The sequence below is a fragment of the Streptosporangium sp. G12 genome (genome assembly GCF_052983175.1).
Genome location: NZ_JBRIQO010000046.1, coordinates 1 through 54,489 on the forward strand (window position 1 = coordinate 1; position 54,489 = coordinate 54,489).

General features: G+C 70.9%; 50 protein-coding genes and 1 pseudogene. 25 read left to right on the forward strand and 26 right to left on the reverse strand.

Annotated elements, in window-relative coordinates:
- Positions 1 to 507: 507 nt before the first annotated feature.
- The gene (locus ACVCAG_RS42915; RefSeq protein ID WP_440089150.1) at positions 508 to 1,230 is read right to left on the reverse strand and encodes a hypothetical protein; all 723 of its coding nucleotides are present in this window, start codon (positions 1,228 to 1,230) and stop codon (positions 508 to 510) included.
- A gap of 17 nt (positions 1,231 to 1,247) precedes the next feature.
- Positions 1,248 to 1,487: a hypothetical protein gene (locus ACVCAG_RS42920; RefSeq protein ID WP_440089149.1), complete on the reverse strand. Its 240-nt coding sequence runs from the start codon at positions 1,485 to 1,487 to the stop codon at positions 1,248 to 1,250.
- A 112-nt stretch (positions 1,488 to 1,599) separates the two neighbouring features.
- Between ACVCAG_RS42920 and ACVCAG_RS42925 the strand changes: the two genes are divergently transcribed.
- The 3 genes from ACVCAG_RS42925 to ACVCAG_RS42935 all read left to right on the forward strand — a co-directional run bounded on the left by ACVCAG_RS42925 (position 1,600) and on the right by ACVCAG_RS42935 (position 5,577).
- Positions 1,600 to 3,519: an AarF/UbiB family protein gene (locus ACVCAG_RS42925; protein ID WP_440089148.1), complete on the forward strand. Its 1,920-nt coding sequence runs from the start codon at positions 1,600 to 1,602 to the stop codon at positions 3,517 to 3,519.
- 61 nt (positions 3,520 to 3,580) lie between these two features.
- Entirely contained in the window at positions 3,581 to 4,819 is a 1,239-nt protein-coding gene (locus ACVCAG_RS42930) for an FAD-dependent oxidoreductase (protein WP_440089147.1), read from the forward strand.
- Between the two features lie 179 nt (positions 4,820 to 4,998).
- Positions 4,999 to 5,577: a GNAT family N-acetyltransferase gene (locus ACVCAG_RS42935; protein ID WP_440089146.1), complete on the forward strand. Its 579-nt coding sequence runs from the start codon at positions 4,999 to 5,001 to the stop codon at positions 5,575 to 5,577.
- 25 nt (positions 5,578 to 5,602) lie between these two features.
- Here ACVCAG_RS42935 and ACVCAG_RS42940 read toward each other — a convergent pair whose 3' ends face one another.
- Positions 5,603 to 7,213: a hypothetical protein gene (locus ACVCAG_RS42940; protein ID WP_440089144.1), complete on the reverse strand. Its 1,611-nt coding sequence runs from the start codon at positions 7,211 to 7,213 to the stop codon at positions 5,603 to 5,605.
- Positions 7,214 to 7,539: 326 nt separating this feature from the next.
- On the opposite strand from ACVCAG_RS42940, the gene ACVCAG_RS42945 reads away from it, so the two are divergent.
- On the forward strand, positions 7,540 to 8,172 hold the full coding sequence (locus tag ACVCAG_RS42945) for an ATP-binding protein (RefSeq protein WP_440089143.1): 633 nt from the start codon (positions 7,540 to 7,542) through the stop codon (positions 8,170 to 8,172).
- A gap of 4 nt (positions 8,173 to 8,176) precedes the next feature.
- Here the strand turns inward: ACVCAG_RS42945 and ACVCAG_RS42950 are convergent, their stop codons facing one another.
- Together ACVCAG_RS42950 and ACVCAG_RS42955 are read right to left on the reverse strand one after the other, a co-directional pair.
- On the reverse strand, positions 8,177 to 9,421 hold the full coding sequence (locus tag ACVCAG_RS42950) for a hypothetical protein (RefSeq protein ID WP_440089141.1): 1,245 nt from the start codon (positions 9,419 to 9,421) through the stop codon (positions 8,177 to 8,179).
- A 123-nt stretch (positions 9,422 to 9,544) separates the two neighbouring features.
- Positions 9,545 to 9,973 carry a hypothetical protein gene (locus ACVCAG_RS42955; protein WP_440089139.1) on the reverse strand — a complete coding sequence of 143 codons (429 nt, stop codon included), beginning with the start codon at positions 9,971 to 9,973 and terminating at the stop codon, positions 9,545 to 9,547.
- Positions 9,974 to 10,035: 62 nt separating this feature from the next.
- Between ACVCAG_RS42955 and ACVCAG_RS42960 the strand changes: the two genes are divergently transcribed.
- From ACVCAG_RS42960 to ACVCAG_RS42975, 4 genes are all read left to right on the forward strand, one after another.
- Positions 10,036 to 10,434 carry a helix-turn-helix transcriptional regulator gene (locus tag ACVCAG_RS42960; RefSeq protein ID WP_362847128.1) on the forward strand — a complete coding sequence of 133 codons (399 nt, stop codon included), beginning with the start codon at positions 10,036 to 10,038 and terminating at the stop codon, positions 10,432 to 10,434.
- A 96-nt stretch (positions 10,435 to 10,530) separates the two neighbouring features.
- Positions 10,531 to 11,601, forward strand: coding sequence for a hypothetical protein (locus ACVCAG_RS42965; protein ID WP_440089138.1), 1,071 nt, complete (start codon positions 10,531 to 10,533; stop codon positions 11,599 to 11,601).
- Positions 11,602 to 11,798: 197 nt separating this feature from the next.
- Entirely contained in the window at positions 11,799 to 12,308 is a 510-nt protein-coding gene (locus ACVCAG_RS42970) for a GbsR/MarR family transcriptional regulator (protein WP_440089136.1), read from the forward strand.
- 293 nt (positions 12,309 to 12,601) lie between these two features.
- On the forward strand, positions 12,602 to 13,975 hold the full coding sequence (locus ACVCAG_RS42975; RefSeq protein ID WP_440089134.1) for a serine hydrolase: 1,374 nt from the start codon (positions 12,602 to 12,604) through the stop codon (positions 13,973 to 13,975).
- A 37-nt stretch (positions 13,976 to 14,012) separates the two neighbouring features.
- Here ACVCAG_RS42975 and ACVCAG_RS42980 read toward each other — a convergent pair whose 3' ends face one another.
- Together ACVCAG_RS42980 and ACVCAG_RS42985 are read right to left on the reverse strand one after the other, a co-directional pair.
- Positions 14,013 to 14,294, reverse strand: a complete 282-nt coding sequence (locus ACVCAG_RS42980) for a hypothetical protein (RefSeq protein ID WP_440089133.1) — start codon at positions 14,292 to 14,294, stop codon at positions 14,013 to 14,015.
- 495 nt (positions 14,295 to 14,789) lie between these two features.
- Positions 14,790 to 18,635, reverse strand: coding sequence for a S8 family peptidase (locus tag ACVCAG_RS42985; protein WP_447191528.1), 3,846 nt, complete (start codon positions 18,633 to 18,635; stop codon positions 14,790 to 14,792).
- Between the two features lie 295 nt (positions 18,636 to 18,930).
- Here ACVCAG_RS42985 and ACVCAG_RS42990 point away from each other — a divergent pair, with 295 nt between their 5' ends.
- Positions 18,931 to 20,265, forward strand: coding sequence for a hypothetical protein (locus tag ACVCAG_RS42990; protein ID WP_440089131.1), 1,335 nt, complete (start codon positions 18,931 to 18,933; stop codon positions 20,263 to 20,265).
- Positions 20,266 to 20,618: 353 nt separating this feature from the next.
- Positions 20,619 to 21,386 carry a group II truncated hemoglobin gene (locus tag ACVCAG_RS42995; RefSeq protein WP_440089130.1) on the forward strand — a complete coding sequence of 256 codons (768 nt, stop codon included), beginning with the start codon at positions 20,619 to 20,621 and terminating at the stop codon, positions 21,384 to 21,386.
- Between the two features lie 189 nt (positions 21,387 to 21,575).
- On the opposite strand, the gene ACVCAG_RS43000 is transcribed toward ACVCAG_RS42995, so the two are convergent.
- From ACVCAG_RS43000 to ACVCAG_RS43035, 8 genes are all read right to left on the reverse strand, one after another.
- Positions 21,576 to 22,526, reverse strand: coding sequence for an alpha/beta fold hydrolase (locus ACVCAG_RS43000; protein ID WP_440089129.1), 951 nt, complete (start codon positions 22,524 to 22,526; stop codon positions 21,576 to 21,578).
- A gap of 121 nt (positions 22,527 to 22,647) precedes the next feature.
- Positions 22,648 to 23,937, reverse strand: coding sequence for a serine hydrolase (locus tag ACVCAG_RS43005; RefSeq protein WP_440089127.1), 1,290 nt, complete (start codon positions 23,935 to 23,937; stop codon positions 22,648 to 22,650).
- 158 nt (positions 23,938 to 24,095) lie between these two features.
- Entirely contained in the window at positions 24,096 to 24,857 is a 762-nt protein-coding gene (locus tag ACVCAG_RS43010) for an ABC transporter permease (protein ID WP_440089125.1), read from the reverse strand.
- Entirely contained in the window at positions 24,854 to 25,681 is an 828-nt protein-coding gene (locus tag ACVCAG_RS43015) for an ATP-binding cassette domain-containing protein (RefSeq protein WP_440089124.1), read from the reverse strand. The genes ACVCAG_RS43010 and ACVCAG_RS43015 overlap by 4 nt, the downstream gene beginning before the upstream one ends.
- A 23-nt stretch (positions 25,682 to 25,704) precedes the next feature.
- Entirely contained in the window at positions 25,705 to 26,097 is a 393-nt protein-coding gene (locus tag ACVCAG_RS43020) for a DUF1048 domain-containing protein (protein WP_440089122.1), read from the reverse strand.
- Between the two features lie 2 nt (positions 26,098 to 26,099).
- Positions 26,100 to 26,429: a PadR family transcriptional regulator gene (locus tag ACVCAG_RS43025; RefSeq protein WP_362698131.1), complete on the reverse strand. Its 330-nt coding sequence runs from the start codon at positions 26,427 to 26,429 to the stop codon at positions 26,100 to 26,102.
- 920 nt (positions 26,430 to 27,349) lie between these two features.
- Positions 27,350 to 27,790, reverse strand: a complete 441-nt coding sequence (locus tag ACVCAG_RS43030) for a hypothetical protein (RefSeq protein WP_440089120.1) — start codon at positions 27,788 to 27,790, stop codon at positions 27,350 to 27,352.
- Positions 27,783 to 28,052 (reverse strand): hypothetical protein, encoded by a 270-nt coding sequence (locus ACVCAG_RS43035; RefSeq protein ID WP_362698125.1) that lies wholly within the window; start codon positions 28,050 to 28,052, stop codon positions 27,783 to 27,785. Before ACVCAG_RS43035 ends, ACVCAG_RS43030 begins: the two co-directional genes overlap by 8 nt.
- Before the next feature lie 90 nt (positions 28,053 to 28,142).
- On the opposite strand from ACVCAG_RS43035, the pseudogene ACVCAG_RS43040 reads away from it, so the two are divergent.
- The 4 genes and pseudogenes from ACVCAG_RS43040 to ACVCAG_RS43055 all read left to right on the forward strand — a co-directional run.
- Positions 28,143 to 28,726: pseudogene (locus ACVCAG_RS43040) on the forward strand (transposase family protein); the annotation flags it as partial.
- A gap of 2 nt (positions 28,727 to 28,728) precedes the next feature.
- The gene (locus tag ACVCAG_RS43045) at positions 28,729 to 28,923 is read left to right on the forward strand and encodes an HNH endonuclease (RefSeq protein ID WP_440089118.1); all 195 of its coding nucleotides are present in this window, start codon (positions 28,729 to 28,731) and stop codon (positions 28,921 to 28,923) included.
- 235 nt (positions 28,924 to 29,158) lie between these two features.
- Entirely contained in the window at positions 29,159 to 29,407 is a 249-nt protein-coding gene (locus tag ACVCAG_RS43050; protein WP_447191532.1) for a zinc ribbon domain-containing protein, read from the forward strand.
- A 105-nt stretch (positions 29,408 to 29,512) separates the two neighbouring features.
- The gene (locus ACVCAG_RS43055; protein WP_440089116.1) at positions 29,513 to 29,776 is read left to right on the forward strand and encodes a hypothetical protein; all 264 of its coding nucleotides are present in this window, start codon (positions 29,513 to 29,515) and stop codon (positions 29,774 to 29,776) included.
- Between the two features lie 20 nt (positions 29,777 to 29,796).
- Here ACVCAG_RS43055 and ACVCAG_RS43060 read toward each other — a convergent pair whose 3' ends face one another.
- Positions 29,797 to 31,074, reverse strand: a complete 1,278-nt coding sequence (locus ACVCAG_RS43060; protein WP_440089115.1) for a substrate-binding domain-containing protein — start codon at positions 31,072 to 31,074, stop codon at positions 29,797 to 29,799.
- 54 nt (positions 31,075 to 31,128) lie between these two features.
- On the opposite strand from ACVCAG_RS43060, the gene ACVCAG_RS43065 reads away from it, so the two are divergent.
- The 4 genes from ACVCAG_RS43065 to ACVCAG_RS43080 all read left to right on the forward strand — a co-directional run bounded on the left by ACVCAG_RS43065 (position 31,129) and on the right by ACVCAG_RS43080 (position 34,580).
- On the forward strand, positions 31,129 to 32,403 hold the full coding sequence (locus tag ACVCAG_RS43065) for an MFS transporter (protein ID WP_447191529.1): 1,275 nt from the start codon (positions 31,129 to 31,131) through the stop codon (positions 32,401 to 32,403).
- 142 nt (positions 32,404 to 32,545) lie between these two features.
- Entirely contained in the window at positions 32,546 to 33,766 is a 1,221-nt protein-coding gene (locus ACVCAG_RS43070) for an MFS transporter (RefSeq protein WP_440089112.1), read from the forward strand.
- A gap of 246 nt (positions 33,767 to 34,012) precedes the next feature.
- A complete protein-coding gene (locus tag ACVCAG_RS43075) occupies positions 34,013 to 34,243 on the forward strand; it encodes a hypothetical protein (protein ID WP_440089110.1) in 231 nt (76 codons plus the stop codon).
- Between the two features lie 40 nt (positions 34,244 to 34,283).
- A complete protein-coding gene (locus ACVCAG_RS43080; RefSeq protein ID WP_440089109.1) occupies positions 34,284 to 34,580 on the forward strand; it encodes a hypothetical protein in 297 nt (98 codons plus the stop codon).
- Positions 34,581 to 34,738: 158 nt separating this feature from the next.
- Here ACVCAG_RS43080 and ACVCAG_RS43085 read toward each other — a convergent pair whose 3' ends face one another.
- From ACVCAG_RS43085 to ACVCAG_RS43100, 4 genes are all read right to left on the reverse strand, one after another.
- Positions 34,739 to 35,671, reverse strand: a complete 933-nt coding sequence (locus ACVCAG_RS43085; protein ID WP_440089107.1) for an acyl-ACP desaturase — start codon at positions 35,669 to 35,671, stop codon at positions 34,739 to 34,741.
- Between the two features lie 122 nt (positions 35,672 to 35,793).
- Entirely contained in the window at positions 35,794 to 36,537 is a 744-nt protein-coding gene (locus ACVCAG_RS43090; RefSeq protein WP_440089106.1) for a DUF998 domain-containing protein, read from the reverse strand.
- 99 nt (positions 36,538 to 36,636) lie between these two features.
- On the reverse strand, positions 36,637 to 37,860 hold the full coding sequence (locus ACVCAG_RS43095) for a glycosyltransferase (protein ID WP_440089151.1): 1,224 nt from the start codon (positions 37,858 to 37,860) through the stop codon (positions 36,637 to 36,639).
- A gap of 11 nt (positions 37,861 to 37,871) precedes the next feature.
- Positions 37,872 to 38,702 (reverse strand): DMT family transporter, encoded by an 831-nt coding sequence (locus ACVCAG_RS43100; RefSeq protein ID WP_440089104.1) that lies wholly within the window; start codon positions 38,700 to 38,702, stop codon positions 37,872 to 37,874.
- 210 nt (positions 38,703 to 38,912) lie between these two features.
- Here ACVCAG_RS43100 and ACVCAG_RS43105 point away from each other — a divergent pair, with 210 nt between their 5' ends.
- Positions 38,913 to 39,314: a lipocalin-like domain-containing protein gene (locus ACVCAG_RS43105; RefSeq protein WP_440089103.1), complete on the forward strand. Its 402-nt coding sequence runs from the start codon at positions 38,913 to 38,915 to the stop codon at positions 39,312 to 39,314.
- A 51-nt stretch (positions 39,315 to 39,365) separates the two neighbouring features.
- On the opposite strand, the gene ACVCAG_RS43110 is transcribed toward ACVCAG_RS43105, so the two are convergent.
- The 3 genes from ACVCAG_RS43110 to ACVCAG_RS43120 form a co-directional block, all read right to left on the reverse strand.
- Positions 39,366 to 39,986, reverse strand: coding sequence for a VTT domain-containing protein (locus tag ACVCAG_RS43110; RefSeq protein WP_440089102.1), 621 nt, complete (start codon positions 39,984 to 39,986; stop codon positions 39,366 to 39,368).
- 208 nt (positions 39,987 to 40,194) lie between these two features.
- Complete coding sequence (locus ACVCAG_RS43115; RefSeq protein WP_440089101.1) at positions 40,195 to 40,668, reverse strand: tryptophan-rich sensory protein; 474 nt, start codon at positions 40,666 to 40,668, stop codon at positions 40,195 to 40,197.
- A 132-nt stretch (positions 40,669 to 40,800) separates the two neighbouring features.
- The gene (locus tag ACVCAG_RS43120) at positions 40,801 to 41,460 is read right to left on the reverse strand and encodes a VC0807 family protein (RefSeq protein ID WP_440089099.1); all 660 of its coding nucleotides are present in this window, start codon (positions 41,458 to 41,460) and stop codon (positions 40,801 to 40,803) included.
- A 293-nt stretch (positions 41,461 to 41,753) separates the two neighbouring features.
- Here ACVCAG_RS43120 and ACVCAG_RS43125 point away from each other — a divergent pair, with 293 nt between their 5' ends.
- On the forward strand, positions 41,754 to 42,101 hold the full coding sequence (locus ACVCAG_RS43125; RefSeq protein ID WP_440089097.1) for a luciferase domain-containing protein: 348 nt from the start codon (positions 41,754 to 41,756) through the stop codon (positions 42,099 to 42,101).
- Positions 42,102 to 42,203: 102 nt separating this feature from the next.
- On the opposite strand, the gene leuE is transcribed toward ACVCAG_RS43125, so the two are convergent.
- A complete protein-coding gene (gene leuE, locus ACVCAG_RS43130) occupies positions 42,204 to 42,866 on the reverse strand; it encodes a leucine efflux protein LeuE (RefSeq protein ID WP_440089096.1) in 663 nt (220 codons plus the stop codon).
- 942 nt (positions 42,867 to 43,808) lie between these two features.
- Between leuE and ACVCAG_RS43135 the strand changes: the two genes are divergently transcribed.
- From ACVCAG_RS43135 to ACVCAG_RS43155, 5 genes are all read left to right on the forward strand, one after another.
- Entirely contained in the window at positions 43,809 to 45,650 is a 1,842-nt protein-coding gene (locus ACVCAG_RS43135) for a cellulose binding domain-containing protein (protein ID WP_440089094.1), read from the forward strand.
- 186 nt (positions 45,651 to 45,836) lie between these two features.
- The gene (locus tag ACVCAG_RS43140) at positions 45,837 to 47,396 is read left to right on the forward strand and encodes a cellulose binding domain-containing protein (protein WP_447191530.1); all 1,560 of its coding nucleotides are present in this window, start codon (positions 45,837 to 45,839) and stop codon (positions 47,394 to 47,396) included.
- 116 nt (positions 47,397 to 47,512) lie between these two features.
- Positions 47,513 to 49,543: a carbohydrate binding domain-containing protein gene (locus ACVCAG_RS43145; RefSeq protein WP_440089091.1), complete on the forward strand. Its 2,031-nt coding sequence runs from the start codon at positions 47,513 to 47,515 to the stop codon at positions 49,541 to 49,543.
- A 206-nt stretch (positions 49,544 to 49,749) separates the two neighbouring features.
- Positions 49,750 to 51,138 carry a hypothetical protein gene (locus tag ACVCAG_RS43150; RefSeq protein WP_440089090.1) on the forward strand — a complete coding sequence of 463 codons (1,389 nt, stop codon included), beginning with the start codon at positions 49,750 to 49,752 and terminating at the stop codon, positions 51,136 to 51,138.
- 169 nt (positions 51,139 to 51,307) lie between these two features.
- Positions 51,308 to 52,159 carry a PhzF family phenazine biosynthesis isomerase gene (locus ACVCAG_RS43155; protein WP_440089089.1) on the forward strand — a complete coding sequence of 284 codons (852 nt, stop codon included), beginning with the start codon at positions 51,308 to 51,310 and terminating at the stop codon, positions 52,157 to 52,159.
- A gap of 15 nt (positions 52,160 to 52,174) precedes the next feature.
- Here the strand turns inward: ACVCAG_RS43155 and ACVCAG_RS43160 are convergent, their stop codons facing one another.
- Positions 52,175 to 52,933, reverse strand: a complete 759-nt coding sequence (locus ACVCAG_RS43160) for a DUF6597 domain-containing transcriptional factor (RefSeq protein ID WP_440089087.1) — start codon at positions 52,931 to 52,933, stop codon at positions 52,175 to 52,177.
- A gap of 4 nt (positions 52,934 to 52,937) precedes the next feature.
- On the reverse strand, positions 52,938 to 54,047 hold the full coding sequence (locus ACVCAG_RS43165) for an AI-2E family transporter (protein ID WP_447191531.1): 1,110 nt from the start codon (positions 54,045 to 54,047) through the stop codon (positions 52,938 to 52,940).
- Positions 54,048 to 54,489 lie beyond the last annotated feature (442 nt).

Here is a 54,489-nt window from a genome sequence, read left to right on the forward strand (position 1 = left end):
GCGACCGTGGCCGCGGCGGCGGTGCCGGTGGAGGTGTCGGCGGAGGCGGCGGGGGCCGCGGCGATGCCGGCCAGCAGGGAACCGGCCAGGGCCGCTCCGGCGAGAAGGGCGCGCGTGGTGCTCATCGTCATGCTCCTGTGCGGGTGGTGGAGGGGTTGTGCCGTTCGGACACCACGGACACTAGAAACAGTCGACGCTTCCTTCTGCGCAGGAATGCACACTCGCGGCCGAAGGTGCACTATTACGGATTTAAGACCTTCCGTAGTCGATGGTCCCGTGCAACCCCTCTGCGCGATGTGCCGGCAGGGCCCTGCGCCGCCCCCCGCCCTCGGAGGGGCCGCGACACCACCGGGTGCCGCATCACCCGGATCGAGGAACGGCGTGGGCCTGCCTTCCGCCTCGACAAGTCCCCGGAACCACCTGGCCGGGCCTAACCTGCGGGACGCCGTCCTGGGGATGGACCCGGAATTTCCGGCACACCCGAAGACCCGAACTCAGTACACCGTTTCAGTTTCCCCAGCCAAGGAGCCAGACCTGGCCGTCGGCGCCGTAGCGGTTCTTCTGCCACGGGTATATCCGGGCGGAGCACACGCCCGTGAAACGGTTGTAGGCCGCGCAGAAACGCCATCTGTCGGTGACGTCCCAGGCGCTCCAGCCGACCCCGTAGGCCTGGATGTTCTGGCAGCCCTCGTAGATGTAGGTGGGAAGGCTCGTGCTCCCGGTGCAGCCGGCCGAGGTGTACGTGACCTGGAAGCCGTCGCCGCACCAGGTGTGGTCGGCGCTTCCCTGGAGAGCGGGGTATCCGTATGTCGTCGTGAGATACCAGCAGCCCGTCGCGAGATCGGCGGAACCGGCGGTTCCCGTCCGCTTCGCGGGAGTAAGAAGATTGTTGGTGAATTTGTCCTGGGATGTGTCGATAATACGGGGAACCGTTTCCTTCTGGCGGGACATGTCGATGTATTCATCGAGCCCCTGTTCCCGGATCTCGGCTGCCGTCAGGGCGCGTACGGTGGGCCTGGGGGGCGGTGCCACCTCCCCGGGCTGAGGTGCGGGTTCCCACGACCGGGGGGTGACCTCCCAGGGCTGGGGCGCGGCTTCCGCGGGCTGGGGTGCGGGCGGGTTGTCCGGAATGCCCGGCGGCACGGGAGAGAAGGCCCCGAGGCTCAGGACGGCCGCCACCGCGAAGGCGCAGTTGACCGTGACTCGGGCGAATCGTCGCTTCAATGGCATACGGCATGCTCCTTTTATCAAAAAAGCGCGCCGTGGACGGAGTTCGTCGATATCTCCGTCGGCGGCGCGATCTTGATGGCGTGAAAAATATATACGCCCTCCTTTGAGAGGGGATCGAATTCCGTTTCCGGCAGGGTAAACGAAAATTTCCTCGCCCTGTCATCGGAAGGTGTTGAGCGTCTTCTCCGGTCCGCGAGGCCGGTCTGCGGGATGGTCTCCGGGACGGTTTCCAGGTGATCTAGTCTGTTCGCCGTCAACCGCACCTCCGTCCCGCGGCCCGCGCGCCACGGGCCGGAGAGCGTGCCGAGACCTCGCCCACACGACGGAGCGAACGGAACGAATGTGGACCTTCTAACGACTCTGACGCTCGTGATCGGTGTGCTGGTCCTGGTGACCGCGTTCACGGTGGCCGCGCGGCGCCTGCTCGACCTGCGGTTCGGGATCGTCCGCACGCTGCTGGCCGGAACGTTCGTGCTTCTGATCGCCGGGCCGCTCATGAAGGCGTTCGCGGGGACGGTGGCCCCGGACGATCCCGGTGTCACCCCGATCTGGTTCTTCATCCTCGCCGTGGTCAGCGCCCTGCTCGCCGGGATGGTACCCCTGGTGATCGCCGAGGCCCTGATACCGTCCGGATCGCTGCCGGGACCGCTGGAACTGGCGGGAAGGCTGCGCCGTCACCTGATCCGTTCGCGCCGCTACCTCCGGATCACGCGAATCCTCGTACGACACGGTCTCGGACCGTACCTGCGCGGCCGGGACCCCGACCTCGGCGCGCCCTCCAGCAGGGCCCGGCTGGCCAGGTCGCTGCGTGAGGCCCTCGACGACGGCGGGGTCACGTTCGTGAAACTGGGCCAGATCCTGTCCACCCGGAGCGACCTGCTGGCGGTGGAGTTCGTCGAGGAGCTGCGCCTGCTGCAGGACGGCGCGGCCTCGGCGCCGTGGACGGAGATCGAGCCGGTGCTCGTGGCCGAGCTGGGCGGGCCCGTGGAGGAGACGTTCGCCGATTTCGACCGCGAACCGCTCGCCGCCGCCTCGATCGCGCAGGTCTACCGCGCCAGGCTGCGGACGGGCGAGGAGGTGGTGGTCAAGGTCCAGCGCCCGGGAATCGCCACCGTGGTCGAGCAGGATCTCGACATCATCGACCGCCTCGCCCGCTCGCTCGAACGACGTACCCGCTGGGGGCGCGCGTTCGGCGTCGCCGCCCTGTCCAGAGGATTCGCCGACGCGCTGCGGGAGGAACTCGACTTCCGGATCGAGGCCGGGAACATGGCCGCCGTGGCGGCCGTCTCCGCGGGCGAGCCGGTGCACGTGCCGGTGCCGTACCCGAAGCAGTCCGGACGGCGGGTGCTCGTCATGGAATGGCTGGACGGCACCCCGCTGGGGTCCGCCGCGCCCGGCGGGCAGGCCGGGCAGGAACTCGCCAGGACCCTGCTCGACACGTTGCTGCGCCAGATCATGCTGCACGGGGTGTTCCACGCCGATCCGCACCCGGGCAACCTCATGCTCCTCGCCGACGGGCGCCTGGCGCTGCTCGACTTCGGCTCGGTGGGGCGGCTCGACGGCTCGCTGCGCGACTCGCTGGGGCGCCTGCTCGGCGCGATGGACCGGGGGGACCCGCTCGGGGTGAGCGACGCCCTGCTGGAGGTGGTGCCGCGGCCGGACGAGATCGACGAGCGCGAGCTGGAACGCGAGCTCGGCCGGTTCATGGCCCGGCACCTGCTCGCCGGTACCGCCCCGGACGCGCGGATGTTCGGCCGGCTCTTCCGGATCGTCTCCTCGCACGGCCTGTCCCTCCCGCCCGAGGTGGCCGCGGTGTTCCGGGCCCTGGCGACGATCGAGGGCACGCTCGCCCGGCTCGCCCCCGGGTTCGACATCGTCACCGAGGCACGCGCGTTCTCGCTCCGTCACCTCACCGAACGCCCCGACCACCGGCGGGTACGGGACGAGGTCACCCGGGAGGTGCTCGGCCTGCTTCCCATGGTGCGCCGCCTGCCCCGCCGGATCGAGCGGATCGCCGACGCGGCCGAGCACGGCCGCTTCAGCCTGAACGTGCGCCTCTTCTCCGACGAGCGCGACCGGCGGCACGTCACCGGGATGCTCCACCAGGTGCTGCTCACCGTGCTGGCGGCCACCACGGGTCTCATGGCCGCGCTGCTGCTCGGGGCCGACACCGGCCCGCGCGTCACCCCTGGGGTCGGGCTGCACCAGCTCGTCGGCTACAACCTCCTGCTCGTCAGCGCCATCCTGGGGTTGCGGGTACTGGTGGTCATCTTCCGAAGGAACGGGTGAACGACCTGCCGCTTCTCGCGATCGTTGGAACCGGTGGGGGAATCGGAGTAGGAAGGGACCTATGACCACCGAGCAGACGTTCGTCATCGTCGGAGCGGGCCTGGCGGGTGCCAAGGCGGCGGAGTCCCTGCGCGACGAGGGCTTCGAGGGCGGGATCACGCTGATCGGCGCCGAGACCGAGCCCCCCTACGAGAGACCTCCGCTCTCCAAGAGCTATCTGCTCGGCAAGGAGGAGAAGGCGAAGCTCTATGTCCACGACGAGGGCTGGTACGCCGGAAACTCCGTGGAGCGGCTGCTCGGGCGCCGCGCGACGGACCTCGACCGGGCCACGCGCCACGTGGAACTCGACGACGGGCGGCGCGTCCGGTACGACAAGCTGCTGCTCGTCCCCGGCTCCTCCCCGCGCCGCCTCGACGTACCCGGCGCCGACCTGGACGGCGTGCACTACCTGCGCAGCCTCGGCGACTCGGAGCGGCTGCGCGAGGCCGTCCGCGGCGGCGGCAGGAGGGTGGTCGTCGTCGGCGCGGGCTGGATCGGGCTGGAGACCGCCGCGGCCGCCAGGGAGTACGGCTGCGAGGTGACCGTCGTCGAGCCGAGGGCGGTGCCGCTGCACGCCGCGCTCGGCCCCGAGCTGGGTGCCTTCTTCGCCGACGTGCACCGGCGCCACGGCGTCGACGTACGGCTCGGCCGCGAGGTGACCGGGATCCTCGGCCCCGGGCACGTCCGCGCGGTCGCCACCCACGACGGCGAGGAGATCCCGGCCGACATCGTGATCGTCGGCGTCGGAGTGAGCCCCAACACCGAACTCGCCGAGCGGGCGGGCCTGGCCGTGGACAACGGGATCCTCGTCGACGAGTCCCTCCGCACCGCCGACCCCGACGTCTACGCCGCCGGTGACGTGGCCAACGCGTTCAACCCCCTGTACGGCACCCGCATCCGCGTCGAGCACTGGGCCAACGCCCTCAACGGGGGAGCGGCCGCGGCCAAGGCCATGCTCGGCCGGAAGGTGGTCTACGACAGGCCGCCGTACTTCTTCACCGACCAGTACGACGTCGGCATGGAGTTCTCCGGCTGGTTCGCGCCCGGGGGGTACGACTCCGTGGTCATCCGGGGAGACCTGGAGTCGGAGGCCTTCCACGCCTTCTGGCTCTCCGGCGGACGTGTCGTGGCGGGCATGCACGTCAACCAGTGGGACGAGGGCATCTCACCGGCGCAGGAGCTGATCCGCGGCGGCGCGACCGTCGCCCCGGACCGGCTCACCGACCTCTCCGTACCGCTGGCCGACCTCGCGAAGAGCTGACCCGCTCCCGCCGTCCCCTCGCTCTCGCCCCTCCGCGGGAAGCCGCTTCCTCCGCGGGAAGCCGGTCCCCTCCCGGCTTCCCGCTCTCACCCCTCCCATGAACCGGAGCGGCTACCACGCCCGTCCACGGGTAAAAAGCCCTTGGGGGAGGGTGGCGAGACGAAGGCGAGGAGACTGGCATGACCGACACGGCCCCCACCGGCAAGTTGACCATAGAGACACACGGCCGCCGGGAGGCGCTCGCGCTGGCCGGGACGATCTGCGATCTCTACGAGGCGGTGTTCTCGCTGCCCCCGTTCGACGGGAACGCCGCGGAGTTCGCCAACCAGCGCTCCTATTTCCCCCGGCTGGTCGACCGGCCGGGCTTCCGGCTGACCACCGCGCGGTCCGGGGCGGAGTTCGTCGGGTTCGGGTACGGACACCTGCTGCCGGCCGACACCCGCTGGTGGAGCTCGCTGGCCGACCCGGTCGGCGAGGAGTTCGCGGCCGAGACCGGGAGCAGGACGTTCGTCGTCGTCGACTACGGGGTGCTGCCCGACTGGCGAGGCGCCGGAATCGGGCACCGGATCCACGACGAGCTGCTGTCGGGATCCGGGGCCGAGCGGGCCACGCTCTCGGTGCAGCCCAAGGCCGCGCGGACCCGGGAGGTCTACCGGAGGTGGGGATGGCGGAAGGTGTCCGAAAAGCTGATGGACCCGCCGATCCCCGCCCCGGTCTTCGAGATCCTGGTGCTTGAGGAGATGCCCGGGGCGCGCTGATCGACCGCGGCGGGCCGCGAGGCCGTCAGGCGATGAGCTGGAAGGTGTGCAGCTTCTCGTCCAGGGCGGCGACCTGGCGGGTCCTCGCCCACGGATTCAGCGCCTCGCGGACCTCCACCACCGAGCGGGCCAGCCGCGGCGAGGTGTTCTTGCAGGTGAGGCGGGCGGCCTCGCCGATCTGCTCGCACGCCTCGTCGATGGCGCGCAGCCGCAGGTGCCCGCGCGCCAGATCCAGGCGGCTGAACGCCATGTTGCGGACGAACGCCGGATCGATCCGGGCCAGGGACCGCGCGGCCATCTCGACGGCGGTCTGGGCGTCGCCCATGTCCAGCAGGCACTTGGTCCTGGTCGACAGATACTGCCCGTCGCCGTAGAAGTAGAGAAGCTTGGCCCCCACGTCGCCCTCGCCCGCGTGGCCCAGCTCGCGGCGGGCCTGGTCGAGGCTGGTCATGCACCGGGCGTGGTCCTTGTGACGGTCGTTCTTGGCCGAGCGGCGCAACACCGCCGAGTAGGCGCGGGCCCCCACGTCGCACGCGTACGACACCAGCAGCTTGCTGTTGGCGCGATGCCCCCAGGCCAGCGCCCCCAGCGCGTGCTCGACGCCCTGGCGGGGGTCACCCCGCCAGGTCGCCAGCTGTGACCAGTTGGCCAGGACGAAGCTGTTCATCGCGTCGTCGTCGGCCTGGTGCGCGGCCACCTTGGCCTGCTCGTAGTAGTGGTTCGCCCCGTTGAAGTCGTTGAGGTTGAACAGCACCCAGGCGGTGAACCGGCAGATGTTGGCCAGCAGCGACAGCAACCGCTCGCGCACCTCGTCGTTCGACGCGGACGGGATGAGCGACCGCACCAGGTGGTGCTGGGCGAGCACGGTCCCCAGCACCGCCTGGGGGCCGAGGGTGTCCTCCTGCCGCATGCAGTGGTGCAGCACCGCGTCGATGTGGTCGACGGTGGCCTCGTCCACCCGGGACGGTTCTGCGGCGATCAGGGCGAGCCGGTCGAGCTCGTCGTCGTTGAGCCGGGCCAGCAGCGGAGAGGCCGCCGCCGCGGCGGCTGCGGCCCTGATCAGGGCCAGGACGTCGCGCCGTTTCATGGTCGCCGCCCACTGGGCGAGCGCCCGCACCAGGGCGTCGTACTCCTCGTCGCGCGAGGTTCCGAACGGCACGGGTCCCGTGGGCAGGGTGGGCAGGGCGGCCAGCACTCCCCGGATGTCCTCGGGGCCGAGACTGCCCGCCGCCCCGGCCGCCACCAGCGCACGCCCCCGGGACCGGACGGCCGGTGTGTTGTGCTCGTCGGCATCGCGGTGGTCTTCACCGTCGACCAGGTCGGCGGTGCGGCACTGGTAGATGCGGGCCAGCCGGTTGAGCCCGGCGATCGGCGGCTCGTTGCCGGTGGGGCCGGGCCACGCTTCCCACGACCCGAGTTTTCGGGTCGTCAGTGGCTCGTTCGGCCAGTACTCGTTCCATAGATGGCAGACCTTGGCTTGTGTCAGGCGATGCGCCTCACGGAAGCCCTGGCGGGAGTTCAGGCGCCAGCGTCGCTTGAACTCAGCGGCGACCTCGGCCCACGTGAAACCACGCTCGCGAAGCTCAGCGCTGAAGGCGTCCATCTGCTGCTTGACGCTGCGCGGTGCACGTGGCATCGGCTCGGCCCCTCCCGGCGGGTTCTCCGGCGGCGATTCTTCGGGCTGAACGTTACTGGCCGCTCACGTTCGGTGACGGTCGAGTGCAGAAACCGGCGATCAGATCACCGCTCTCTGCAATGCCGTCGCTCTGAGGCTCGATGTGACCTCTGAGAGTGACGAACAGACTCGGTGTCGTCGCCTGTTTCCAGCACGCTCCGTACAGCAGGGTTGAGACAACGCCGGAGCCGTCGGATTCGTGTGGTCTCAGCGCTCGGGCGGGGGCGTCCCCATTCTGCGCCGGGGACGCGCGACCGAACCTTCGTTGAACTTCCCTGGAGCCATCAATGACCGTGCTCCCCGTCGAACGGCCGGGACCGATGCACTCACCGTTTCACCCTGATCCGGACACCGCCGACCACCTGCCCCTGGACGCGAACGAGCTGTGGCTGGCGGCGCAGCCGGCCGCGGCCTCCCAGGCGCGCGACTTCACGCGCGCACGACTGCTGGCGTGGGGCCTGGAAGAACTGTCCGACCTCTGTGTCCTGGTCGTCTCCGAGATGACCACCAACGCCATCAAGGCCACCGCCACCCCGCCCGTCCCGTACGGCTACACCTGCCCGTCCGCCTCCGGCGGCCACCCGCACACCGTCGCCTGCCCGTCCGCCTGCGCTCGCGCGCGGACCGCCGACCCGGACCCGATCCTCCTGCGGCTCCGTCTCACCACCGCGGGCCTGTTCGCGGAGGTCTGGGACAGCTGCGACGGCTCGCCCGAGGTCACCGACGCCGGGGAGGACGACGAGAGCGGCCGGGGCCTGCGGCTCGTCGGCATGTGCACCGACGAGTGGGGCCACTACCGGTCACCGAACGGGGGAAAGGTCGTCTTCGGCCGCTGGGTCCTGCCGTCCGCCTGGCACATTCCGAACGTGCTGCCCCCGCGGCCGTACGCGTACTCCCGGGCTCACGCGACGCGAGGGTGATCCCTCACCCGCGCGGAGTGTACGCGGGGCACGCCGTCCGGTCCACGTCCGTGTCCGGCCACCGGCGGCGCAGCGCCTGTGCCGCCCTGCGGGCCCATCCGGCCAGGTGGGGCAGGGCGCGGTGGTTCTCGGCGGCCCACGCCGCGGCGTCCAGGGTGAAGACCAGCTGGAGCCGGCTGTTCTCGCCCGGCACCCGGGCGTCGAGCGTCGGGAACCGGGTGAGGCGGCGGGCGGCCCAGGTCAGGCACGCCGCGGCCAGGCCGAAGCCGAACAGGCGGTCGTCGTCCGCCTCCGGTACGCCCCGGGCCAGCGCGCGGCGGTAACCGGCCTCCAGGCCGGTCGCGACCGGGTCGGACACCGTCAGCCACGCCGGGCCCGGCACGTACAGGCACACGGCCGAGGTCAGGGTGTGCCGGTAGCCGGCGAACTCGAAGTCGATGAGCCGCCCGTCGCCGTCCGCCGTGAGGAAGTTGTTCGCCTCGGCGTCCCCGTTGGTCAACGCCAGGAAAGGGCCCGGATCGGCGAGTTCCGCCAGTACCCGCGCCAGTTCGGTCTCGGCCCGGCTCGGCAGCGCGACCCCGAACCCCGCGGCGTGCTCCACGGCCCGCCGCCACGCGTCGGTGTCCGAGCACGCGAGGTCGACAACCACGGCCGGTCGTCTCGCGAGGTAGAGCTCCGCGTGCCCGGCCGTGGCCGCGCCCAGCTCGCCCAGCGCCCGCGCGAAGGCCGCCAGTCCCGCCGGTGGGGGCACCGCGCCGTCGCGGCGCAGCACCCGGTCCAGCGGCGTGCGGGGAGCGAGGTCCTCCAGGACCAGGAGCGACGCCGCCATGTCGTCGGCCAGCACCCTGGGGGCGAGGTCGAGCCCGAGGTCCTCGGAGAGGAAGCGCAGCGCGGCCCGCTCGGTCACCACCTGTCTCGCGTCCGTGCGTGATCTGGACGGATGGACGCGCAGCCACTTCACGATCACCGACGCGGGCGGCCCCGGGTTCGGCCCGGCCGGGCGCGCGGATGGTTCGTGATCCGGCCCGGCCGGGTGCGTGGGCGGCCCGGCCTCCGGCCTGGCCGCGTACGCGGGCGTCTCGGCCTCCGGTCCGGCCAGGTGTGCGCGCAGGACCGCCCACGGGGCCAGGTGCTCCACGCGGTCCAGCACCACCGGCGCGCCGAACGCCTTCGTCAGCAGCGCCTCCAGGCCGGACCGATCGGGCAGCGGAAAGCTCGGCGCGGGAGGACCCGCGGGGGGCGTCGGCATCCTGGCAGGGTGCCAGCCGGGGGCGCGGCCTTCAACCGGTTTCCCGCCCCGGCCGGTTCGGGGTGCCGAGGCCGGCGTCGTGCCCTCGACGGGTTTCGTCTTTCACCGGCCGACGCCGACGTCTCAGGCTCCGAATTCGGCGGCCGGGATCGGGACGACCACGTGGATGGCCAGATTGTCGCCGGTGCCGGTGCCGGTGTCCGTCCCGATCCCCGTGTCGCCGTCATCACCGCGGAGGGTGTAGCGGTAGTACCCCTCCGCTCGCGTGACGCCCTCGGCATCGAGATACTCCCAGCGCACCTTGACGTCGACGAGCCGTTCGGTGATCCGGGTCGTCTCGCCGATCGTCGGGCGTATCTCGGTGAGCCCCTGGGCCCGGTAGCGTTCGGCGGCTCCGGCGAAGGCGTTCTTCACGTCGGACGCCTCTGCGACGGCCTGCGCGCTCTCGTCGCCGAGGATCAGGGAGGGATACCCGTAACAGGCGGCGATACCGTCGAGGTCTCCCGCGGTGAGAGCGTCGGCGTACCGGAAGAGGAAGGCTTTGATCTCCATGGCTCGACCCTAGGCTGGAGTGACCGACACGCCCGTGTCGGTCATGGCGAGAGGATTCCCCGATGCCGGCGGCGCGGAACCACTCCGCCGAGTCGATGGACCAGCATCTGGTCCTGCGCCGGGTGGAACGCCAGCACGCGCTCATCGAGGCACTACGGGCCCGTGCCCCGCGTGCCACCACGGGTCACCTGCTCGCCGAGCGGCTCGGCGTGGCCGTACGCACGATCGAACGTGACATCGCCCGGCTACGGGACGCCGGTGTGCCCATCACCGTGCGGTCCGGACCCGGCGGTGGCTACCGTCTTGACACGTCCTCCAGCCTCGCCCCGCTGTCCCTCACCCCCGGCGAGGCCGCCGCGCTGGTGGTCGCCCTGGCCGCCGTCGGCCCGTACGCCTCCGCCAGCGCCCGCTCCGCGATGGACAAACTCCTCGCGGCACTCCGCGCCGCCGAAACGCCCTAGGTGACGACGTGTTTTCCGAGCCGCCGACCCGTGGGTTTTCCCGGCCGGGCCGGACCAGGGTTTTCCCGTCCGGCGCACGATGGGCAGAATGCCGGGATGGATGCGATCCTGCGGGCCGCGAGCGAAGTGGTGGGCGTCGAGCTGTCCGATCCGGTGGACCTCGGAGGCAGTCCGCGTAGCGTCGTCCTGCGCTGCCGGACGGCTTCGGGCGGCAGTGTCGTCGTCAAGAAGTACGGCACCGACTCCGAGGGCCTGCGCGCCTTCACCGGGGAGGCGGCCGGGCTCTCGCTGGGGCTGGCCGGTCCCGGGCTGCTGGGTGTGGACGACTCGGTCCCGCTGCTGGTGATGGAGGACCTCGGGACGGCGCCGACCCTGGCGGACGTGCTGCTCGGCGACGATCCGCGGGCCGCCCTGGACGGCCTGTCGGCCTGGGCGCGCGGGCTCGGGCGGCTGTCCGCCGCGTCGGTGCACCGGCGCGCCGATCTGACCTCCCTGTCGGCCCGGTACGGCAGGGGCGTGCCGTCCTGGGACGAGGAGCCGTGGACCGTACGGTACGCGGCCGGGTTCCCCTCGGCGCTCGCCGGGATCGGGGTCGAGGCGCCGCCGGAGCTGGCGGGTGAGCTGGAGCGGATCGCGGCGACGGGAGCGGACGAGTATCTCGCCTTCACCCCCGGTGACACCTGCCCGGACAACAACCTGCTCACCCCGGGCGGCCTGCGGCTGCTCGACTTCGAGTCGGCCTGCTACCAGCCGGTCTTCATGACGGCCGCGTACTGCCGGATGCCCTTCGCCACCTGCTGGTGCGTCTTCACACTGCCCGCCGGCCTGGCGGAGAAGATCGAGGACACCTACCGCGCGGAGGTCGTCGAGGCGTACCCGGAGCTGGTCGAGGACGGGATCTGGCAGCCCGCGATCCGGCGGGCGGTCGCGCTCTGGACGGTGTATCTGACGACCGAGCTGATCCCGCGCATGGCGAAGGACGCGCCGACGCACAGGGTCCGGCGTCCGGTCCCGACGCTGTGGCAGTTGCTGAGACACCGCTGGGAGACGGCGAGCACCCTGGAGGAGTTCCCGGCCTTCGCGGAGACGATGCGGCTGCTGCTCCGGGACGTGGCCGGCGGCTGGGACGTTCCTCCGCTGCCGGGCTATCCCGCGTTCGGCGTTTGAGGACCCGGCGGGGACCGTTCGGCGTTTGAGGGCCTCGTGGGGACCGGAGCAGAGGGAACGGCAGGACACGGCAGGACACGGCCGGTCGCGGTCGTATCGGCTCGCCCCGGCCGTCCGCGGACCTGAGGCGCCAAACCAGTCGTATCGCAAATATCAGAGATTTGCGTTATCTCAGTTATATGGGTAATGTCGGCGATATGGACTATGAGGCCGAGCTTGCCTACGCCGACGAGGTCGGCCGCCATTTCGCGCGGCAGAACGGCCTGCCTCCGATGACCGGCCGGGTGGCCGGATGGCTTCTCATCTGCGACCCGCCGCAGCAGACCATCGCCGAGCTCGGCGAGGCGCTGCGGGCCAGCCGCACCGCCGTCAGCGGCGCGGTCTCCATGCTCGAGGAGTGGTCCTGGATCCAGCGCTCACGCGCCGCCGGTGAACGCGTGGACCGCGTCAGTATCCACCCCGCGATCTGGCTGAGGATGGTCGACAAACCCTCGGAGTACGTCTCGCTCGGCGCGCTCGCGCACCGGGGCCTCAAGGTGCTGGACGAGGCGCCCCCGGCCCGCCGGGCGCGTCTCCTCGAGGGGGCCGCCTTCGCCGAGTTCCTCGTCGAGCGGATGCCGGCGCTCGCGGCCGAGTGGCGCGAGCGCCGCGACGCCCTGCGCGCCTCCGGCGCACTGCCCGACGACGCCGGAACGAGCCGGCCCTAGCCCGACGTCACCGGACCGCCCACGAGGGCGGTCCCCCTCAGCCCGAAACGACCCGAAGCCACGAGGCCGTCCCGTGAGGACGTTCCTCCCCTTCGGCGAAGCCGCCAGGCCCGCTCCCGAGGGTGGGTCCTCCCTTCGTCGAGATCCGTCAAGCCGTCCCCGAGGGCGGCTCCCCCCTTCCGGCCGGTGCTTCGACGGCACCGGCGTTGTCCGCATGCCCCGGCTCGCGTTCCTGCCCGATCGGCGGACGCCTCGCCCGGCGTCCGGCGCCATCAGAACCGAGGAGATCTCCCATGACTTTCGACTCCGCCCGCTGGCAGGCCCGGCTCGACGAGCTTCGCGCCGCCCACCACGTGCCGGGGGCGTCGCTCGCCGTGCTGGTCGACGGGAACGTCCACGAACTGGCGAGTGGTGTGTTGCACCGGGCGACCGGGGTGGAGGTGACGACCGACTCGGTGTTCTTGTCCGGTTCGCTCGCCAAGGTCTACACCGCGACTCTGGTGATGCAGCTGGTCGACTCCGGTGAGCTGGAACTCGACACGCCCGTGGTGAGCGTGCTGCCGGAGTTCGCCACCCCGGATCCGGAGGCCACGAAGACGATCACGATCCGTCGGCTGCTCAGTCACACCGGCGGGCTGACCTGCGACTTCACCTACGACTCCGGCCGTGGCGACGACTGCCTGGCCAGGTACGTCGAGGCCGCCAGGGAAGTGGCGCCGGACTGCTCACCCGGGACGGCGCTGTCGTACAGCAGCGTCGGGTACGCCGTGCTGGGCCGTGTCGTCGAGGTGCTGACCGGCCTGACCTGGGACCGGGCGCTGAAGGAGCGGCTCCTCGCCCCGCTCGGGCTGGAGCACTCGATGACGCTGCCCGAGGAGGCGCTGCGGTTCCGCGTGGCCATGAGTCACCTGGGGGAGCCGGGCGCCGACCCCGACCCGGCCCCGGCCTGGGACCTGATGCCGCGCTCCGCCGGGCCGTACGGCAGGGTCATCGTCTCCGCGGGCGACGTCGCCCGGTTCGCGCGGGCACACCTGGACGGCGGCGTCGCCCCCGACGGCACCCGGGTCCTGTCCGCCGGCGCCGCCGCGGAGATGCGGCGGCGCGTGGTCGACAGCCCGGACAAGTGGACCGTCAGCGCCGACGGCTGGGGCCTGGGCTGGACCCTGTACGACTGGGACGGCGTCCCCGGCTTCGGTCACGACGGCGCCGCGATCGGCCAGTACTCCTACCTGCGCGTCGTCCCGCACGCGGGAGTGGCCGTCGTCCTGCTGGCCAACGGCGGCGGCACCGGCGGGCTGTACGCCGACCTGTTCCGGGAACTGCTGGGCGAGCTGGCCGGGGTGCGGATGCCGGACGCCTTCGGACCGGCGGCGAACCCGCCCGCGGTGGACATGACGCGGCTGGTGGGCACCTACCGGCGCGAGGGCGTCGTCACCACCGTCACCCAGGACGACGACGGCGCGCACATCCGGTACGAGTTCGTCGACGGCATGAAGGACTTCTCCCCGCCCCTGGAGATGGACCTGGTGCCGGTGTCGGAGACGGTGTTCGCCGCCTCCGGCGGTCCCTCCTTCGGAGGGGAGCACATTCCGGTGGTCTTCTCCACCCTGACCGACGGCACCGAATGCGTGTACATCGGCATGCGCGTAACCCCCAAGGTCGCCTGAACCCCGGCCCGGCGCCGTCGCCCGTGTGCTTCCCGGATCAGGTCGCGAATATCAGCCAGAGGTTCCAGCCGCCACCGGAGGCCAGGCATTCGTAGTCGTCGGCCCCGCCGGGATTGTGCGGCCACAGGTATTCCTCGCCCACGGCGACGCACTGGCCGTGGGTCTGGTAATGGTCGTGATACTGCCAGTAGTCCATCGCGCTGATGCTCGTGTAATCGGTGCCCTGACCAGCTGACGCGGCCGCCGCCACACCGCCGGTGAGCGCGAGGGCGGCTACCGCGAAAAGCCCCGCCGACAGCACGCGTGTACGAATTCCCATGGAAAGACCCCTCCGAAGTACGATCATCGCCGTCCCTCATTGAATGAAAGGTTCACGCCTCTCGCAAGAGGGCGGCGAAGGAGGCCCGAAAGGGGTAACGGGTTCTTTTGACAATTGAGCCGCAGCGTGCGACGGAATGGAACGATCCGTTTCCGGCTCGTCGAGAACGCCACGACGCGACCGGATTCCAGGAATGGCATGAAACTTTCCTCGCCGACCGCAAGACGCCCGAGCCGTGGAGGTCGCGGCGAGACCGGAACGAAGCACCTCCCGCGCGCGGGGGCGGTTCGCTCGCCCGGCGCTCACACGCGTACGCCCGGACCCACCCGGCACGCGGGTGGGTCCGGGCGCTTTCGCACCGGGCCCGGCGGGGAACCGGCCGGCTGATCCAGCCGGCCGGCCCGGCGGGCCCGTCCGTCTCCGGTGTCCGTCGCCGGTTCCTCCCCGGCGGCCGTCCCCGGCTACCTCAGGTCTCCGGTTGCTTCAGGTCTCCGGTTACCTCAGCCCGAAGGCCCGGACGATGGTCTGGGTGACGCTGTTGCCCGCGCTGTCGCGGGCGCCGGCGCGCAGGGTGACCGTGCGGGCGTCGCTCGGGGCGCGCAGTTTCGTCGTCCAGCCCTTCTTGTCGTGATCGAGGCTCGCCCTGCTCCAGGTGGCGCCGTCGTCGTAGGAGACGTCCAGGGTGGCGGTGCCGATCCGGCCCGAGTCCACCACCGACGGCAGGTGCAGCGGGGTGACGGTCAGCTCGGCCCGGCGGCCGGCCCGGCCCGCCCGGTCCACGTCGACGTCGTAGTCGAGCTGGATCAGCGGCAGGTCCCTGGTCGAGTTGCTCTCGACGTACCCCGAGGTGAAGTTCCACTCGGTCAGGGTGCGGGTCGAGTACGGGTACACCGAGGCGTCGCGGGACGCCTCGTTGACCAGGCGGTAGGGCAGCCGGTCGGGGCTGACGATCGGTGCCAGCATCAGCGTACGGTCGAGCCGTTCGGTCTTCGCCTGTTCCAGGAGGGTGTCGCCCTGGTAGAGCGAGAGGGTCTGCGTGGCGTTCGGGTTGAAGAGCGCCTCACCCGCGTGGCTGCCGCCCGAGGCTCCCCAGGAGGGCACGATGGCGACCAGCCCGTCGCCCGCGCGGGTCGGCAGCAGGGACGCCGTGTTCATCCGGGGGCGCTGGACCGGGCCGAGCCACCGTGCCTCGCTGGTCGTACCGCCCTGGTAGGTGAGGATGTCCGAGCTCTGCTGGGTCTCGTCGGGGATGACGTACAGCGACTCGTGCCAGCGGACGGAGTCGTCGGTGGAGACCCAGTCGGTACGCCTGCTCTGCGCGGGCAGCGCGCTGGTGTAACCGCTGAACCCGGAGCGCAGGCCGTCCTGGAGGTCGATGCGGGTCTCCACGGCCGCCTGCTGCCTGTGGTTGTCGAGCGAGACGTCGACGCGGGCCAGGTCGCTCTTGCGCGGACGGTAGGTCGGGTCGGCCGGGACGGCCCCCTCCCACTTGTGGACGAGGTCGTAGAGGTAGGCGACGGTCGGGTGGGAGACGACGCGCAGCGGCACCGAGCCGCGCTGGAGGCGGGTGACGAGCCGCTCGCCCTCGTCGCGGGTGATCGACGCCACGGCCAGCGGGGCGTCGGTCTGCACCGCGTCCCAGGCGTCGAGCCGGCCGCGGCCGGGGTTGACGATCAGCAGGAGCTTCGCCCCCGCCTTCGCCGCCGCGTCGGCCTGCGCCTCCGGGGTGACGGACTCGCTCCATCGCACCACGGCGACCTTGCCCGACGCCTTCACCCCGGCGAACTCCGCCGCGGATCCCGCGCCGGCGAAGACCGAGCCGTAGGTCCAGCGGCCCTCGGGCAGCGGCTTGGAACGGGTCTGGATCAGCAGGTCGTCGAAGTCCTCCGTCTCGGAGGAGACCGCCAGGCGGGGCTGCTCGTCGCGCCAGCGCGCGGCGAACGTCAGCTTCCCGTCGGTGACCTTCGCGCCGGTGGGCAGTACCCAGAGGCTGTCGTGCTGCACGCCGGGAAGGTAGGAATCGCTCACGGCGCCGTTGCCGAACCCCCGGTAGAAGTCCATCCTGGCCATCGTCGTGGTCCGCGCCTGGTCCCTGCCGGACGGCAGGACGGATGTGACCTGGCGCGCGGCGGAGGCGTCCAGGGTGATCCGCGTGTCACCGGTGAGGGAGATCTTCGGCTTGCCGAGCAGCACCCTGCCCAGGGAGTACGCGCCGTTGACGCCTTCCACGTCGCCCCACATCCACAGGGCGTAGTCGCCGGTCGGCAGCCGCAGCTCGGCGGTGCCGGACGGGTCGACCCCGTGGTACTCGAGCGTCTGGTGCCCGTCGGGCAGATCCCGGGAGATCATCAGGTCCCCGGCGAGGGGCTTGCCCGCGCGGTCCCTGGCGTGCACGGTGAGCTTCGCCCGCTCGCCCTCCTTGTAGAAGCCGATCGCGGTGTGGGCCAGCAGGGCGCCCTCGGCGTCCCTCGCGTCGAGCCGCGCGCTGAGGTGGCCGTCGAGCTCGGCCCGGTCGACGTTCAGGACCACGTTCACCGTGGCGGTGCCGCGCGCCGGTACCGTGACCTGGGCCGCGGACAGGTCGAACAGGCCCTCGGGTGCCCCGCCGGTGACCGCGAGGTCGAGGGTGACCGGGTTCTCCCCGATGTTGGTGTAGGTGACCGGCTGCTCGCCCTTCTGGCCGGGGGCGTAGGGCCACCGGACCTTGACCTGGGCGGTGGCGGTGGCGAAGACGGTGTTCCGCGTGGCCGCCGCGACGTCGAGCATGCCGCCGCCGACCTGGTAGGCGCTGAACTGCGGCAGGAGCCTGCTGCTGCTGACCAGGGCGTCCTTGAGCTGCTGCCCGGTCCAGCCGGGGTGGGCCTTCGACAGCAGGGCCGCCGCTCCCGCGACGTGCGGGGTGGCCATCGAGGTGCCGCTCATCGTCTGGTACGAGCCCTCGCCCTCGGTGGCGTACTGCGACCTGGCCGCCAGCACGTCCACGCCCGGTGCGGCGATCTCCGGCTTGAGGCCGAAGTCCTCCACGCGGGGGCCCCGGCTGGAGAACGGCGCCAGCGCCGTGCCCTTCGGGGCGACGCTCACCGCGGCGACCGACAGCGCGGCGTCCGCGGTGCTCGGCGCGCTCACCGTGCTCTCCTCGGGGCCTGAGTTGCCGGCCGCGATGGTGAACAGCGCGCCGGTCTCGGCGCTGAGCTCGTTGACGGCCCGGCTGAGCGGGTCGGTGCCGTCCGTGGGCCCGCCGCCGAGGCTCATGCTGACGATCTTGGCGCGCTGGTCGCGGGCGGCCCACTCCATGCCCGCGATGATCCAGGAGTCCTGGCCGCTTCCCTGGTTGTCCAGGACCTTGCCGACCAGCAGGTCCGCGCCGGGGGCGACGCCCTTCTCCAGGCCCGCGGAGGCGGCGCCGGTGCCGGCGATCGTCGAGGCCACGTGCGTGCCGTGGCCGTGGCGGTCCTTGACGTCCTCGCCGGGGACGAAGGTGGCGGTGTTCTTGACCCGGTCCCTGAGATCGGGATGGTCGGCGTCGACCCCGGTGTCGAGGACGGCGACCTTCACCCCCTCGCCGGTGTTCCCGGCCGCCCACACCTCGGGGGCGCCGGTCTGCGCGACGGTGTCGGCCAGGTTCGCCCTGGCCTTGCCGTCGAGCCAGACCTTGGCGATCCCCGAGGTGAGGGAGGGAGCGCCGGTCGCGGTACGCGACTCCGCCCGCGGGTCCGACCCGGTGAGCGAGGTCCAGAAGCCCGCCGCGCCGTCACGGCCCGCGGACAGCGCGGCGCCCTGGATGCTGCTGAGCGTACGGACCTTCTCCGCCCCGCCCGGCACCTTCTCCGCGCGCCTGCCCACCGCGTCGTCGGTGTAGGTGACGATCAGGGGGAGGTGGTCGCTGCGCGCGTCGTCGTAGCCGTACTCCACGAGCCGCGTGACGTCGAAGAGCCCCTCGTCGAGGAGCCCCGCGCCGACGTACCTCGCGGCCGAGTCGGGATACACGTAGAGGTGGTCGTCGACGGTGCTGACCCGGGCGCCGACGCGCCCGCCGTCCGGGCCCGTGACCGACACGACGGTCAGGGCGCCGGCCACCCGCGCGAGCGCGACCTTGTCCCCGGTGATCAGGGTGACGGTGAACCGGGTCCCGGCGGCCTTGGCGGCGGGCTTCGCCGGGGTGTCCCCGGAAGCGGTCGCGGACGTTCGCGCGAAGGCTTTCGCGGAGGTCACGGAGGTCGCGGGAGTCGTCGCGCCGGCGGATCCGGTGACGGCGGCCGAGACCGGCGAGGCCGTGAGGAGAACCGTGAGCGCGGAGGCGAGGGCGAGCAGCCCGTGCCTCCGGGGGGGAGTGCCGTGCAAGGAGTTTCTCCCGAAGTGGCGATGGTACAAAAGATCAAGGGCCATGATTCGGGATAAAACGGGCGTATATCAACAATTCCGTATGGCTAATTTAGGACATGTCGTAATCCCGACAGGGAGGCGCGACGCCCGGGGAAGCCACGGGCGGCGCGACCCGATGTCCTGGAACGACATCCCGGACGACGGCCCGGAACGTGGGCGGTCGCTCGGTGGAACGCCCACGTGGCCACGCGCCTGATTGCCCGTTTGCCCGCTTGGCCATGTACCTGACCGCGCGCCGAACTAAGATCGACAGATGCTCGAGCCGCCCTCCACGGCGCAGGTGACACCGCCCCCGAGAACGCGTCCGAGGGCAGGCCGGGTGCTGCGGCGGCTGGTCGCCGTCGCGGTCGCCGTCTGCGCGCTGCTGGGCACGGTACGGCTCGTAGCGCCCGCCACCGCGAGCACGACCGGCGAGCCGCCCGGAGTCCGGCGGCAGCTGACGTTCCTGCGGGCGGCGCTCGACGGCGGTGCCGGTGACCAGGCGCAGAGCCTGTTCCCCGAGGGGTACTTCTTCCTGCACGCGCTGTACGGCCTGAGCCGGGTCGAGCTCGGCATGCGCGAACCGCCCGGCGAGCGGTCGGCGGCGCTGCGGGAAGCGCGCTGGGCGCTGGCCCGGCTGGAATCACCGTCCGGCCGCGCCCCGTTCAGCCCGGACCTCACCCCGCCGCACGGCGTCTTCTACCGGGGCTGGACCAACTGGCTGCGCGGCGGGACGCTCGCCCTGCAACCGCCCGAGCGACGCGACCCGGCCGAGCTGCGCCGGTTCGCCGACGACTCCGTCGCGCTCGCCGAGGCGTTCGGCGCGTCGGAGTCGCCCTACCTGGAGGCCTACCCCGGGAAGGCGTGGCCGGTCGACTCGACCGTGGCCATGGCGTCGCTGCGGCTGCACGACACGCTGCTGCCGTCCCGGTATGCCGGTACCGCCGAGCGATGGCTCCAGGCGGTACGCCGGCGGCTCGATCCCCGCACCGGCCTGCTCCCGCACGAGGCCGACCCCGGCACCGGCGCCCCGGCCGAGGTGGCCAGGGGCAGCTCGCAGAGCCTCGGCCAGCGCTTCCTCGTCGAGATCGACCCGGCCTTCGCCGCCGACCAGTACCGGCGCTTCCGCGACCACTACGTCGTCTCCCCGCTCGGCCTCGGCCCGGCCGTACGCGAGTATCCCGTCGGCATGGACGGCCCTGGCGACGTCGACTCCGGCCCTCTCCCGCTCGGCGTGAGCCTGTCGGCGACCGCGGTCGCCCTCGGCGCGGCCCAGGTCCACGGCGACGCCCCCCTCGCCGGAGCCCTGGCGAACTACGGCGAACTGGCCGGCCTGCCGATCGACACCCCGTGGACCAAGAGGTACGCCTTCGGCCTCCTCCCGATCGGCGACGCGTTCCTGGCCTGGTCGAAGACCGCACGCCCATGGGTGGCCTCACCACCCTCCCCGCCACCGGCGAGCATCTCGCCCTGGTGGCGCACGCCACTGCTGGCCTTGCTGCTCGTCATCGGCGTCGCGCCTTGGCTGCCTTCCTTGGTACGGCACCGCCGAGACCGTCGCGCCCGTCCCGAACAGGCAGACGCAACGGGCGAGACGGCGACCGAATGAGACCAGCGCGAAGGCCGGAGTGAAACGCTCGCCGTCATTGCCACCGGAGAGCTTATCGAGGGGCCGTGATGAGACCGGTCCGGATATCGGAGCGAAACGGTTCGCGAGCCGGCCGTATAGCGGAAAGCGGCCAATTTCATGCTGGAAAAGTGTCCGGTTTGACCTCATGGCTATTTGTTTGAGGTTGGGAACCCCCAGGAGAAACGTGCGTGCTCGGGGTTCCCAACCGCTGTCAGAAGTTGATGGCGTGGGTTGAGGAACCATGGCCGCCCGGAGCCGGCTCCGGTGAGGTGGAGCGGGTATCGGCCCTTCCGGTGATGATCGTCGGCCGCATAGGATGATTACATGCTTACTTGATCACTCAGAAAGTGGAGACGATGATCGTTGAGTACATCCGTTACCGCGTCCCCCGGGCCGAGGAGTTCGAGGCCGCCTACCGCCGGGCGGCGGTGCCGTTGGGCAGAGCGCCCCAGTGCCTGGACTACGAGCTGTCGAGATGTGCCGACGAGCCGGGCGTCTACATCCTGCGCATCGTCTGGACCTCCGCCAAGGGTCACCTGGAGGGCTTCCGTAACAGCGAGCACTTCACGGAGTTCTTCGCCGAGATAAAGCCGTACGTCGCGGACATCGAGGAGATGCGGCACTACGAGCCGGTGCTCAACAAGACCGAGCCGACGCTGTTCGACTGGGCGGGCGGCGCGACGGCGTTCGAGCGGCTGACCGAGACGTTCTACGGCCACGTGCGCGAGGACGAGGTGATCGGCCCGCTGTTCGCGCACATGGATCCGGACCATCCGCACCATGTCGCGCTGTGGCTGGCGGAGGTCTTCGGCGGTCCCGACCGCTACACCCGCGAGCGCGGGGGCTATGCGCACATGCTCTCCCAGCATCTCGGCAAGCACCTCACCGAGCGGCAGCGCCGCAGGTGGGTGAGCCTGTTGATGGACGCGGCCGACGAGGTGGGACTCCCCGCCGACCCCGAGTTCCGGGCGGCGTTCGCCGGATACATCGAGTGGGGCACCCGCCTCGCGGTACAGAACTCCCAGCCGGGCGCCACCCCGCCCTCGCAGGCGCCGGTCCCGCGCTGGGGCTGGGGGGTCGCCCCGCCGTACCGGCCGTGACCCCGGATCCTGGTCGGGGTTGCGGACGACCGCCACGGGAGAGTCATCCCGCCGTACCGGCCGTGACCCCGGCTCCGCGCCGGACGGCGCGGAGCCGCAGGCGGTCTCCCCGCCGTTCCCGGCAACCGCGGGGCGTACTCCTACTTCGGTGTCGACCGGCGGAAAGGGCCGAGGAACTCGGGCTGGGCCTCAGGACCCAGGACTGTGTGAGCCGACCTCCCGCTCTCCGCGTCCGGCGAGAGAGATGTGGTCGCGGATGATCTCGCCGACCCGGCGGGGCAGCAGGGGGGAGAAGAAGCCGTGCCCCATGCCGGGCACGGCCACCAGGCGCGCGTGCGGGATCTGCGCGGCGACCGCCTCGCCGTGCGGCAGCGGGCGGAGGGGGTCCTCGGTACCGTGCACGACCAGTGTCGGCGCGGTGACGGCGGAAAGCGGCGCGAGCCTGTCCTCGGTCATCACCTTCCCGGCCAGGTCGTGGTTGGCCGCGGCGCGCGGGTCGCCCAGCTCGCTCGCGGCCTCGACGAGCCGTCGCGCGGCCCGCTCGTCGAAGGGCAGGACGTCGCCGTTCAGCACGCGCCAGGTCTCCATGCCGGCCGCGATGTGCTCCTCGCGGGTGGCCGGGGGTGAGGTCGCCAGCCGGACGAGGTGCTGGAGGAACCGAGGCGTGGGCGGCGGCAGGTCGTCGGGGTCGGGATCCTGCCCGGCGAAGGCCCGGGCGAAGGCGGGCCCCGCGCTGTGGCCCATCGGACCGGTCATGATCGCGGTGAGGGTGAGCACGCGCTCGGGGCGGTGCACCGCCAGCCACTGCCCGATCGCGCCGCCGAGCGAGGCTCCCACGACGTGCGCGGCGGCCACCCCGTGCCCGTCCAGCACGGCTGTCGCGTCACCGGCCATGTCCGCCAGCGTGTAGGGGTGCGTCGCGAAGTCCACGCGGTCGGACCGCCCGGTGTCGCGATGGTCGAAACGGATCACCTGCAGCCCGCCTTCGAGGAGGGCCTCCACCAGTTCGTCCGGCCAGCCCATTCCCATCGTGGAGGTGCCCATGACGAGCAGCACCGCGGGATCTCGCGGATCGCCGAACCGTTCCGTCCACAGCCGCACATCGCCGGACACGACAAACTTCTCTTCGTTCGCCTTCACGAGCGCGAATTTATCGATTTCTTTTATGTGGGGCAAATCGCAATTAATGTGCTATTTGCGGTAATTCATGGTATAATGATAATCGCGTTTTTGTTTCTGATGTCCGGCTGGCCCGGTCCCGTCAGCCTGCGGTCCGCCCGTCGCAGAACACCTCCTTGAGGAGCTTTTCCAGCGCCTTCGGGAACACCTGCGCCGGGTCGATCGCGGCGTCCCCGGCGGTGATCGAGGCGGTCAGGGTCCTGCTGCCGTCGGGCGTGCTGTACATCAGCGCCCCGTAGCCGTTGACGCCGCCGTTGTGGTTGAGGACGGTGCCGACGCAGCCCGGGCCCGTGTCCTGCACGTACAGCCCGAGGCCGTAGCGGCCGAAGAGGCCGTCGCTCCCGGGGTGCGGCTCGCGCATCTCGGCCAGCAGCGGCGCCGGCAGGAGCCTGCCGCTCTGCAGCGCGGAGAAGAACGTGTGGAGATCCCTGGTGGTCGAGATCATCTCACCGGCGCCGAAGCTCCAGGAGGGGTTCTGGCGGGTGACGTCGACCACCTTCCACTGGCCGGCGTCCTGGTAGCGGTGGTAGCCGTGGGCGTGCGGCCCGGGGATCCCCGGCCGGGCACCCGGCACCACGGTGCCCCGCAGGCCGAGCGGCCGCAGGATCCGCCGCTTCATCTCCTCGGCGTAGGAGCGGCCGGTGACCTTCTCGATCAGCAGTCCGGCCAGCACGTAGTTGGTGTTGGAGTAGCTCCAGTTCGTTCCCGGCGCGAACTTCGCCGGCTTGGACAACGCCAGCCGTACCAGCTCCTCGGGCCGGTAGGTGTGGAACCGCTCGTCCACCCACTCCTGGCCCTGCCAGGGGATCCCGGGCACGACCGTCCCGTCGTCGTAGTACTCGCCGGTGTAGTTGAACAACCCGCTGGTGTGCTGCAACAGCATCCGCACCGTGATCCGCCGGTCCAGCTTGAACCGGGGCAGGTAGTCGGCCACCGCGTCGTCCAGCCCGACCTTGCCCTCGGCCACCAGTTGCAGCACCAGGGTGGCGACGAAGGTCTTGGTGGCGCTGCCGATCCGGAAGTGGCCGTCTGTCGGCGGCTTGGCGCTCCGGCCCAGCTTGCGCACCCCGGCGCTGCCGGCCCACTCGCCCCGCTGATCGTGCACGCGCATCTGCATTCCGGCGTAACCGGCATCGACGAATTCCTGGACGGCCTTCCGCAGCTCCGGGCGATCCTGCCCGGCAGCGGCTTTCGGCGCCGGCCTGCCGTCCGCGGTGGCCACCCCGGGTGTGGCCGCCCCGGCCAGCAGCACGGCCGCCAGCGCCGTGACCGCCACTCGCCGGAGGACCTCGCCGCGGATGACCGGGCGCCGGTGCACGCCGGAGATGCGCGCCCTGGTCGTCGCAGTCGCTGTTGGGAATGGGGTTCTCATGGTTCCTCGTCTCTGGTGTCGCACTCGGGCGAAGAGCTCGCCGAGCGAATCGGGGGCGATGGGGATGGGGCGGGGCGACCTCTTCGGCCGGTACGGCCGGGCGCGGCGTGGGAGGCGCCACGTCGAGCCGGATCAGGACGGACTCGATCGGCACGGCCCTAGGAGATCTTGCGGCGGTAGGTGTTCATGGCGAAGACGTACGCGACGACGAGGATGCCGACGCACCAGCCGAGGGCGATCCAGATGTCGGTGCCGACCGGCTGCTGGGTGAACAGGTCGCGGATGGCGTTGACGATGGACGTCACCGGCTGGTGCTCGGCGAAGAAGCGCACCGGGCCGGGCATGGTGTCGGTGGGCACGAACGCCGAGCTGAGGAACGGCAGGAAGATGAGCGGGTAGGAGAACGCGCTCGCGCCCTCCATGGTCTTGGCGGACAGGCCGGGGATGACGGCGATCCACGTCAACGCCAGGGTGAACAGGATCAGGATGCCCGCGACCGCGAGCCACGCCGGCACTCCCGCCGCAGAGCGGAAGCCCATGAGCAGGGCGACGAGCACGACCACCACGAGCGAGATCACGTTGGCGACCAGCGAGGTCAGCACGTGTGCCCACAGCACCGACGAGCGTGCGATCGGCATGGACTGGAAGCGCTCGAAGATCCCGCCCTTCATGTCCATGAACAGCCGGAACGCGGTGTAGGCGATGCCCGAGGCGACCGTGATGAGCAGGATGCCGGGCAGCATGTAGTTCACGTACGAACCCGACCCCGTTCTGATCGCGCCGCCGAACACGTAGACGAACATCAGCATCATGGCGATCGGCATGATCGCGGTCGTGATGATGGTGTCCGGGCTGCGCGCGATGTGGCGCAGGGATCGTCCCAGCAGGACGGCGGTGTCGCCGAGGAAATGCCTGTTCATCGTTGTTCCTTACTCGTCTGTGCCGGCGTTGCGGTCGTCGCCGGCGTCGCGTCCTTGCCGTCGGCGCCGACGAGGGAGAGGAAGACGTCCTCCAGGGTCGGCTGCTTCTCGACGTACTCGACCTTGGCGGGTGGGAGCAGCTGCTTGAGCTCGGTGAGGGTGCCGTTCACGATGACCCGGCCCTCGTGGAGGATCGCGATCCGGTCGGCGAGTTGCTCGGCCTCGTCCAGATACTGCGTGGTGAGCAGCACCGTCGTACCCTGGGCGGCGAGCTCCCTGACGGCCTGCCACACCTCGATGCGCGCCTGGGGGTCGAGCCCGGTCGTCGGCTCGTCGAGGAAGATGACCGGCGGGTTCCCGATGAGGCTCATCGCGATGTCGAGGCGGCGGCGCATGCCACCCGAGTACGTCGACGCCTTCCGCGCGCCCGCGTCGGTCAGCGAGAAACGGGTGAGCAGGTCGTCGGCGATCCTGCCCGGATCCTTGAGGTGCCGTAACCGGGCGACCAGCACGAGGTTCTCCCGCCCGCTGAGGATCTCGTCCACGGCGGCGAACTGCCCGGTGAGGCTGATGGACTCCCGCACGTCCGCCGCCTGCGTGGCGACGTCGAAGCCGTTGACGCCGGCCGTGCCCGCGTCGGCCTTGAGCAGGGTGGACAGGATTCTCACGACCGTGGTCTTGCCCGCCCCGTTCGAGCCGAGCAGGGCGAAGATGCTGCCCCGCGCCACCTCGAAGTCCACGCCGCGCAGCACACGCAGCTCCTTGTACGACTTCTCCAGGCCCCGCACGTGGATCGCGGGCCCCTGGACCTGATCGGTTGTCATCCGTACATCCGTTCTCTGCCTGGTCACGGCTTGTCGCCCGTGACGCGATCGATGGCGTCGGTCAGCCGTTCCCGCTCCCGGTTGATCCACTGACCCCCCGGGTAGTTCTGGAGGAACGCCTCGACGAACTCCACGGGGTTCTCCCCGACGATTTCGCGGATCGGGGTTCCGCTCGCCACGCTCTGTTCGAACAGGTCGGCGAGGTCGTCGTACATCGAGGCCGCGTCGGAGCTGTCCCCCGGCCCGAAGTGCATCAGGTACCGCTCCAGCGCCTCGACCGCCGCGCGATAGTCCTCGGGAAGCTGTCTGACGCGCGCCTTGTACTGCCGGTAGCGCTTCTTGTCCTCGAGCGGCCCTGTGACCACCTCCAGGTACTGCCGGTAGCGGCTCTTCGGCTCGTTCGACCCTGTTTCCATGTCTAGTTGCCTCCTTCGTGGAGCTGTTCGAGCCGTTCTGCGAGGAAGCTCCAGTTCCTCCAGAACTCTTCGAGATATTCACGTCCCTGAGCGTTCAGGGAGTACACCTTGCGCGGCGGCCCCTTCTCGGACGGGACCTTCTCCACGTCGACGAGACCGCGCCGCTCGATCCTGACGAGCAGGGCGTAGACGGTGCCCTCGGCGATGTCGGAGAAGCCCTGGTCCCGCAACCACGCCGTGATCTCGTAGCCGTACGCGGGCCGACCGGACAAGATCGCGAGGACGATGCCCTCCAGCGTTCCCTTGAGCATCTCCGTCAGCTGCTTGCTCATGGGGCACCCCCTCCAGCTACTTAATGTCGCTGACTACTGGTACAAAGTAACACTGACTACCGGTACATAGCAACACTAAATAGCTGAGACGCGAGACCGGACCGTGAGCGTGTGGGTGCGTGTGACCTGATCGCCGCTCGCGAGCGGGCTCGCCGTTCCTCGGGAGAGAAGAGGTCGCGTCAGCGCGCCGGAGACCGCGATTCCCGGCCTCGCCGACGCGGACACGACGGGAGCACCGGCGACCACGAGCACGGCCGCGAATTCCGCGATCACTGAACCGTTCATGGCATTCACGATCGCCGACCGCCCTGATACCGGGCCGCCGCCGTGCTGACACGGCCGCTGACGCGACACCGCGTCAGGTCCGATCGTCGCCGGACCTCCGTCGGCCTGGCGCACCGCCCGGCGTGGCCTTCGTCACCGGCCCGTTCAGGGGCGCCGGGTGGATTCGCGGCCGACCAGGTGCCAGGCGACCTCGGTGTCCCGGTCGGCCGAGGTGAGGTGGCCGAGGGCAGTACGGGCGCAGCGGGCGCCCTGGTCGCGGAGGGACTGGGCGACGGTGGTGAAACCGGAGGTGTCGGAGTCGTCCTAATTGTTGAGTCTGCTGCAACGAGACCAGATTCGAAGACTGGAGTGAAACATTGACTACCTGATAGTGGGACGAGCTCCATCATTAGCCGCAATGAGACCGGTCCGGAGACCGGAGTGAAACGAGGTGACCATCACGGCGATCATCGCCGAAAGCTACGAGCCGCAATGAGACCGGAGTGAAACACCGCGCCGTCTGCTGATGCTCGGCCACGCTGATCGCGCCGCAATGAGACCGGTCCGGAGACCGGGGTGAAACATGCGGTCTGGAGCCCGTGCTTGCCGTTCGTGCTGGAAGGCGACGGAGTGCTCGATCGTGAGAGGTGTTCTCCTTACTGGTCTGGGTCAGCGATCTCGATGATGTGCAGCGGCGCGTCCAGGGTGCTCGACAGCCACGCCCACATAGAGGCTTTGAGCGTGAGGATCGGGCAGATCGCCACATCAGCGATCGCGGCCGCGTGGGCGTCGAACAAGTTGAGCTCGGTTGACGACATGAGATTTACCATGGCGGCAAGTTTCGCGGCCTGGGGGATGCCATCAAGCGGAGCAACGGTGGTGCGTTCGAACGCGGCCAGGCCGGTGAGGAGCGCCTGTGCGTCAGGAAGACCCTGGCTGTCAAGTAAGGCGCCGGCCGCCGTGAGGGACGGGATGACCAGGGAGTGACCTGCCCGGTCGAAATCCTGTAGGAAGCCGATCAGATCGGCGTCACCGCGGGCGACATCGACGAGGACGCTGGAGTCGAGGATGTAGGGGGTGGGGGTGAAGTCACTCACCGGGCGCCGCCGGGAACCCTTGCTCGGCGAGTTGGAGGTTCACGTGCCGCCGCATGCGCGCCACCCGGTCGGGGTCGGCGCTGCGGGCGCGTTCCCGCAGGAGGGCTAGGCCGTGCTGGTCGGCGATGCGTTTGGCGGCGACGGAGTCGTTGAAGACGGCGGCGACGCTGGTTGCTTTGCCGGTGGCAACCAGGTGTTCGGCGTATCTAGCGACGTCGGGGTCGACGGTGATCGTGATTCGTTCCTTCTTCTCTCCGCTCATACTCGTCATCATACTCAAATGGTGTTGGCTGGGCAGGAGAAACTCCGCCGGCCGCAATGAGGCCGGTCCGGAGACCGGGGTGAAATCGGGGTGTCGACGGCAACCGCGTGGCGATACGTGCAGGAGGCGGTGGCGTTGCTGTTCGGCGCGCTCGCCCAAGCTCGGCCAGGCGCTGCGCAAGGCCAGGCGGGACGGGTTGTGCTACCTGGTGCTGGACGGCACGCTGATCCACACCGGCCGGATCAAGGCCGACCGGCCGTGCTTCTCGGCAAGCACCGCGTGCACGGAATGAACGTCCAGGTCATCGCCTCGCCGGCCGGGCGATCCTGTGGACCTCCGGGGCCCTGCTGGGCAAGGCACATGATCTGAGCGCTGCCCGCATCTGGGGCATCCTGCGTGCGCTGGAGCGGGTGGGAATCATCACCCTGGCCGACAAGGCGTATCAGGGAGTCGGGGGCCCACTCGCCACCCCGTACAAGGGCAAGAACAAGCCCGCGTCACAGAAACAGGCCAACCGTTCCCATGCCAAGCTCCGCGGACCCGGCGAACGCGCCAATGCCCAGCTGAAGAGCTGGAAGATCCTCCGGAAGCTACGCTGTAGCCCCGGCAAGGCCGGCCACCTGTGCAAGGCCATCGCCGTCCTTCAAAACCACCGCGTCGCACAAACCGCCTGAGGATGAAAAAGGTTCAATGGTTCGAGGCGTCGAAGAAGGCGCTTAACAAGCACCACTTCGTATACCGGCGCGACGGCGGAACGGACGAGAGGAGCAATCTTCGCCTCGTATACGCCGATTGCCACCGTCAGCATCACGCAGGTGATGGCAACCGAACCCGGAAACAGGAACCCGCAACGCCCCTGGGGCTTGCTTGAGCCGTGGTGCGGGGAAAGCTCGCATGCCCGGTTCTGAGGGGGCCGGGGCGCAGCAATGCGCTCCGGCTACCCGACTGTACGTGGAGAACTTGGCGGTGTCGGGTCTGGCGCGCACGAAGCTGGCCAAGAGCGTGCACGACGCGGGCTGGTCACAGTTCGTGGCCATGCTGGAGTAAAAGGCGAGGCGGTACGGGCGGACCTTGCCAGGATCGACCGCTGGTTCCCCAGCTCGAAGCTGTGCTCGACGTGCGAAAGCCTCGCCACCTCGATGCCGCTGGATGTCCGGTCGTGGATCTGTGCCTGTGGCGCGGCCCACGACCGGGATGTGAACGCGGCGATCAATGTGCTGGCCGAAGGACGACGAATCGTCGCCGCTGGGACGCGGCGGGAGGCGGAGACGTCAAACGCCTGTGGAGACTTGGTAGGACCACCGCTCGCGGTGGCGTGGGTCGACGAAGCAGGAAGCCTCAGAGGTGCTGCGTGACGCGGCACGGACTGAATCCCCGGCCTTTCAGGCCGGGGAGCGCGTCAACACACCGATATCGACAGTGGTGTCGTCGTCGCCGTCATCGTCGCGATCTTCATCGTGATGTTCCTCGTCTCGCTCCGCGCCACCCGACGTCTCGGACGTCCCTGGTTCGCCGTCGCCGGAGCTCTGGCCTACCCGCTGTACCTGATCCACGCGCACATCGGTTTCATCGTCTTCGATCGGCTCGGCGACAGCGTGCCACGCTACGTCCTGCTGGCCGGCCTGCTGGTGCTGATGCGCCTGGGGGCCTACGCCATCCACGCCCTGGTCGAACATCCGCTGGCGCCCCTGCTGAAACGGCTCCTCACTCCGGCGGCTCGGTGACGCCGTGCCGCGTCCGTCTTTCAGGGGCGCCGGGTGGAGGCGCGGCTGACCAGGTGCCAGGAGACGTCGGTGCCCCGGTCGGTGGGGGCGGGGTGGCCGAGGGCGGTGCGGGCGCAGCGGGCGCCCTGGTCGCGCAGGGACTGGGCGATCGTGGTGAGTCCGGCGGAGGTGGCCGCGTCGGAGTCGTCCCAGCCGCTGAGGGCGAGGTCGCCGGGGACGTCCAAGCCCAGCCCGGTGGCGGTGCGCAGCGCGCCGAGGGCCAGCTCGTCGCTCATCGCGGCGATCGCGTCGCAGGCGTACGGACCGGTGAGCAGCTCTGCCGCGACGGCCTCGGCCTCGTGCGCGCTGTTGGTGGAGCAGACGGCGACCAGGACCTGTGACCAGTCGCCACCGGCCTCGGCCCAGGCGTCGCGGTAACCGCGCAGGCGCTGCCGGGTGACCCGGAAGGTCGAGGCGTCGGGGTCGACTCCCGCGGACGCGTTGTTCGGGTCGAGGGTCGCGGGGACGGGGGTGACGGGGGCGACGGGGGCACGGACGGGATCGGACGGCGCGGCAGCGGGAACTCGACCGCGATCCGCAGGAGGAGTACGCCCGGGATCGGGGAGGGCGGGGGAGGGGGTGACGCCCCCGGGATGGCCTCCCCCGGGATGGCCGGTTCCGGGGAGCGGGCGGGGAGCGGCCGTGCCGAAGGCGACCCGGGGGATTCGGTCGCGGTCGAGGGGGAAGCTCAGCACCCCGGGCCGCCGCGCCCCCGCGAAGACCTCGCGGCCGACGGCCGCCGCCGCGGCCCGGTCGTCGGCGGCGACGAAGGAGAGGCCGTCGCGGCGCGGGCCCCCGTGGACCACGGCGGGCAGGCCGGTGGCGGAGATGGCGTCGATGACGGGGTCGTCGTCGGCGGTCGTCCAGACCACGAAGGCGTCGACGGCCGCCTCGGTGACCCGGTCGACGTCGGAGGGGCTTCCGGTGACGGGGACGAGTGTGAGCGCCATGCCGTGGTCGGCGCAGACCTGCGCGACGCCGGACAGGAAGCGGGTCGCCTGCGGGTCGTCGAAGGCGTAGGTGAGGTGCTCGCCCAGGACGACGCCCAGGTTGCCGGTCCGGCCGCTGCGCAGCGAGCGCGCGCCGGGGTGCGGGCCCGGGTAGCCGAGACGCTCGGCGGCCTCGCGGACCTTGGCCCGCGCCTCGTCGGAGACCCGGCCCGGCCGGCCGTAGGCGTACGAGACGGTCATCACCGACACCCCTGCCGCGCGGGCGACCTCGGCCATGGTCACCCGGCGTCGCGCCGCCCGTTCGCTCATGGGTCGAGGATATCTGTGTATCGATACACAGCTGATTTGTGTATCGTTACACACATGTCAGGAGGAATGGGCGGAGTTCGGGCGCGTACCGCTTACATGGGGTTCGCCGCCTTCGGTGCTTTCTGGGGAGTGTGGGGTGCCTCGGTGCCCGCGATCCGTGCTCAGGCGCAGCTGAGCGACGGGCAGCTGGGCACGGCGCTGCTGTTCGTCGGGGCGGGGGCGCTGCCCGCGATGCTCGTCACCGGCAGGGCGGTCGACCGCTGGGGGCTCCGGGTGGCCGCGTTCCTGCTGGTGACGCTCGGCGCGGTGGGGACGCTGGTGGCCGTGGCGGGACGCGACTTCTGGAGCCTGTCGGCGGGGCTGGCGCTGCTCGGCGCCTCCTCGGGGGCGGCCGACGTCGCGATCAACTCGGCGGCGGCCTCGGCGGAGCGGACGTCCGGCCGGCCGGTCATCACCCGCGCGCACGGCACCTTCTCCGCCATGGTGGTGGCCGGCAGCCTCTCCACCGGGCTGTTGCTCGGCGGCCTGGGACTGCCGGTCGTCGTGCCGTTCCTGCTGGTCGCGGGGGCCGCGGCCGGCGCGGCCCTCGGCGTCCTGGCCGACCGGCGGGCCGCCTCGGCCGTCGGGAGGATCGTCCCGGACGCGGCGGGGGCCGCCCGGGACGGCGAGCGGCGGGGGCACCGAGGGCACAGGGGGCACGCTGTGCGCCTGTTCCCGCTGCTCGTGGTCGGCGGCCTCGGCGCGCTCGCCTTCGCGGTGGAGAACGCCCACCAGAGCTGGGGTGCGGTCTACCTGGCCGACGTGGCCGGCGCGGGTCCCGCGCTCGCGGCGGCAGGTCCGGCGGTCTTCGCCGCCGTCGTCGCCCTCACCCGCTTCGCGGCCGGCGCGGTCGGCTCCCGGCACGCCGCGACCGTGCTCGTCTGCGGCGCCGCGACGGCCGCCGCCGGGACCGCGCTGGTGTCCGTCGCGACGGCCGTCCCGGCGGTCCTGCTGGGACTGGCCCTGGCCGCCGCCGGCACGGCGGTGCTCTTCCCCATGCTGATGGGTGTCGTCGCGGCGCACGTGGGCGAGGCGGCGAGGGGGAGGGCGACGTCCGTGGTCACCACAGTGGCCTACCTGGGGTTCCTCGCCGGTCCGGTCTACGTCGGGCGCTGGGCCGAGGGGACCGGCCTGCCGGGGGCGATGGTGGCCGTCGCCGCGCTGGCCGTCGCCCTCGCGGTCCTCACCTGGCCGTCGCTGCGCTCGGCCGTCGGTGACGGTTCCCCGTGGGACTCGTCTCCGCACACCCCTCAGCCGTCGCATGTGAGGGAAGGGAGGTTCATGGCATAAGGTGGCTCGTCGGTGCGTTCAGGATGGACGCGCACGATGACCGCTCGGCGGCCGCGAAAGCGGTATCAACCCCGGTCGAAGCCCGCCACCCCGGTGGGCTCCCGAACCGGGCGGAGTCTCCGTCTGGATGATGGACGGAGAGATGTTGACCTCGTACGTCGCCGTGCTCGGCTCGCCCGGAGCCTGGCGCTTCCTGCTTCCCGCCTTCGTCGCGCGCCTTCCGAACGCGATGCTCCAGCTCGGCGTGCTGCTGCTCGTGCACTGGTCCACCGGCTCGTACGGCGCGGCCGGGGTCGCCGCCGCCGTGGCCGCGGTGGCGCCCGCGCTGGTCGGCCCGCGCACCGGGCGGCTCGCCGACCGGTACGGCCAGGCGAGGGTGCTGGTCCCGCAGGTCGTCGTGCACGCCGTCGCGCTGGGCGTCCTGCTCGTGCTCGCCTCGGTGCACGCCTCCGCGGTCTCGCTGGTGGTCGTCTCGGCGCTGGCCGGGGCGACGATGCCGCAGGTCGGCTCGATGGTCCGCGCCCGCTGGGCGCACGTGCTCGGCGGGTCGGGCAGGCTGGACACGGCCTTCGCCCTCGAGTCCATCACCGACGAGCTGACCTTCACCCTCGCTCCGGTGCTGCTCGTGGCCATCTCGACCGGGTTCTCACCGGTATGGGCACTGTCGGTGGCGCTGGTGATGGTCGTGGTGGGGACGCTCGCGTTCGCCGGGGTCCGCAGGGGTGCCCCCGAACCGATGCCGGTCCTGGTCCGTTCCCAGCGCGGCGTGCTGCGGCTGCGCGGGGTGGCCGTGCTCGCGCTGGCCTTCGTCGCCCTCGGCACCGTCTTCGGCAGCCTCCAGGTCGGCGTCACCTCCTACACCGCGGCCCTCGGCCAGGCCGGCGCCGCCGGACCGGTCTACGCGAGCTTCTCCGGCGCCAGTTTCGTCGGGGGCATCCTCTACGGCGTGGTCCGCTGGCGGGTCGGCGCCCCGGTCAGGCTGGTCGCCGCCTTCGGCCTGCTCTCCGCGGCCACCGTCGCCCTGACGCTCGCCGGATCCGTCGCGTTGCTGTACGCCGGAGCCGCCGTGGCCGGGTTCGTCATCGCCCCGGCCGTCATCACCGGCTACACCCTGGTCGAGGGCCTCATCCCGGCGGAGGTGAGGACCGAGGCCTTCACCTGGCTCAACGGCTCCGTCGGCGTGGGCATCGCCGCGGGCGCGGCCGTCGCGGGCCAGCTCGTGGACCGCTTCGGCGCGGCGTTCGCCTTCCTCGTCCCCCCGGTCACCACCGGCCTGGCCGCCCTGCTCGTGCTGGTCTTCCTGCGCCGCCTGCGGCCGGGGGCCGACCGCGCCCCGGCGCGCGACCTGGTCTCCGCGGCCTGAGAGGCACCGCGCTGGGAGGTCAACCACCCGTCAGCCGTGTCACCGACCCGCCGGGACGGTACAGCCAGGTCATGTCCGATGAATCCGGCGTTGTCGGAACGGCCGAACACGCCCGGTATGGGGATCTTCTATGATCCATACTCCGCGGGGCAACGGGCACGACGACGAACGGACACCGGTGACACACACACTCCAGGAAGTCGGGACGAACGGGCTGCGGGCGCTGCCCGGAGAGCTGGTGGCGGCATGAGCGGCCTTGGGAGGTGGAGCCTCGGTATCGGCGTCGGGCTCCTGGTCGTGGCTGTGCTGTGCAGGGCGCTGAACCTGATCCCGGTCACGGTGATCACCGGCCTCCTGGGCCTGATCGCGCTCGGCATGGCGGGGTACGACGCGATCTACGAATGGCTGGGCCGGGTCAACCTACGCCGTCGGGAAGCCAGGGCCCACCGGGAACGTGAAGGCCGCCAGGGCCGCTGAACCGCGGTGCGGGACCCACGCGGGCTGGTACAAATGCGGCATGAGCGAATCCGTCGGGTTTCCCCCGCAGCCGAACGTGCCGTCGGCCCGGCGTGTCTACAGTCGGAGGTACCGTGTGTGGGCCCGCGTGCTCCTGTGGACGCCGATCGCGCTCACGGTGGCCGGTGTCGTCCTCGGACTGGGGCTGTTCGCGGCCGCCGATGCCGACCCGGCGTACGGTTCGTCCGCGCTCGGCTATCTCGGCCTCTTCGTGTGGGGCGGCCTCGCGATCCTGTCGCCGGCCCTGCTCGGGTCGTTCGTCGCCGGGCTGGTCATGCTGATCCGCGCGCGCGGCTGAGGTCGCGGCAGGACACGGCTCCGCCTCGACACGATCCGTGGAGCGTGCCCGGCAACCGGGCGCCGGCGGTCGACGCCGGGCCACCGCGAAGCGGATGCCGCGGTGGCCCGGACGGGGACGAGGTGCCGCGGGGAGGGACGCGGTGGCCGGAGGATGGATCAGGCGCCGGCGGCCTGGCGGGCGCGGCGGGCCTCGCGGCGCTCGACGAAGCGGGAGGCGGTGACCTCCAGCTTGCCGAGGAAGTCGGAGAGCTCCTCGCGGGCCTTCTCGCCCTCGGCGCCGAGGTTCTTCATGTTGAACACGTCCCACTGGCGCAGGACCGGCTGCAGGACGTCGTCGATGTGCAGGCGCAGGTCGTAGATGCCCGCGTTGGCGATGGTCATGGCCTTGCGGGTGAAGCCCTCGATGCCGGTTCCCGGCATCTGGAAGGTGGTGACGACGTCGGTCACGGCACGCATCGTCTGGTCGGGGGCGAGCTGGAAGGCCGCGTTGAGCAGGTTGCGGTAGAAGAGCATGTGCAGGTTCTCGTCGGCGGCGATCCTGGCGAGCAGCCGCTCGCAGTTCGGGTCCTCGGAGGCCCTGCCGGTGTTGCGGTGCGAGATGCGGGTGGCGAGCTCCTGGAAGGAGACGTACGCCACCGAGGCGAGCACGCCCTCGTAGGAGTTGGTGAAGCCCTCGCTCATGTGCACCATCCGGGCCCGCTCCAGCGCGACCGGGTCGACCGCGCGGGTGACCGTCAGGTAGTCGCGGATGGCGGTGCCGTGGCGGCCCTCCTCGGCGGTCCAGCGGTGCACCCAGGTGCCCCACGCCGCGTCGCGACCCAGGGTCGTGGCGATCTCGTGGTGGTAGCTGGGGAGGTTGTCCTCGGTCAGCAGGTTGACGATGAGGGAGATGCGGGCTTCCTCGGGAATCTTGGTGTCGGTCTCGACCCAGGCGTCCCCGCCGTAGAGGCCGTCGTAGTTCCGTCCCTCCGACCAGGGGACGTACTCGTGCGGGAACCACTCCTTGGCCACCTTGTGGTGCCGGTCCAGTTCCCCCGCGACGACAGGCTCAAGCTCGAGCAGCAGCTCGGTCTCACTGAACTCTCGCATCAGGTTTTCTCCCTCGAAGACTACGCAACCGTAACCTACGTTAGCGTAGGTAAGACGTGATGGGTACGTGCCGCATGTCTCATTTACTCGCTCGTGGGCGATTCAAGGGAGCACCTTCGCCGTCAGCCGAGACCGATCGGCTGGCGAGGATGCCGGGTGCCGTCCGGACCCGGCCGGTGAGGACGGCGGGTGCCGTCCGGGCCCGGCTGGGCGGGGACCGTCATGCCCTGTTCCCGCACCGCGGACCGGTGACCGGCCACGCCGTCGCGGTGCCCCGGCCAGAGGGCGGCCAGGAGGATCAGCGCCATCTCGGAGAGCACCAGCAGCCGTTCCACCAGGCCGTAGTGGTCGGCGCCGTCGATCAGGTCCGAGACGAGCGAGCCCGGGTGGGCGGCCAGGAACCAGGCGAGGAACACCACCGACAGGACGGAGACCGTCGCCAGCGGCCCGTTTCCCGACCGGCGGCCGAGCATCCACCCCGCGCAGGGCAGCGCGGTGAAGACCACGGCCGCCGACCAGCGGTGGATCTCCCCGGCGATCGAGACGACGCCGGGCGCCGCGTCGGTGGGGAACGCGGCGGTGAGAAGGAGTCCCAGCGCCGCGGCCACGAACAGCGCGCGCGAGGCGGCACCGCGCACCGGCGCCACCCGGGCCAGCAGGTACGCGACCCAGAGACAGCCCATCGCCAGGGCGATCGTGCCGCCCACCATCGCCCAGGCGCTGTCGTCGCGCAGCGCGTAGTCGCTGATCAGGCCGTTCAACGGGTCCACCGTGTCGGCCGCGACCAGGTGCGCGTAGCCCATCGCGGCCAGGGCGAACAGCGGCCCGGCCACGCCGGGCCAGCGGGACGGCGGGCCCTCGTTCACCGCGCCACCCCCCGGTGTGCCGCTTCGGAGTTCATCGCGCCACCTCCCGGCGGACCGTCTCGAAGTCCGGTCCCATCTCCCGGCGGATCGTCTCGAACCTCATCGCGCGACCTCCTGGTAGATCCGCTCGAACCTGGCCAGGGAGGCCTGGTGGTCGTGGGTCAGCGCGATGGCGCGGCTCGCGGCGCCCATCGCGGCACGCGTCCCGGGGGAGGCGAGCAGGGCGCCCAGGTGCCGGGCCAGTTCCCGGACGTCGCCGGGCCGGAACAGGTGGCCGTTCTCGCCGGGCCGTACCAGGTGCGGCAGGGCCATCGCGTCCGCGGCGACGACCGGCAGGCCGCTGGCCATGGCCTCCAGCGTGGCGATGCTCTGCAGCTCCGCGACGCCCGGCATGGCGAAGACGTCACCGGCGGCGTACACCTGGGGCAGCGTCTCGTCGGGGACGAACCCGAGGAAGGACACCCGGTCCCCGACCCCGATCCGGTCGGCCAGCCTGGCGAGCGCGGCCCGCTGCCCGCCGGTTCCGGCCAGCGCGATCTGCGCGTCGGTGTGGACGAGCACGTGCGGCAGGGCCCGGACGAGCTCGTCCAGCCGCTTCTCCTCGTCCAGTCGGCCGACGAACACGATCGTGTCCCGGTCGGGCAGGCCGAAGGCCCTGCGGGCCCACGCCTTCGGCTCGGCGCGCGGCTGGAACCTCGCCAGGTCGATGCCGCAGGAGATGGGCTCCACCGGCGGGCCGAAACCCTTGCCCGTGAGCAGACCGGCGGCGATCTCGGTGGGCGTGGTGACGCGGTCGGCCTTGGAGAAGACGCGGTTGAAGTCCTTCCAGGCCAGCGCGCCCGCCCTCTCGCGGAGCCGGCCGGGGATGTGCGCGAACTGGAAGAGGTTGTCGGGCATGAAGTGGTTGGTTGCCACGACGGGAATGCCGGCGCGCCGGGAGGCGGAGATCGCCGCGCGGCCGACGACGAAGTGCGCCTGCACGTGGACCACGTCGGGGGCGATCCTGTCGATCAGCCGGTCCAGCCGGGTCGGCACCGTTACCCGCATGGTCGGGTGGACCAGCACCGGCGCCGAGCGCAGCCTGTGCACGGTCACCCCGTCCACGTGCTCGGTCCTGGACGGTCCCTCGTCCGAGGCGCACACCACGTGGACCTCGTTCCCCCGCTCGGCCAGGCCCTGGGCCAGCCGGTGGGCGAAGTAGGCGGCGCCGTTCACGTCCGGCGGGTAGGTGTCCGCCCCGATCAGCACCCGGCGGGCCCGGGTGGCGAGGAGGGCGGGGGCCCGCACGGGGGCGTACAGGGGGGCGGTGGCCGGCATGACCATCGGTGCTCCGTTCATCGTGCTGTCACATCAGGTGAGGGGGACATCGGGGTGGTACGGGCCAGCGCGACGGTTCCGGCGGCGGTGAGCGCGGCCGCCGCCAGCGCGGTGAGCGTGCTCGCCGCGCCGGTCGGCAGGGGCTCGCCGAGCAGGAGGGCACCGAAGGCGACGGCGGTGAGAGGGTCGGCCACCTGCAGGGCGGCGAACGCCACGCCGAAGTGGCCGACGGCGTAGGCGCGCTGGAGCAGCGCCAGCGCGATCACGGCGGGCATCGGGACGGCGAACAGGAACCACGGCTCCCAGTCGCCGTCGACCAGGACGCGGGTGAGCGTGGCGGTCGCGCCGTACAGCACGCCCGCGCCCGTGGCGAGCAGGCAGGCCCGTGCGGCGGGGGAGACCCGCCTGGCGAGGGTCCACAGCACCAGGGCGGCGGTGGCCGCCCCCGCGAGCAGGACCACCGCCTCCCCGGTGCTGAGGTGGGGGTTCCCGCCGTGCTCGGGCACGACCAGCACCAGGCCGATCAGCCCGATGGCGATCACCGCCGCCGAGGCCAGCTCACCGGGCCGCGGCCTGCGGCGTTGCAGGGCCGCGGCACACGGCAGGGCGAACAGGAGGCTGGCCACGCCCATCGGCTGCACCAGGGTGAGCGGGCCGTATTTCAGGGCGACGACGTGCAGGGCCGTGCCGCCCGCGATGGCCAGGCCGCCGAGCAGCCACCGGGGGCGCCTGGCCAGGTACCCGAGACCGGCGCGGGACGTGCTCGCCGCCTCGAACTGCTGCAGAGCGGCACCGAGTGCGAAGAACAGGGATCCCAGCAACGCCAGGCCGGCCGCCAGCACGGTCATGCACACTCCTTCCAAGCAGATGAAGACATGGCGAGATGACCGGATCGCCTCGGGGAGGCGTCCGTTGAGGGGTTCGGGGTGAACAGTCGAAGCGTCCCGTGCGGGAAGGTGCCGGAGCCATAGGGGTTCACCCTGACTTCGCAGGGAATTCCCCGAGATTCGCGTCGGGGCTGTTGACCTGCTGGCTTCTCTTATCGTAGTTTCTCGGGCATGGATCTCGTGGGCGCCTGGCGCCTGGTCGAGTGGCGGATCGCCGGTGCCGACGGGCGGGTCTCGCACCCCTTCGGCACGGACGCGGTGGGCCTGCTCTGCTACACCCCCGACGGCCACATGAGCGCGACGATCGCGCGGGCCGGGCGCGCCCCGCTGCCCGGCGTCGGCCCGCGGCAGGCGCCCCCGGAGGCGCTGGCCGAGGCGTTCACGTCGTTCTTCGCCTACGCGGGCCGCTACGAGGTCCGCGACGGCCACGTCGCCCATGACGTCGAGGTGGCGCTCAACCCGGCCTTCGCGGGCACCGTCCAGATCCGCGAGCTGAACGCCGACGGTGACCGGCTGGTCCTGGCGGCCGGTGAGGGCGGCCGGTGGCACACCCTGATCTGGAGGCGGTCGTGAACGTCGTGCCCCGTGCCGGGGTGCGGACCTCCTCGGGAACGGTCTCCTTCATCAGTCGCCGGAGGTGACCAGTTCCGCCTCCGGCGCGGAACGGCGGCGGAGGTGGCGGACGACCTCGACCACGACGGTGACCGCCAGGGCGATGCCGAGACCGAGCAGCAGGCCCTTGATCGGGTCGTGCTCGAAGGCCGCGCCGCCCACGTAGCCGATCATTCCCGAGTAGACCGCCCAGGTCACCGCGGCGAGGGCGTCGAAGAGGGCGAACGAGCGCCGGGGATAGGCGACCGCGCCCATGGTCAGGGTGCAGGCGGTCCGGCCGCCGGGAATGTAGCGGGCCACCACGAGGACCAGCCCGCCCCGCTCGGCCAGCGCCCGCTCCGCCCAGGCGAACGCCTTGCGGCTGCGCCTGCCGTTGCGCAGCCGGTCGTTGGTGGTACGCCCGATGGCGTACGAGATGTGGTCGCCCGCGAACGCGCCCAGCGCGGCCACCACGATCACCAGGAGCAGGTCGGGCGCGCCGGTGGCCGCGGCGAACACCCCGGCCGTGATGACGGACGTCTCCGCCGGGACCACGGGGAAGAAACCGTCGAGCATCGCCAGCGCGAACAGCGCCAGGTAGATCCATGGAGATGTCATCACATCGTGCAGGACGTCGAGGATGGCCTGTGTCACGTCGGGCTCCAGCCGGGGGGTTGCGAATGTCTCACGCAGCACGCTGACGGCCCGGTGATCCTCAGGGCATCCGGGAGGAACCCCGGTGTTCTCGGATCACATCCCTGAGATCACCGGGGGTCCGTCCCGCCGACTCCGGAAACCGGGGGGAGCCGGTCACATCGCTCGAACGGCCTGAGCCACCCCCTCCTGGAGGGGGAGACACGGCTCAGTTGAGCTGCCAGATGGCGAGATTCAGCGAGGCCGCGTACGTCACCCAGAGCAGGTAGGGCACCAGCAGCCAGGCGGCCGGGCGGCTGATCCGCCGGAACATGACGATGTTGAGCACGATCGCGAGCCAGAGGACGACGATCTCCGCGAACGCCAGGCCGTACTGGCCGGCGCCGAAGAACAGCGGTGTCCAGGCGGCGTTGAGGACCAGCTGGACCGCGTAGACGCCGAGCGCCGGTGTCAGGCCGCGCGCCGACCAGGCGAGCCAGCCGGACAGGGTGATCATGACGTACAGGACCGTCCAGGCCGGGCCGAACAGCCACTGCGGCGGTGCCCAGGGCGGCCGCTCCAGCGACAGGTACTCGCCGCCGGCGTCGACGGCCGACAGCGATCCCACCACCGCGACCAGCACGAGCGCGACGGCGAAGACAGGCAGCCCGGCCCAGCGTTTCGGTTGTTGCGCGATGACCATGGAAACCTCCCTGCCCCCCTCTTCGCGGATCTACCGCGCCGCGGTTTCCCTCGTACGGGGGCGCCGTATCCTCGCCGGGCCCGGTACGGGAGCTCCGGGGTTTCCCGGCGTAGGGTTCAGGGCGCGGGGGGCTCAGGCGGGCGGGGCGGCGATGGCCCGGGTGGCGACGGGGTCGTAGTGCAGGCGGCGCAGCATCCGGCGGAAGGCGTACAGGGAGAAGGCCACCGCCAGGCCGCTGATCGCGGCCACGGCCGTGGTGCGGACCAGCAGGTAGGTGCCGATCGACTCGTGCAGCAGGAGCCAGATGCTCACCGCGGAGTTGGCCAGCAGCACGAAGGCCCACAGCAGGGTGATACGCGCGAAGAACCGGCGGACCCGCTCGTGTTTCAGCACCGCCGAGGGCAGGTGGATGTAGTCGAGGGTCAGCTTCTGCACCAGCGGGCGGTTGAACCGCACCGAGGCGAGGAAGACCATGCTGATGCAGATCGTCCCGAGCTCCGGCTGGAGGAAGTAGATCACCGCGCTCCCGGTCCAGAACCCCAGCAGCGCCCGTACGGTGATCGCGATGACGGCGAGGATCATCGTGCCCGGCACGGGAATCCGTCGGATCAGCCGCCACCCCACCCCCGCGTACACCCAGGTGACCGCCGCGATCAGCGCGCCCTTCAGGCCGAGGAGGGCGAGCGCGGCGTAGAAGACGGCGAGGGGGGCGACGACGCCCTCCAGCAGCTTCGGTGCCGCCTGCCTGGCGAGGGCGGTGAGGCGGGGGAGGACGATGGGCTGGTGGCTCATGACGCTCCACGGGCTGGTGCGGTGGCAGGCGATGGGCGTTCACGCCTACCCCGGCATGACACGAGCATGTCAGGCCGTCGCGAGGGGTTGCGGAGAGGGTTGCTTCCGGCTGTTCACCGGCCACTCACCGTACCTGACGCCGTGCAGTGCTCTCGTGAAAACAACTCAATAACACTGCAATAACGGATGAGACAGGTGCGGATCATTACGATTCACAAAAAGGATCACTATGCCGGTAACGGTTGAGAAACGGGAGCTTTCCTGATCGGGTCCGGTCCGCGACCATGAGAGACATGGCAGTGCTGCGCACGCACGCGTCCCGCCGTTCCACCGAGGGTGTCGAGAATGTGGCCGCCCAGCTCGTCCGCTGGCCGGACCTGGCGCTGAAACGCACCCGGAAAGGGCTGGGATTCCGGGCCGGCGGCAGGGAGATCGTCAGGATGTCCGGCGATCACACCGCGGAGCTGCTCCTCACCAAACCCATGATCGACAAGTGGGCGCGGGTGCTCACCGACTGCCATCGGATCACCCCGGGCGCCGACGCCGGATGGGTGGCCATGTCCATCGAGGGCCGGGCCGACGCCGAGCTGTTCCTCTCGCTCGTCAGCGTCGCGATCAAGGTCAACCAGGGCCCGCGGTAACGGCGTCGGCCGAGGGCGGCGGCAGGCGTGTCATCCGGGGTTCGCGGTGGCCGGCGCCGGTCCGAAGTTGCGGTGAACGGGCGGCGGCGGTGGTGGGCGGCGTCAGCCGAGGGTCGCGGTGGCCAGCCTCGCCCCGAAGCCGATGAACAGCGCGCCCACGCCCGTCCGCAGCCCGGCCGACAGCCCGCGGCGGGCCCGGAACCGTCCGGCCAGGAACGTCCCGCCGAAGATCAGCGCCGACAGGTAGAGCACGCTGAACAGCTGGCAGATCGCGCCCAGGATCAGGAAGGACACCGCGGGGGTGCCGTAGGCGGGGTCCACGAACTGGATGAAGAACAAGACGAAGAACAGGATCGCCTTCGGGTTCATCAGGCTGACGATCAGGGCCTTGCGGAAGGGGTTCTCCGTGACCCGCTCCCGGCCGGGGGCCGCCTCCGCGGTCGCGCTCCCGGCGTCGGGCGAACGCCACGAGCGCCAGGCCGACCGGAGCATCTGGAACCCGATCCACGCGAGGTAGGCCGCACCGGCGTACTTGACGACGTTGAACAGGAGCGGCGTCGACTTCAGCAGGGAGGCGGCCCCCGCCGCCGCCAGCACCATCAGGACGGTGTCGCCGACGAAGACCCCCATCGCCCCCCGGTACCCCTGCCGCACCCCACGCTGGGCGGCGGTGCTGAGCACGTACAGCGAGTTCGGGCCGGGCAACAGGATGATGAAGAAGGCGCCGACCACGTAGGTCCAGATGTCGGTGATGCCGAAGAACACGTCGATACTCCAGGGGGCGTTACGGATGCGTCATTACCGTATCGCCTAAAGGTGCTTATCTCCCTTTCCGGGTTTTCCGGACGCCATGCGCCGTGTACCTCAGACGCCGCGCACCATGTCGCCCGGACGCCGCGGATCGCGTAGCCCGGATGTGGCGGATCATGCCATTCGGGCGCGACGAATCGTGCCTTTGGGGGGCACTCCCGGTCCGGACGGGAGTGGCGGGCGGGAGTGACGGACGGGAATGGAGAGCGGGGGAGGGCGGCGGGTGAGGGGTCGCCGTACCGTTCCTCCGCGCGCCCGGGGCGGGCGCCGGAACGCACCTGGGCGCGGCATCGGAGACTGACTTTTTTGGGCCTTGTGGCAAGGGTCTGTCAAGGCTACGATCGCGACAACTCTTAGGAAACTTTCCTAAAAGAAATGCCGACCGGGGGTGCCCGTGGCCCGTGCCTCCCCTCTGACCGATGTCCAGCTGCGAGAACTCGACGACGGCAGCCGTCACTGCTGAAGGTCCGACCGTCCGGACGCCTCACCCCCAGGTTCCACGTCCATGGGAGCGATCATGCGGCGCACCTTTTCCTTACTTGTCCTGACTGCGGCTGCAAGCCCTCACCGCGGCCTGCCCAGCCCCGCCACCCCCGTCTCCGGCGACACGTCCTTCCCCGCCATCGCGGCCCGTCCTCGAAGCGCCGGCACCGGATCCCATCGGCACCGCACGCCGGTCGGCGGTGTCCGGAGCGTGTGACGGCGGCCCAGGCGCCGGCGACCCGGTGACGACTCGCCGAACCCGGCGGTCTTCGGCGTCCCGCGCCGATCAACGGAACGCCCCCCCGGTCGGAGCCGTGCCCACCCCGCCGTACGGCCCGCGTCCACGTTCGCGCCCGCGCACCCCCCGCGTGGCGCGGGTCGTACGGTCACCCCCACGGAATGCATGAGGTCAACGTGAAATTACGTGCCATCGCTCGTTCTCTCGTCGCCCTGGCGGCCCTCGTCCTGGCGATGACGGTCGCGCTCCCGGCCCAGGCCGCCTCGGCGACCGCCGTCTTCACCAAGACCTCGGACTGGGGTACCGGTTTCGAGGGCAAGTACACGATCACCAATGGTGGTACGACGACCGTCAACGGCTGGTCGGTCGCCTTCGATCTGCCCTCGGGGGCGAACATCGGGTCCTTCTGGGACGCGTCGTTGAGTCGTAGCGGGCAGCGTTTCACCTTCACCAACGTCGGCTGGAACGGCACTTTGGCGCCCGGTGCGACCGCGAGTTTCGGTTTCAACGGCAGTCCGGGCGGCGTGACCCCGTCCAACTGCACCCTCAACGGCGCGGCGTGCGGCGGCGGTGGCGTCCCCGGCACCCCGGGCGCGCCCGGTACGCCGTCGGTCACCGGGACGACCAACTCCTCGATCTCGCTGTCGTGGGGTGCCTCCAGCGGCACCGTCACCGGCTACCGCGTCTACGAAGGCAGCACGCAGCGGGCCCAGGTCACCGGCACCAGCGCCACGATCGGCTCGCTGGGCACGTGTACCTCGCACACCTACACGGTCAAGGCCTACAACGCCCAGGGCGAGTCGGCGGCCGGCGGCGCGGTGAGCGCCACCACCACCGGCTGCAACAGCAGCGCCCCCGGCAAGCCGGGCGCGCTGTCGGCGACCGGCGGTGCGAACAGCGTCGCGTTGTCGTGGGGCGCGTCCTCGGGGACGGTGACGGGTTACCGGGTGTACGAGGGGTCCACGGTGAGGGCGACCGTGACCGGCACGAGCGCGACGGTGTCGGGGCTGGGCGTGTGCGAGGCGCACACCTACACGGTGGCGGCGTACAACTCGGCGGGCGAGGGCCAGAGGAGCGACCCGGCGAGCGCGACCACGAACGGCTGCACCGGCGGCGGCCCGCTGCCCAAGCACTTCCTCACCGGCTACTGGCACAACTTCGACAACCCGGCCGTCGAGCTGCGGCTGTCGGCGGTGCCCAACGAGTACGACCTGGTCGCGGTCTCCTTCGGCGAGGCCACCGCCACCCCCGGTGAGGTCGTCTTCGGCGTCGACCCGGGCCTGTCCGCCTCCCTCGGCGGCTACACCGACGCCCAGTTCAGGGCCGACGTGCAGACCCTCCACTCCCGCGGCAAGAAGGTCATCCTCTCGGTCGGCGGCGAGGCGGGCCGCGTGCAGGTGGCCAGCGCCGCCGCCGCGACCAAGTTCGCCGACACCGTCTACGCCCTGATGCAGAGCTACGGCTTCGACGGCGTCGACATCGACCTGGAGAACGGGCTCAACTCCACCTACATGGGCCAGGCGCTCCGATCGCTGCGGGCCAAGGCGGGCGCGAACCTGATCATCACGATGGCGCCGCAGACCATCGACATGCAGTCCACCGGCGGCGAGTACTTCAAGCTGGCGCTGGCCATCAAGGACATCCTCACCGTCGTCCACACCCAGTTCTACAACTCCGGCTCCATGCTCGGCTGCGACCAGATGGCCGCCTACTCGCAGGGCTCGGTCAACTTCATGACCGCGCTGGCCTGCATCCAGCTGGAGAACGGCCTCCGCCCCGACCAGGTGGCGCTCGGCCTGCCCGCCGGACCCGGCGCGGCGGGCGGCGGGATCGTCGCCCCCGCCCTGGTGAACCAGGCCCTGACCTGCCTGGCCACCAGGACCGGCTGCGGAAGCTTCGTGCCGCCGCGCACCTACCCCGGCATCCGTGGCGCGATGACCTGGTCCATCAACTGGGACGCCAGCAACAACTGGAACTTCTCCAGGACCGTCAAGCCGCACCTGGCGACCCTGCCCTAGCACCCGGAACCTCCTCACCTTCCGCCCCCGGACCCCCGACCTCCCGATCTCCGGACCTGCCCGGCACCGCGCGACCCACGACCGGGCCGGGCGGGCCCCGGATCCCGTACCTCGAACACCTCGCCTCTTTCGACCCCCGGCACCTCGCACCCCCAACACCTCGCACCCCCCAACCGAGGAAGAGCCATGAGATTTCGACGAACGCTGACCGCGGTCCTGGCCGCGCTCGGCATGTCAATCGGCCTGTCACTGGTCGCGACCCCCGCGTTCGCGGCGCCCCCCACCGCCGTCTTCACCAAGGTCTCCGACTGGGGTACCGGTTTCGAGGGCAAGTACACGATCACCAATGGTGGTACGACGACCGTCAACGGCTGGTCGGTCGCCTTCGATCTGCCCTCGGGGGCGAACATCGGGTCCTTCTGGGACGCGTCGTTGAGTCGTAGCGGGCAGCGTTTCACCTTCACCAACGTCGGCTGGAACGGCACTTTGGCGCCCGGTGCGACCGCGAGTTTCGGTTTCAACGGCAGTCCGGGCGGCGTGACCCCGTCCAACTGCACCCTCAACGGCGCGGCGTGCGGCGGCGGTGGCGTCCCCGGCACCCCGGGCGCGCCCGGTACGCCGTCGGTCACCGGGACGACCAACTCCTCGATCTCGCTGTCGTGGGGTGCCTCCAGCGGCACCGTCACCGGCTACCGCGTCTACGAAGGCAGCACGCAGCGGGCCCAGGTCACCGGCACCAGCGCCACGATCGGCTCGCTGGGCACGTGTACCTCGCACACCTACACGGTCAAGGCCTACAACGCCCAGGGCGAGTCGGCGGCCGGCGGCGCGGTGAGCGCCACCACCACCGGCTGCACCGACCCGCAGCCGCCCGGCAAGATGCCCGGAGCCCCGTATCTCTACATGGGCTGGGGCAGCCCGCCCAACCCCGCCACCGTGATGAGCGCCACCGGCGTGAAGTCCTTCACCATGGCGTTCATCCTGTCCAGCGGCGGCTGCAACCCCGCCTGGGACGGCAACCGGCCACTGACCGGCGGCACCGACCAGGCCGCGATCAACCAGATCAAGGCCGCGGGCGGCAGCGTGCAGATCTCCTTCGGCGGCTGGTCGGGCAACAAGCTCGGCCCGAACTGCTCCACCCCGGCCGCCTTCGCCGGAGCCGTGCAGCAGGTCATCAACGCCGTCGGCCCCGCGGTCGTCGACTTCGACATCGAGAACACCGACGAGTTCGAGAACTACACCGTCCAGGACCGCATCCTCAACGGCCTGAAGATCGTCAAGCAGAACAACCCGAACGTCAAGATCGCCGTCACCTTCGGCACCTCCACCACCGGCCCGACCTCCCACGGCATCCGCCTGATCAACCAGGCCAAGGCGCTGGCCGTGCCGATCGACAACTACACGATCATGCCGTTCGACTTCGGCGCCTCCAACATCTACACCGACACCGTCAACGCCTCCGAGGGCCTGAAGAACGCGCTCAAGGCCGCCAACGGCTGGACCGACGCGCAGGCGTACGCCCGGATGGGCATCTCCGGCATGAACGGCCTGTCCGACCAGCAGGAGCTGACCACCGTGGCGGCCTGGACCCAGATCCGCGACTGGGCCAGGTCCAAGGGCCTGACCCGCTTCGCCTACTGGGCGGTCAACCGCGACCGTCCCTGCCCGGGCGGCGGCGTGACCTCCACCTGCAGCGGGATCGCCCAGAACGACTGGGACTTCACCCGCGTCACCGCCGGCTTCTGAACCGGCACGACCCGCACGACCCGTACGGCCGGCACGACCCGTACGGCCCGCACCCCGCCCGGGGTGCGGGCCGTATCCCACGACACCCTCCTAAAGATCTTTGCGGGGTAAATCGGATGTACCTCAGGAAACTCGCCGTGGCCGCCGTACTGGCGCTCAGCGGGACGATGCTGGCCGCGACACCGGCCCACGCGGCCAACATCGCGACGAACCCGGGCTTCGAGAACGGGCTGAGCGGGTGGACCTGCTCCGCCTCCTCGGGCGCCACGACCGTCTCCTCACCCGTACACGGCGGGACCGGGGCCCTGCAGGCGACACCGGCGGGGAACGACACCGCCCGCTGTCAGCAGACGGTCAGTGTCAGGCCGTCCTCGGCCTACACCCTGTCTGCCTGGGTCAGGGGCGGCTACGTCTTCCTCGGCGCGACCGGAACCGGCGGGACCGACCCCAGCACGTGGACGTCCTCGCCGTCGTCCTACGCCCAGCTGTCGACCTCGTTCACCACCGGCGCCTCGACCACCTCGGTGACGATCCACGTCAACGGCTGGTACGGCCAGGGCGTCTACCAGGCCGACGACGTCGTCCTCGACGGAGCGCCGGGGCAGGGGCAGCCCCCCGCGGCGCCCACCGGGCTCACCGGCACCGGCAACGCCACCACCGCCTCGCTGAGCTGGACCGCCTCCTCGGGCGCGACCGGCTACAACGTCTACCGCGACGGCACCAGGGTCGGCACCGCCACCGGGACCACCTTCTCCGAGACCCCCGGTACCGGCACCCACTCGTACCAGGTGAGCGCGACGAACGCCTCGGGCGAGTCGGCGAGGTCCGGCGCGGTCTCCGTGACGGTCGGCAACGATCAGCCACCGCCCCCGTCCGTACCGTCGGGGCTGGCCGCCACCGTCAGCGGCACGAGCGTCTCGCTGAGGTGGAACGCCTCCTCGGGCGCGACCTCCTACAACGTCTACCGCAACGGGACGAGGGTCGGCACCCCCACCGCGACCTCCTACACCGACACCCCGGGCGCGGGGACGCACGGCTACCAGGTGAGCGCCTCCAACTCCGCCGGTGAGTCGGCGAGGTCCGGCGCGGTCTCCGCGACCGTCACCGGCACGCCCCCCGGCAACCTGCCCAAGCGGGTGCTGGTCGGCTACCTGCACGCCTCCTTCGCCAACGGCTCCGGCTACATCCGGATGGCGGACGTGCCCAACGAGTGGAACGTCATCAACCTGTCCTTCGGAGAGCCCACCTCGGTGACCTCCGGGGACATCCGCTTCACCCGGTGCCCGGTCGCCGAGTGCCCCAACGTCGAGTCCGAGGCCGAGTTCATCGCCGGGATCCGGGCCAAGCAGGCACTCGGCAAGAAGGTGCTGATCTCGATCGGCGGCCAGAACGGCCAGGTCCAGCTGAGCACCACGGCCGCGCGCGACACGTTCGTCCAGTCGGTGGGCGCCATCATCGACAAGTACGGCCTCGACGGGCTGGACATCGACTTCGAGGGCCATTCCCTCTATCTCGACAACGGCGACACCAACCTGTCCGCCCCCACCACCCCGGTCATCGTCAACCTGATCTCCGCGCTCAGGACCCTCAAGGCCAGGTACGGCGCCAGGTTCGTGCTGACCATGGCCCCCGAGACGTTCTTCGTCCAGCTGAGCTACCAGTTCTACGGCCCGGGCCCCAACGGCTCCGCCGACCGGCGGGCCGCCTCGTATCTCCCCGTCATCCACGCGATGCGCGACGACCTGACCCTGCTGCACGTCCAGGACTACAACTCCGGACCGATCATGGGGCTGGACAACCAGTACCACACCATGGGCGGCCACGACTTCCACGTCGCCATGACCGACATGCTGCTCGCCGGCTTCCCCGTCGCGGGCAACCCGAACAACGTCTTCCCCGCCCTGCGCCAGGACCAGGTCGCCATCGGCCTGCCCGCCGCCCCGTTCGCGGGTAACGGTTTCACCACGGTCGCCGAGGTCCAGAAGGCCTTCGACTGCCTGGCCAAGGGGACCGGCTGCGGGTCGTACCGGCCGAGAGGGGTCTACCCGAACCTCCGCGGCCTGATGACCTGGTCGATCAACTGGGACAGGTACAACGCCTTCGAGTTCTCCCGCAGCCACCGGGCCTATCTCGACGGCCTGGGCTGAAAGCCCCTCGCCGCCGGGGGAGACGGACTTCCGGCGGCGAGGTTCCACCCTCCGCGCCTCCTCACGGCCGCGGGTGTCCGGCGTCCCGAAGCGGTCGCCCGCCGTGACGGCCCGGATTCCGGAGGCCGGGAAAACTGGCAGAGTGGTCTCGGTTTGGAGATCCGGGTGGCTGGTTGGTCGCCAGGTCCGGCAGGCTAGGGGCCGTCATGGACTACGCAATTCTCACGGGGTTCGTCCTCGTTCTCGGTGTCGTGCTCGCCCTGGTCGCGCAGTGGAAGGGCTGGAGGCCCTCGCTGCTGGTCGTGCTGGGGGTCGGAATCGCCTTCCGGGTGCTCATCATGGCCACCTCGGCGGTGGACACCTGGCAACCGGTCGACTTCATCAACAGCTTCAAGCCCGCCGGCGAGGCGGTCCTGAACCGCGAGGACCCCGTTCTGGGCAGCTCGGGAGGCTGGCACTTCCTGCCGACCATCCCCTACGTCTACGGCCTCCTGCTCTGGCTGGGCATCCCCTGGGAGATCGGCGGCCGCCTGGTCACCGTGGTCGCCGACATCGTGCTGATCCCGCTGGTCGGCAAGCTCGCCGGTGGGCCCAAGGCGTCGCTGCGCGCCTTCCAGTACGCCTGCAACCCGCTCGCCATCCTCGTCGCCTCCGTCCACGGCCAGGTCGAGCCGGTCGCCCTGGTCTTCGGCGTCGCCGCCTTCGTCGTGGCCCGAGGTCCCGGCGATCCCCACCGGCCGGGCATGACCACCGACCCGCTCTCGCTGGTACGGCAGAGCGTCGCGCTGCACGGCCTCGCCGGCGCCGTACGGCACGCCTTCGGCCCCGAGGGGATGTTCCGCGGGGCGCTCACCCCGCGCCAGGGCGACCGGCAGTCCCTGCGCCGCGCCCTGCTCGCGGGACTGCTGATGGGACTGGCGCTGTGCGCCAAGAGCTGGCCGATCTGGCTCATTCCCGGCATGCTCCTGCTGCTGCCCACCTTCCGCGCCCGCGCCGTGGCGTTCGTGGCCACGGGCATCGCACCGGTCTTCTTCCTGGTCACCCTGCCGATCTTCGCCGGCACCTCGCTGAGCCAGATCCCCGAGGTCATCCGGGTGATCCAGGACGTCCGCCCGATCGTCGGACAGTGGGGCTGGACCGCCGTCGGCATGCACGGCATCAACGACCTGCACCAGGGGTTCGCCACGTTCGGCACCCGCCTGATCTACGTCACCATGCTGGCGGTGGCCTTCGTGTGGCGCCGCGCCGACCCGATCGACCTCACCACGGCGCTGCTGCTCGCCTTCATGGTCGTCACCCCCAGGCTCGGCGCGCAGTATCTCCTGTGGTTCATGCCGTTCCTGATCGCCCGTCCCACCCGCTTCGCGTGGCCGGCGATCATCGGCGTCTCCCTGTGGGCGGGCTACGGCTACCTCTACATGACGCAGTTCGACTCCGCTACCTGGCGAAGTCTCCACATCGTCTGGTCGCAGTCCTCCATCGTGCTGCTGCCGATCCTGGCGCTCGCCATGCCGTGGGGGCGCCGCGTCCCCCGCGCGCCCGTCGCCTCCCCCGAGGGGCCACCCCCCTCGGCACCCGTCCCGGCGTCCGCCTGACGTCTCGCGGCGCCCGGATCCCGACGCCCGCCTGAACGGCGCCGGTCCTTCCCGCCCGGCCCTCGGCCCCGTGGTCCGTCCGGGTCGCCCGCTCCCGAGCACGCCCGCCCCGTCACCGCCGCGTGACGGGGCGGCGGGGCGGCCCGGAAGGCTGGTAAATTCCGGTTCCGTGACGAGTACCGTGGAAATCCTGCGTTACACCGCTTTCACCCACGACCCCGAGGGGGGAAACCCCGCCGGGATCGTCCTCGACGCGGCCGGGCTCTCCGACGCGGAGATGCTGGCCGTCGCCGCCGAGGTCGGATACTCCGAGACGGCGTTCGTGACCGCACGCGACGACGAGCGACGCGCCTTCCGGGTCCGATACTTCGCCCCCTCGGCGGAGGTGGCGTTCTGCGGGCACGCCACGATCGCCACCTCGGTGGTGCTGGCCGAACGTCTCGGGACCGGACGCCTGACGTTCGACACCAACGCGGGCGAGATCGTCGTCGACACCGAGATCGCCGACGACGCGCTCCGGGCCACGCTCACCAGCGTCCCCACGCACTCACGGCCCGTCGCGGAGGACGCGCTGGAGGAGGCCCTCGCCGCCCTCGGCTGGTCCCACGACGATCTCGACCCGGCCTTCCCTCCGCACGTCGCCTTCGGCGGCGTGGAGCATCTCGTGGTCGCGGCCTCCTCGCGCGAACGCCTGGCCGGCCTCGACTACGACTACGAGCGGCTGAAGGCGCTGATGACCCGCGAAGGCTGGACGACGGTGAACCTGTTCTGGCGGGAGAGCGACGAGCGGTTCCACGCCCGCAACCCGTTCCCGGTCGGGGGCGTCGTGGAAGACCCCGCCACCGGGGCCGCCGCCGCGGCCTTCGGCGGTTACCTGCGTGTTCTCGGGAACGGTTCCTCGGAGTTCACGGTCATCCAGGGGGTGGACATGGGGCGGCCCAGCACGCTGAAGGTCTCGATCGCCTCCCCGGACGGCCGGAGCCGGGTGAGCGGCGGAGCGGTCGCGCTGGAGACCGCCTGACCCGCACCGGTCCGGTCAGGTGGTCCCGTCGCCGGGCTGGTCGAGCAACCGGCTCAGGGGCACCCCCGCCAGCCGCCGTACCTCGTTCGCCATGTGCGCCTGGTCGGCGTACCCGCTGACCGCGGCGACCTCGGCCGCCGTGACGCCGCGCCTGGCCAGCCGCAGTGCCCGCTGGAACCTGACCACCCGCTGCAGCACCTTCGGGCCGTACCCGAAGGACCGCAAGGACCGGCGCAGGAGCTGTCGCTCGCCGAACCCCAGGTCCCAGGCCACCTCCCTGACGCTCCGGCCCGCCCGCAGTGCCTCGGCGATCGCAGGCGCGGCCGGGTCGGGGCCGGGCGCCGCGCGCAGCCGTACGGCCAGCGCCCGCTGTACGACGTCGGAGAACGGCTCCGGCCGCCGGACCCCGGCCGGCCCGCTGGACGGCTCCGGCTCGGCCTGCGCGGTGAGCGGTTCCAGCTCGGACAGCTCCGCGAACGGCCCCAGGTCGGACAGCGGCACCCGCAGGTCGCGCAGCCTGTCGAGCGGCACGCCGAACAGCTCGCCCACCGCGCCGGGCCTGAACCGGATCCCCGTGTAGTGGTTACCCGGCGTCATCCGGACGGATTTCGGGCCCGTGTCGGGTCCCGCGACAAGCGCACCTTCCGGTCCCCAGATCAGATCCACGCAGCCGTCGGGCACGACCAGCTGCGTCATGACGAAGGTCGCCTCGTTGCTCCACACGCAGGCCACCCGCCCGGCGAGGCGGGAGTCCGGCGCCCACTCGCGATACATGACCTCAGGGTACGGGCGAAGGAGGAACCTTCTCCTGCCCCCCGCCCGGCTTCTTCCCCACGCCGGGTCGCCCGTCGTCGGGCACGTCCCCGGAGACGAGAGCGGCGGCCCAGTCACCGTCGGGATCGCTGTCGATCAGCAGCGCCCGGGTCAGCAGGCTGAGCGGGATGGCCAGCAGCGCGCCCAGAGGGCCGAGCAGGAACGTCCACAGGATGAGCGAGAGGAAGGTCACGGTGGTGGAGAGGCCGACGGCGTCACCGAGGAACTTCGGCTGGATCAGCGACTGCACCACGAAGTTGATCAATATGTAGGCGGCGATCACGAAGATCATGGTTTTCGGCCCGCCCTCCAGAAGACCGAGCAGGGCGGGCGGGATCAGTCCCAGGATGAACCCGACGTTGGGGATGTAGTTCGTGATCAGTGCCAGTACTCCCCAGAGGAGGGGGAGCGGCACACCGAGGATCCAGAGCGCGGCCACGTCCAGTGCGGAGCAGATCAGCCCGAACCCCGTCGAGACCAGGAGATAACGGCGGGTCTTGTGGCCGAAGTTGCTGAGCGCCTCGATGAGCAGGGGCCTGCGCGCCGTTCCCAGGGCGAGGATCCTGGAGAAGGCCTGAGCGTCCAGGCACATGGCCAGGAGCAGGACGATGACGAGGACCAGGCCGGAGAACACGCCCAGCAGTCCTGAGACGAATCCCTGCGCGAGCGCGAAGATCTTGCCGGGGTCGAAGGAGTTGATCGCCTCGTTCATCTGCTGGGTGCCGATGCCGAGCCTGGCCGCCTGCTGTTGCGCCTCCGCGACGAGCTGGTTGAACTGCGCGTCGTAGGTGGGTGCGAGGGCCGCCATCTGCGCGACCGCCACGGTCAGGATCGCCACCATGCCCAGGAGCACCAGCAGCACGATCGCGAGGGGGATCGCCACCAGCGTCCACCCGGGAGCCCCACGTTCGCGAAGCCATGTTCTTACCGGGGATACCGCCAGGACCAGAACCAGGGCCAGCAACACCGGCCCGATGATCGACCCGATCTCCCTGATCCCCGCCAGGATGACCACGGCGCCCGCGGCGCAGAGGAGCACGACGAGCGCCCTGGGCAACACTCTTTGGTCCGTCATGACGGATCTCTACCCAGCGGGTGGGAAACACGTCATGGCAGGGCGCGCTCTTCGATTTGACGGAGCTCGGCGGCGTACATAGAGTTCACAGGCCCGAGGGGGTCGGCGGAGATCGCCAGAGCCTCGGGACCCTCCTTCTGATCACCTCCTTCGTCGGGGCGCATGCGTCACGCCGAAGTCCGGTTGGACAACGACCGGATGTTGGAGTAAGTTAGAGGGGTTGCCCTGGAAACGGGGCAGTCGCAATCCTAGCGGGTTCGACGGGTTCGAGTCGAGCGTCGGAAATCCGACAGTTTGACACGAAACCGACACTCCTGATAAGATAGTGACACGAAATGGAACGCCCCGGAGTTCTGCCGGACCACTTGGTCGGGTCAGGGTGATGGTGTACGCGTCCGTTTCTTGAGAACTCAACAGTGTGTTAAAAGCCAGTGCATGAAGC

Bases quoted from the DNA above. Each gene is read 5' to 3' on its own strand.
- ACVCAG_RS43070 (WP_440089112.1), top strand. From the start codon at position 32,546: ATGTTGACCTCGTACGTCGCCGTGCTCGGCTCGCCCGGAGCCTGGCGC.
- ACVCAG_RS43015 (WP_440089124.1), bottom strand. From the start codon at position 25,681: ATGACAACCGATCAGGTCCAGGGGCCCGCGATCCACGTGCGGGGCCTG.
- ACVCAG_RS42975 (WP_440089134.1), top strand. From the start codon at position 12,602: ATGACTTTCGACTCCGCCCGCTGGCAGGCCCGGCTCGACGAGCTTCGC.
- ACVCAG_RS43095 (WP_440089151.1), bottom strand. From the start codon at position 37,860: ATGGTCATGCCGGCCACCGCCCCCCTGTACGCCCCCGTGCGGGCCCCC.
- ACVCAG_RS43100 (WP_440089104.1), bottom strand. From the start codon at position 38,702: ATGACCGTGCTGGCGGCCGGCCTGGCGTTGCTGGGATCCCTGTTCTTC.
- ACVCAG_RS42915 (WP_440089150.1), bottom strand. From the start codon at position 1,230: ATGCCATTGAAGCGACGATTCGCCCGAGTCACGGTCAACTGCGCCTTC.
- ACVCAG_RS42935 (WP_440089146.1), top strand. From the start codon at position 4,999: ATGACCGACACGGCCCCCACCGGCAAGTTGACCATAGAGACACACGGC.
- ACVCAG_RS43045 (WP_440089118.1), top strand. From the start codon at position 28,729: ATGAAAAAGGTTCAATGGTTCGAGGCGTCGAAGAAGGCGCTTAACAAG.
- ACVCAG_RS42930 (WP_440089147.1), top strand. From the start codon at position 3,581: ATGACCACCGAGCAGACGTTCGTCATCGTCGGAGCGGGCCTGGCGGGT.
- ACVCAG_RS43010 (WP_440089125.1), bottom strand. From the start codon at position 24,857: ATGAACAGGCATTTCCTCGGCGACACCGCCGTCCTGCTGGGACGATCC.
- ACVCAG_RS43065 (WP_447191529.1), top strand. From the start codon at position 31,129: ATGTCAGGAGGAATGGGCGGAGTTCGGGCGCGTACCGCTTACATGGGG.
- ACVCAG_RS43115 (WP_440089101.1), bottom strand. From the start codon at position 40,668: ATGGTCATCGCGCAACAACCGAAACGCTGGGCCGGGCTGCCTGTCTTC.
- ACVCAG_RS43020 (WP_440089122.1), bottom strand. From the start codon at position 26,097: ATGGAAACAGGGTCGAACGAGCCGAAGAGCCGCTACCGGCAGTACCTG.
- ACVCAG_RS43125 (WP_440089097.1), top strand. From the start codon at position 41,754: ATGGCAGTGCTGCGCACGCACGCGTCCCGCCGTTCCACCGAGGGTGTC.
- ACVCAG_RS42955 (WP_440089139.1), bottom strand. From the start codon at position 9,973: ATGGAGATCAAAGCCTTCCTCTTCCGGTACGCCGACGCTCTCACCGCG.
- ACVCAG_RS43060 (WP_440089115.1), bottom strand. From the start codon at position 31,074: ATGAGCGAACGGGCGGCGCGACGCCGGGTGACCATGGCCGAGGTCGCC.
- ACVCAG_RS43105 (WP_440089103.1), top strand. From the start codon at position 38,913: ATGGATCTCGTGGGCGCCTGGCGCCTGGTCGAGTGGCGGATCGCCGGT.
- ACVCAG_RS42940 (WP_440089144.1), bottom strand. From the start codon at position 7,213: ATGCCACGTGCACCGCGCAGCGTCAAGCAGCAGATGGACGCCTTCAGC.
- ACVCAG_RS43145 (WP_440089091.1), top strand. From the start codon at position 47,513: ATGTACCTCAGGAAACTCGCCGTGGCCGCCGTACTGGCGCTCAGCGGG.
- ACVCAG_RS43160 (WP_440089087.1), bottom strand. From the start codon at position 52,933: ATGTATCGCGAGTGGGCGCCGGACTCCCGCCTCGCCGGGCGGGTGGCC.
- ACVCAG_RS42960 (WP_362847128.1), top strand. From the start codon at position 10,036: ATGCCGGCGGCGCGGAACCACTCCGCCGAGTCGATGGACCAGCATCTG.
- ACVCAG_RS42970 (WP_440089136.1), top strand. From the start codon at position 11,799: ATGGACTATGAGGCCGAGCTTGCCTACGCCGACGAGGTCGGCCGCCAT.
- ACVCAG_RS43120 (WP_440089099.1), bottom strand. From the start codon at position 41,460: ATGAGCCACCAGCCCATCGTCCTCCCCCGCCTCACCGCCCTCGCCAGG.
- ACVCAG_RS43035 (WP_362698125.1), bottom strand. From the start codon at position 28,052: ATGAGCGGAGAGAAGAAGGAACGAATCACGATCACCGTCGACCCCGAC.
- ACVCAG_RS42965 (WP_440089138.1), top strand. From the start codon at position 10,531: ATGGATGCGATCCTGCGGGCCGCGAGCGAAGTGGTGGGCGTCGAGCTG.
- ACVCAG_RS43140 (WP_447191530.1), top strand. From the start codon at position 45,837: ATGAGATTTCGACGAACGCTGACCGCGGTCCTGGCCGCGCTCGGCATG.
- ACVCAG_RS43005 (WP_440089127.1), bottom strand. From the start codon at position 23,937: ATGAGAACCCCATTCCCAACAGCGACTGCGACGACCAGGGCGCGCATC.
- ACVCAG_RS43075 (WP_440089110.1), top strand. From the start codon at position 34,013: ATGAGCGGCCTTGGGAGGTGGAGCCTCGGTATCGGCGTCGGGCTCCTG.
- ACVCAG_RS43025 (WP_362698131.1), bottom strand. From the start codon at position 26,429: ATGAGCAAGCAGCTGACGGAGATGCTCAAGGGAACGCTGGAGGGCATC.
- ACVCAG_RS43150 (WP_440089090.1), top strand. From the start codon at position 49,750: ATGGACTACGCAATTCTCACGGGGTTCGTCCTCGTTCTCGGTGTCGTG.
- ACVCAG_RS43165 (WP_447191531.1), bottom strand. From the start codon at position 54,047: ATGACGGACCAAAGAGTGTTGCCCAGGGCGCTCGTCGTGCTCCTCTGC.
- ACVCAG_RS43085 (WP_440089107.1), bottom strand. From the start codon at position 35,671: ATGCGAGAGTTCAGTGAGACCGAGCTGCTGCTCGAGCTTGAGCCTGTC.
- ACVCAG_RS43080 (WP_440089109.1), top strand. From the start codon at position 34,284: ATGAGCGAATCCGTCGGGTTTCCCCCGCAGCCGAACGTGCCGTCGGCC.
- ACVCAG_RS42950 (WP_440089141.1), bottom strand. From the start codon at position 9,421: ATGCCGACGCCCCCCGCGGGTCCTCCCGCGCCGAGCTTTCCGCTGCCC.
- ACVCAG_RS42990 (WP_440089131.1), top strand. From the start codon at position 18,931: ATGCTCGAGCCGCCCTCCACGGCGCAGGTGACACCGCCCCCGAGAACG.
- ACVCAG_RS43055 (WP_440089116.1), top strand. From the start codon at position 29,513: ATGTTCCTCGTCTCGCTCCGCGCCACCCGACGTCTCGGACGTCCCTGG.
- ACVCAG_RS42945 (WP_440089143.1), top strand. From the start codon at position 7,540: ATGACCGTGCTCCCCGTCGAACGGCCGGGACCGATGCACTCACCGTTT.
- ACVCAG_RS42980 (WP_440089133.1), bottom strand. From the start codon at position 14,294: ATGGGAATTCGTACACGCGTGCTGTCGGCGGGGCTTTTCGCGGTAGCC.